The organism is Dehalococcoidia bacterium (assembly GCA_035310145.1).
Classification (GTDB): Bacteria; Chloroflexota; Dehalococcoidia; order CAUJGQ01; family CAUJGQ01; genus CALFMN01.
Map to the genome: position 1 here is coordinate 1 of DATGEL010000113.1, position 44,757 is coordinate 44,757.

31 protein-coding genes and 1 riboswitch are annotated in these 44,757 nt (G+C 70.4%); of the genes, 24 read left to right on the forward strand and 7 right to left on the reverse strand.

Going from position 1 to position 44,757, the window contains the following annotated elements:
* The 3 genes from VKV26_21120 to fdhF form a co-directional block, all read left to right on the forward strand.
* Window positions 1–740 (forward strand): transglutaminase domain-containing protein (locus VKV26_21120; protein ID HLZ72414.1); only part of this gene is annotated, 740 nt, incomplete at its 5' end.
* A gap of 136 nt (window positions 741–876) precedes the next feature.
* Window positions 877–2,835 (forward strand): NADH-ubiquinone oxidoreductase-F iron-sulfur binding region domain-containing protein, encoded by a 1,959-nt coding sequence (locus tag VKV26_21125; GenBank protein HLZ72415.1) that lies wholly within the window; start codon window positions 877–879, stop codon window positions 2,833–2,835.
* A 59-nt stretch (window positions 2,836–2,894) separates the two neighbouring features.
* Window positions 2,895–5,684, forward strand: a complete 2,790-nt coding sequence (gene fdhF / locus VKV26_21130; protein ID HLZ72416.1) for a formate dehydrogenase subunit alpha — start codon at window positions 2,895–2,897, stop codon at window positions 5,682–5,684.
* 92 nt (window positions 5,685–5,776) lie between these two features.
* Here the strand turns inward: fdhF and VKV26_21135 are convergent, their stop codons facing one another.
* Together VKV26_21135 and VKV26_21140 are read right to left on the reverse strand one after the other, a co-directional pair.
* The gene (locus VKV26_21135) at window positions 5,777–6,712 is read right to left on the reverse strand and encodes a fumarylacetoacetate hydrolase family protein (protein HLZ72417.1); all 936 of its coding nucleotides are present in this window, start codon (window positions 6,710–6,712) and stop codon (window positions 5,777–5,779) included.
* Between the two features lie 60 nt (window positions 6,713–6,772).
* On the reverse strand, window positions 6,773–7,960 hold the full coding sequence (locus VKV26_21140; GenBank protein HLZ72418.1) for a hypothetical protein: 1,188 nt from the start codon (window positions 7,958–7,960) through the stop codon (window positions 6,773–6,775).
* Between the two features lie 147 nt (window positions 7,961–8,107).
* A riboswitch (cobalamin riboswitch) is annotated at window positions 8,108–8,225 on the forward strand.
* A 113-nt stretch (window positions 8,226–8,338) separates the two neighbouring features.
* On the opposite strand from VKV26_21140, the gene cobN reads away from it, so the two are divergent.
* The 12 genes from cobN to VKV26_21200 all read left to right on the forward strand — a co-directional run bounded on the left by cobN (window position 8,339) and on the right by VKV26_21200 (window position 25,093).
* The gene (cobN, locus tag VKV26_21145) at window positions 8,339–12,643 is read left to right on the forward strand and encodes a cobaltochelatase subunit CobN (protein HLZ72419.1); all 4,305 of its coding nucleotides are present in this window, start codon (window positions 8,339–8,341) and stop codon (window positions 12,641–12,643) included.
* Window positions 12,640–14,676 (forward strand): VWA domain-containing protein, encoded by a 2,037-nt coding sequence (locus tag VKV26_21150; GenBank protein HLZ72420.1) that lies wholly within the window; start codon window positions 12,640–12,642, stop codon window positions 14,674–14,676. The genes cobN and VKV26_21150 overlap by 4 nt, the downstream gene beginning before the upstream one ends.
* Complete coding sequence (locus tag VKV26_21155; protein ID HLZ72421.1) at window positions 14,673–15,383, forward strand: precorrin-8X methylmutase; 711 nt, start codon at window positions 14,673–14,675, stop codon at window positions 15,381–15,383. The genes VKV26_21150 and VKV26_21155 overlap by 4 nt, the downstream gene beginning before the upstream one ends.
* Entirely contained in the window at window positions 15,380–16,501 is a 1,122-nt protein-coding gene (locus tag VKV26_21160; protein ID HLZ72422.1) for a cobalt-precorrin-5B (C(1))-methyltransferase, read from the forward strand. The genes VKV26_21155 and VKV26_21160 overlap by 4 nt, the downstream gene beginning before the upstream one ends.
* Window positions 16,498–17,745 carry a precorrin-6y C5,15-methyltransferase (decarboxylating) subunit CbiE gene (gene cbiE / locus VKV26_21165; GenBank protein HLZ72423.1) on the forward strand — a complete coding sequence of 416 codons (1,248 nt, stop codon included), beginning with the start codon at window positions 16,498–16,500 and terminating at the stop codon, window positions 17,743–17,745. Before VKV26_21160 ends, cbiE begins: the two co-directional genes overlap by 4 nt.
* Window positions 17,742–18,449, forward strand: coding sequence for a precorrin-2 C(20)-methyltransferase (gene cobI / locus VKV26_21170; protein ID HLZ72424.1), 708 nt, complete (start codon window positions 17,742–17,744; stop codon window positions 18,447–18,449). The genes cbiE and cobI overlap by 4 nt, the downstream gene beginning before the upstream one ends.
* Window positions 18,446–19,258 (forward strand): precorrin-4 C(11)-methyltransferase, encoded by an 813-nt coding sequence (cobM, locus tag VKV26_21175; GenBank protein HLZ72425.1) that lies wholly within the window; start codon window positions 18,446–18,448, stop codon window positions 19,256–19,258. The genes cobI and cobM overlap by 4 nt, the downstream gene beginning before the upstream one ends.
* The gene (locus VKV26_21180; protein ID HLZ72426.1) at window positions 19,255–20,358 is read left to right on the forward strand and encodes a cobalamin biosynthesis protein; all 1,104 of its coding nucleotides are present in this window, start codon (window positions 19,255–19,257) and stop codon (window positions 20,356–20,358) included. Before cobM ends, VKV26_21180 begins: the two co-directional genes overlap by 4 nt.
* Window positions 20,355–22,112 (forward strand): precorrin-3B C(17)-methyltransferase, encoded by a 1,758-nt coding sequence (gene cobJ, locus VKV26_21185; GenBank protein ID HLZ72427.1) that lies wholly within the window; start codon window positions 20,355–20,357, stop codon window positions 22,110–22,112. Before VKV26_21180 ends, cobJ begins: the two co-directional genes overlap by 4 nt.
* An 81-nt stretch (window positions 22,113–22,193) precedes the next feature.
* The gene (locus tag VKV26_21190) at window positions 22,194–23,072 is read left to right on the forward strand and encodes a VOC family protein (protein HLZ72428.1); all 879 of its coding nucleotides are present in this window, start codon (window positions 22,194–22,196) and stop codon (window positions 23,070–23,072) included.
* 83 nt (window positions 23,073–23,155) lie between these two features.
* Window positions 23,156–23,914: a metallophosphoesterase family protein gene (locus VKV26_21195; protein HLZ72429.1), complete on the forward strand. Its 759-nt coding sequence runs from the start codon at window positions 23,156–23,158 to the stop codon at window positions 23,912–23,914.
* A 63-nt stretch (window positions 23,915–23,977) separates the two neighbouring features.
* Entirely contained in the window at window positions 23,978–25,093 is a 1,116-nt protein-coding gene (locus VKV26_21200; protein HLZ72430.1) for an NAD/NADP octopine/nopaline dehydrogenase family protein, read from the forward strand.
* A 26-nt stretch (window positions 25,094–25,119) separates the two neighbouring features.
* Here VKV26_21200 and VKV26_21205 read toward each other — a convergent pair whose 3' ends face one another.
* Complete coding sequence (locus VKV26_21205) at window positions 25,120–26,028, reverse strand: DUF1932 domain-containing protein (GenBank protein ID HLZ72431.1); 909 nt, start codon at window positions 26,026–26,028, stop codon at window positions 25,120–25,122.
* Window positions 26,029–26,124: 96 nt separating this feature from the next.
* Between VKV26_21205 and VKV26_21210 the strand changes: the two genes are divergently transcribed.
* Entirely contained in the window at window positions 26,125–26,970 is an 846-nt protein-coding gene (locus VKV26_21210) for a phytanoyl-CoA dioxygenase family protein (protein ID HLZ72432.1), read from the forward strand.
* Window positions 26,971–27,022: 52 nt separating this feature from the next.
* Window positions 27,023–27,808, forward strand: a complete 786-nt coding sequence (locus tag VKV26_21215; GenBank protein HLZ72433.1) for an SDR family NAD(P)-dependent oxidoreductase — start codon at window positions 27,023–27,025, stop codon at window positions 27,806–27,808.
* Window positions 27,809–27,872: 64 nt separating this feature from the next.
* On the opposite strand, the gene VKV26_21220 is transcribed toward VKV26_21215, so the two are convergent.
* Window positions 27,873–28,661, reverse strand: a complete 789-nt coding sequence (locus VKV26_21220; protein HLZ72434.1) for an NAD(P)-dependent oxidoreductase — start codon at window positions 28,659–28,661, stop codon at window positions 27,873–27,875.
* Window positions 28,662–28,723: 62 nt separating this feature from the next.
* Here VKV26_21220 and VKV26_21225 point away from each other — a divergent pair, with 62 nt between their 5' ends.
* Genes VKV26_21225 through VKV26_21235 form a run of 3 tightly spaced genes read left to right on the forward strand, consistent with a single transcriptional unit; the run spans window position 28,724 to window position 31,947 of the window.
* Window positions 28,724–29,800: a D-2-hydroxyacid dehydrogenase gene (locus VKV26_21225; GenBank protein ID HLZ72435.1), complete on the forward strand. Its 1,077-nt coding sequence runs from the start codon at window positions 28,724–28,726 to the stop codon at window positions 29,798–29,800.
* Window positions 29,801–29,854: 54 nt separating this feature from the next.
* Window positions 29,855–30,466 (forward strand): nitroreductase family protein, encoded by a 612-nt coding sequence (locus tag VKV26_21230; GenBank protein ID HLZ72436.1) that lies wholly within the window; start codon window positions 29,855–29,857, stop codon window positions 30,464–30,466.
* 26 nt (window positions 30,467–30,492) lie between these two features.
* A complete protein-coding gene (locus VKV26_21235; protein ID HLZ72437.1) occupies window positions 30,493–31,947 on the forward strand; it encodes an amidohydrolase family protein in 1,455 nt (484 codons plus the stop codon).
* An 80-nt stretch (window positions 31,948–32,027) separates the two neighbouring features.
* On the opposite strand, the gene rpoC is transcribed toward VKV26_21235, so the two are convergent.
* Window positions 32,028–36,563: a DNA-directed RNA polymerase subunit beta' gene (gene rpoC, locus VKV26_21240; protein HLZ72438.1), complete on the reverse strand. Its 4,536-nt coding sequence runs from the start codon at window positions 36,561–36,563 to the stop codon at window positions 32,028–32,030.
* 218 nt (window positions 36,564–36,781) lie between these two features.
* Window positions 36,782–40,606 carry a DNA-directed RNA polymerase subunit beta gene (locus VKV26_21245; GenBank protein HLZ72439.1) on the reverse strand — a complete coding sequence of 1,275 codons (3,825 nt, stop codon included), beginning with the start codon at window positions 40,604–40,606 and terminating at the stop codon, window positions 36,782–36,784.
* Window positions 40,607–40,966: 360 nt separating this feature from the next.
* Between VKV26_21245 and VKV26_21250 the strand changes: the two genes are divergently transcribed.
* Entirely contained in the window at window positions 40,967–41,389 is a 423-nt protein-coding gene (locus VKV26_21250) for a response regulator (GenBank protein ID HLZ72440.1), read from the forward strand.
* Window positions 41,390–41,424: 35 nt separating this feature from the next.
* Here the strand turns inward: VKV26_21250 and VKV26_21255 are convergent, their stop codons facing one another.
* Window positions 41,425–41,724, reverse strand: a complete 300-nt coding sequence (locus tag VKV26_21255; protein ID HLZ72441.1) for a hypothetical protein — start codon at window positions 41,722–41,724, stop codon at window positions 41,425–41,427.
* Between the two features lie 162 nt (window positions 41,725–41,886).
* On the opposite strand from VKV26_21255, the gene VKV26_21260 reads away from it, so the two are divergent.
* The 3 genes from VKV26_21260 to VKV26_21270 all read left to right on the forward strand — a co-directional run.
* Window positions 41,887–43,260: a biotin carboxylase N-terminal domain-containing protein gene (locus VKV26_21260; protein HLZ72442.1), complete on the forward strand. Its 1,374-nt coding sequence runs from the start codon at window positions 41,887–41,889 to the stop codon at window positions 43,258–43,260.
* 36 nt (window positions 43,261–43,296) lie between these two features.
* The gene (locus VKV26_21265) at window positions 43,297–44,373 is read left to right on the forward strand and encodes an alpha-hydroxy acid oxidase (GenBank protein ID HLZ72443.1); all 1,077 of its coding nucleotides are present in this window, start codon (window positions 43,297–43,299) and stop codon (window positions 44,371–44,373) included.
* Between the two features lie 120 nt (window positions 44,374–44,493).
* Window positions 44,494–44,757: LLM class flavin-dependent oxidoreductase (locus VKV26_21270; protein ID HLZ72444.1), on the forward strand; the 264-nt coding region annotated here is incomplete at its 3' end.

Consider the following 44,757-nt stretch of genomic DNA (forward strand, 5'->3'; position numbering starts at 1 on the left):
TCGAAGCGGGCCGCGGCTACTGCGACTACTTCGCCTCGGCGCTGGCGGTGATGCTGCGCAGCACGGGCGTGCCGGCCCGCGTCGTCGTCGGTTATGTCATGCACGAGCGCAACGCCGACGGCAGCTTCGCCCTGCGCGAGCATGACGCCCACGCCTGGACCGAGGTCTACTTCCAGGGTTACGGCTGGCAACGCTTCGACGCCACGCCCGGCGGCGCGGCGGCCTTCGCGCCGGGCGAGGGCCAAGAACCGGCATCAGGCGCATTCGGTTCCCTGCCGGCGCCCGCCAGTCCGCAACTCGCTTCGCCGCCGGTCGAGCCGCCCAGCGCCGAGGCTTCCCCCGTCGCGACAAAGCCGGCGGCGCCCGGAGATTCACTCTCGCTCCCGCTTCTCGCCTTCGCGCTCCTGCTCGCCGTGGCGCTGGCGGCCACGTACGCGCTGGCATTGCGCCTGCGTGAACCCCGCAGGGCAGCGTTCGCCGCCTGGCTCGGCGGCGGCGGCGCGGCGCGACTGTTCGTGCGCGCGCCTGCCTCGGGAGAAACCGCGCATGAGTTCGCGGCCGCCACGGCTCGCCGCTCGCCGCGCGCCGCCGGACTGCAGGCGCTTGCCGCGGCGTACACCGCGGCGCGCTACGGTCCCCGCCCTACGCGGCTGCCCGCACCGTCACACCTGTGGCGAATCCTCGCCGGCACGCTGGCCGGCCTGACGGTGGATCGACTGCGGCGTCGTTCGAAACCGTAGTCTGCCGGAGCGCCTCGGCGTTGCCGAACTTCACGGCTGGCGCGGTCGATCTCGCTCGGGTGTAAACTGGGCCTCGGCGGGCAGGCGCTGAACCTTTGCTGGGGCCCGCGCCCGCAGAACGCACGAGGCGGCGACAATGTCTTCCCCGGTCCGCGAGTTCGAGGGATTGCTGCGCTCCCTGCCGCGCGAGCGATCGTTCTTGCTGCCGGGACTGCATCGCTTGCAACACGAGCAGGGATACGTCTCCCCTGAGGGCATGCGGGCGCTCGCCGACAGGATCCGCGTGCCCGCGGTGGAAGTGCACGCGGCCGCCGGCACCTACAACGAGTTACGCTTTGCGCCCCCGCCGCCGGGCCTGCGGCGCGTTTGCACCGGCCTCGCCTGCCGGCTGAACGGCGCGGATGCGTTGCTGCGGCAGGAGCGCGAGAGCGGCGCGCCCGTCGAGGAGGTGGCCTGCTTCTTCAACTGCGGGGTCGCGCCCGTGGTCGAGGCCGGCGCGCCGCCGGCCATGGCGGGGCACGCCGGCGTCGGCAGCTCGGCGCCGTCTTCAGACGCACTGCATCCGCAAGCCATAAGCGCGAACGGCACGACGCGACGCGCGGCCCTGCTGGTGGGCGGCGGCAGTTGCGGACGCGCCCTGGGCGCCGGGGCGGTGCTGGCCGCGCTGCGCGACCAGGCGCGTGACACGGCGCTGGATGTGATCGAGACAGGCTGCGACGGCGCCTGCTGGGCGCAACCCAGCGTGCGCCTGCGCCTGGCGAACGGCACGACGACGCTGCTCGCCCTGAATGCGACCGCCGCCGACGCCTCCCCCCTGGTCGCGACGGGCGGCGCGCTGGCCGGCGGTATGGTTGCCGCGACCGCCGCCCACGCGCAATGGCTCCGCGGCCAGGAGCGGCGCGTGCTGGCGCGCTGCGGCGCGATCGATCCGGAGTCGCTGGCGGAGTATCGCGCTGCCGGCGGCTACACCGCCTGGGAGCGCGTGCGGCGCGTCCTCAGCCCTCAGGCGGTGGTTCAACTCGTCGCCGAGTCCGGCCTGCTCGGGCGCGGCGGCGCCTACTTTCCCGCGGCGCGCAAGTGGGAAACGGCGATCCGCGCGCCCGGTGAGGTCTACCTGCTGGTCAACCTCGAAGAGGGCGAGCCAGGCGTCTACAAAGACCGCCACCTGTGCGAGGGCGACCCGCACGCCGTGCTGGAAGGCACGCTGATCGCCGCGCACGCGTTGCGGGCTGCGCGCATCTATCTCTATGTCAACGGTCAGGCAGAGCTGGCCACGCGCCGCTTGGAGCTGGCGATAGCCAGGGCACATGAGGCCGGGTTGTTACCCGAAGGCGTGCCGATCGAGATCCGGCGCGGCGCGGGCGGCTACGTCTGCGGCGAAGAGAGCGTGCTGCTCAACAGCATCGAGGGACAGCGGGCGGTGCCGCGCCTGCGCCCGCCCTTCCCCGCCGAGGCAGGCCTCTGGGGCAGGCCCACCGTAATCAACAACGCGGAGACGCTCGCGAGTCTGCCGTTGATCGTGCGGCATGGCTCGGCCTGGTTTCGCGGCGTCGGCAGCGAGCAGGCGCCCGGCACCAAGCTGCTCTGCCTGAGCGGCGCCGTGCCGCGGCCGGGGCTGGTGGAAGTGCCGTTCGGCACACCGCTGCGGCAGATCGTAGAGGATGTTGCCGGCGCCGAGCGCGGCCGCACCGTCGCGCTGGTGACCGGCGGGCCGTCGGGCGGTCTGATTCCCGAGGGGCTGCTCGACCTGCCGCTGCGGCCCGGCACGCTCGATGAAGGCGGCGCGATCCTCGGCGCCGGCGGCATGACCGTCGTGGATGAGACCCTGACGCCGCTGGAGGTCGTCAGGCAGCTCACGGCCTACAACGCGGCCGAGTCGTGCGGCAAGTGCACTCCCTGCCGCGAGGGCACGCAGCGCACGGAGGCGCTGCTGGCGCAAGCTGCGGGCAGGGAGCTGGACGCGACAGAGCTAGCGCAGCTTGACGCGCTCAACGAAACGATCCGGCTCGCCTCGCTCTGTGGCCTGGGGCAGGCGGCGCCGAACCCGGTGACCAGCCTGATCCGCCACTGGCCGCTCGCGCGCGGCGGGACGTAGACAACGAAGTTCGGGGAAAACCGACCGGCGCAAGCCGCCGAGTTCTGAGGCTGGCAGTCATGGTTGTGGCAACCGAGATGCAGGTGAGCGTCGATGGCCGGCCGGTCACCGTCGCCGAGAGTGCGAGCGTGCTCGACGCGGTGCTGGCCGCGGGCGTCGATCTGCCGCACCTCTGCAAAGACCCGGACATGCCCGCGATCGGCGCCTGCCGCACCTGCCTGGTCGAGGTCGAGGGGCAACGCGGGCTGGTCGCGGCCTGCGCCCTGCCGGCACGCGACGGACTCAGCGTCAGCATCGCCGGCGAGCTGGCGCGGCGCACGCGGCGCACCGTGCTGGACCTGACGCTGGCGATGGGCGACGGCGATCGTGCAGTGGTCGGCGCCTTCGGCCTGAACGAGCTGGCGCACCACGCGCAGGCCCACGGCCTCGCCGCGCCAACTTTCGCGCCGCGCCGGCAGCCGCACGCGGACACGCCAGACGGAAGCAATCCCTTCTTCACGCTGCACATGAACGACTGCATTCTCTGCGGCCGCTGCGCCGTTGCCTGCGACGACGTGCAACACATCGGCGCCATCGCCATGCTGGGCAGCGAGCGGCAGACGCACGTCGGCGCCTTCGCCGATGGGCCGATCGGCGAGTCAAACTGCACGTCTTGTGGCCAGTGCGTCTCCGTCTGCCCCACGGGCGCCCTGCTGCCGAAGGCCGGCGTGCCGGCGCGGCCGCAGACCACGCACAGCACCTGCCCCTACTGCGGCGTGGGCTGCGGCGTGCAGGTGCAGGTGCAGGGCCGGCAGATCGTGCGCGTGCTGGACGAGCCGCAGAACCAGAGCAGCGACGGCATGCTCTGCGTCAAGGGCCGCTTCGGCACGACCTTCGTCAACCACCCCGATCGCCTGACCACGCCGCTGGTGCGCAGGGCCGGCGTGCTGCAGCCGGCGAGCTGGGACGAGGCGCTGGACCTGGTCGCCGAACGGCTAGTAGAGAACCGCGGCCGCTTCGCCTGCTTCGCCTCCGCCAAGGCGACGAACGAAGACGGCTACGTGTTGCAGAAGTTCACGCGCCTGCTGATGGGCACCAACAATATCGACCACTGCACGCGGCTTTGCCACTCGCCCTCGGTCGAGGCGATGCTCGAACAGGTCGGCTCCGGCGCCACCAGCAACTCGTACCAGGATTACGAAGACGCGGGCTGCGTGATCGTGGCGGGCTGCGATCCCAGCAGCAACCATCCGGTTGTCGCCTCGCGCATGCGCCGCGCGATCGACCACGAGGGCGTGCGCCTGATCGTGATCAATCCGCGCCGCATCGACCTCTGCGCCAAGGCGGAGGTCTGGCTGCGGCCGCTACCGGGCACGGACGTGGCCCTGCTGAACGCGATGGCGCGCGTGATCCTGGACGAGGGGCTGGCCGACACGGCCTTCATCGCAGAGCGCACCGAGGAGTTCACGGCCTGGCGCGCGGCGGTCGAGTCTACGCCGCTGACTGAGCTGGCAGGCATCTGCGGCGTGCCCCTGGCCGAGATCCAGACCGCGGCGCGGCTCTACGCCAGCCCGCACGAGTACGGCGGACCGGCCGGGCGCACCGGTTCCTGCCTCGTCTGGGGCATGGGCATGACGCAGCACACCAACGGCACGCACAACGCCTACGCGCTGATTAACCTCGCCCTGCTGGCGGGACAGATGGGCCGCGTGGGCAACGGTATCAGCCCGCTGCGCGGCCAGAACAACGTGCAGGGCTGCGGCGACGCCGGCTGCATTCCCGACGCGCTGCCTGGCTACCAGAAGTACGCCGAGCCGGTGCTGGCGAAGTTCCAGGCGTCGTGGGGAGCGCCGCTCCCGGCCGAGGAAGGGCTGCGGGCGACGGAGATCGTGGAAGGCGCCCTGACCGGCGAGATCCGCGCGATGTACATCGTCGGCGAGAACCCGCTGCTCACCGAGCCGAACCTCCACCACGCGCAGGAAGCGATTGAGAAGCTGGACTTCCTCGTGGTGCAGGACATCTTCCTGCACGAGACGGCGGCCGTGGCCGACGTAGTGCTGCCGGCCACGACGTTCGCGGAAAAGGACGGCACCTTCACCAACAGCGAGCGCCGCGTGCAGCGCGTGCGGCAGGCGCTGCCGCCGCTGGCTGACTCCCGCCCCGACTGGGCGATCTCTGCCGAACTGGGCCGGCGCGTGGCGCGGCGGCTGGGCGGCGACCCGGCGCAGTTCGCCTGGGCGCACCCGGCGCAGATCTGGGACGAGATGGCGGCACTGACCCCCTCGCTGGCCGGCATCTCCTACGCCCGGCTGGAGGCCGAGGGCGGCATCCAGTGGCCGTGCCCGTCGCCGGATCACCCCGGCACGCCGCGCCTCTACGGCGAGTCGTTCCCACGCGGCAAGGGCCGCTTCATGCCCGTGCGCCAGGATCCGCCCGCGGCCGAGCTGCCCAACCGCCGCTTCCCGTTGATCCTGAACACCGGCCGCATCCTCTACCACTGGCACGGCGGCACGCTCACGCGCCGGGTGCCGGGGCTGCTGGAACGCGCCCCCGTGGTGCAGGTGGCGCTTAGCCCGCAGGACGCGGCGACGCTCGAAGTCGCCGACGGCGAGCGGGTCACGCTCAGCTCACGGCGTGGCGAAATCGAGGCCGTGGCCTTCATCACGGAGGCGCAGCGGCCGGGCGAGGTCTTCGTGCCGTTCGTGCAGCTCGAAGGCGCCGCGGCCAACTTCCTGACGAACAACGTCTACGATCCGACGGCGAAGATCCCGGAGTACAAGGTCTGCGCCGTGCGCATCGACAAGGCCGGCGCACCCGCCGAGTGGCGCCATGGCCGCCGCGAAGTCGTCGCCACTCCGGGCGACGGCTAAGCCGCGCCGGGAGCAGCGATCAAATTTAGCGAATCACGGCCAGCGGCCCAATCCGCGCGCGTGCGGGCCGCGCATGAGTTCGGGCGAGTGCCCTACACCCGCGCGGCCGCGTATTTGCCGCTGACTTGCGGCGTCGTGCCTTCCTTGCCGCGTTCCGTCATCTCCAGCCGTGTCTCGCGGCCCCAGGCGCGCTTCAGGTCGTCGCGCACGCGGATGTGCAGCCGGCCGAGCCCTTCCGTCTCCAGCTCGATCGCGTCGCCGTCCTGGAAGGCGCTCAGGCCACGGTGATTGGTGCCCGTCGCCACGACGTCGCCCGGCTCCAGCGCGTGGATCGAGCTGATCCACTCGATGCAGCGAGCGATGTTGTGCGCCATGTCGCTGGTGTTGAAGTTCTGCTTGAGCGTGCCGTTCACCCAGAGGCGCACCTGCAACTGCTGCGGGTTCGGCACCTCGTCGGCGGTGACGAGCACCGGGCCGAGCGGCGCAAAGGTGTCGCGCGACTTCATCTGGTAGAAGGTGTTGCCCCCCGGCGGCAGGCCGCGGGCGGAACCGTCGATGAAGTTCAGGTAGCCGAAGACGTGGCTCATCGCCTCGCCCGCGCTGACGTGGGAGGCGCGACGGCCGATCACCACCGCAAGCTCGGCCTCGCCCTCGAAGATCGTCGCCGGCACGTCGGGCAGCACCATCGTGTCGCCGTCGCCGATCACGGCGCTCGGCGACTTGTGGAAGGCGTTGATCGGCGCCGGCTCGCTGCGGGTGCCGTCCTCCATGTAGTTGACGGCCATGCAGACGATGTTCGTCGGCCGCGGCAGGGGCGCCCGCAGGCGCAGCCCGCTCAGCGGCACGGCCCGGCCGCGCGCCGCCGCCTCTTCCAGCCGGGGCCGGTACTCGGCGAAGCGCTCGATTAGCCCGTTGATCAGGTCGCCAGGCCCCGTGTGCGGGATCGCCTGCACCACGGCAGACGCGTCCACGACGGCTTCGCCTTTGAGCACACCCAGCTTGAAGTCATCGAAGTAGACGAGGCGCATCGCTTCTCTCCTTGCCCAGCACGCTCTTCCCTCCGCGTGCCCGGCGCTGCAACCGCTGGTTCAATGCCTCAGCAGCTCGAAGATGTACAGCCCGCCGGCATAGCGGTCCGTCGCGTAGATCAGGCCGTCGGCAGCGACGGTGATGTCGTTCATCTGGATCGACGGCCGGCCCGACGGCGCTTCCGGCACGAAGTGGGCGATCTCGCGCGGGTTCGCCGGTTCGCTGATCTCCACGACGCGCACGCCGGCGTTGAAGTAGGTCAGGTAGATCGTGTTCGGGTCGATCAGCGAGCCGGGGCGCATCTCGTGCAGGTTGTGCGGCCCGAACCAGCCGCCGCGCGTGGCGAAGTCGCCTTCCGGGATCGGGAAGAAGGCGATGACCTTCGGCTTGCGCTCGTCCGCGATGTCCACCACGCGCACGATCTTGGTCACTTCGGGGCAGTAGGCGCCGACGCCTTCGTCGGTGACGATCAGCACGTCTTTGCCAGGCACGGGGAAAGCGGTGTGCGTGCAGGCGCTCTGGTCGAGGCCGAAGGGCAGATGGCTGACGAGCCGCGGCTTCGCCTTGTCCCCGATGTCGAGGATCACCAACCCAGCGTCCCACCAGCCCATGTAGGCGCGGTCGCCGCGGGTGAGCGCATGGTGCAGCGCGTAGCGGCGGCCGGGCGGCGCCGTGGACTGCTCGCCGCCCGCGGTCCACATGCCGGGCAGCCACCAGCGGCCGACCTCGCGCGGCGCCGCGGGGTTCGAGAGATCGATGATCATGAAGAACTGGTCGGTCCAGCCGGCCTCGCTGCCGGTGACGTAGGCGTAGGGCGGCTCCCAGTAGGTCATGCGGTGCACGCCCTTGCCCGTCATCGGCAGGAAGCCGATCTCGCGCGGCTGCTCGGGCTTCGAGACGTCGAACACCTTCAGGCCGGTGACGCCCTGGCCGGCGCGGCCGAACTGCTCGTAGTTGACGAGCAGCACATCGCCGACCACCTGCACCTTGTGCGAATGCGTGTGCGCCGGTACGGGAATCTGCGCCGCCAGCCGCGGCGCCGTCGGGTCGCGCACATCGAGCACGGAGGTGCCGATGCCGTTCTCGCCCATGTGCCCGACGAAGGCGTAGCCGCCCACGACGTTGACGTGCATGCAGTCGCCGCGGCCGTCCATGTCGTTGTGGCCGACCAGGCGCAGGTTGTGCGCGTCCGGGGCGCCGCTCGCGGTGAGTGCGGCGCCCGCGCCTGTCTCTCGCAGCTGGGTCATCACCACCCTCCTCACACCTTCCGCCGGCGAGCGGACGAGCCACCGTGGGCAGCGTACTGCGCGAAACCGGATTCGGGAAGCGGACGGCGCGGCAACAGCCGCCGAAGCCTTGCCCGCCGCGACGCGCTCGGCTAGCATCAGGGCACCAGACAGCAGATCGCCGCGGGCGCGGGCAAGCCGGTGTGAGGCCGGCGCAGTCGCGCTACTGTAACCGGAGCCGCCTGCTCCGGGAGCCAGAAAACCGGCCCGCGGCGCCAACTCGTCGAGCTTCGCGAGCGAGCGAGAGTTGGAGCGGCCGCGTCATTCCTCCGCCTGCGACGCGTGTCTCCAGCCCGATCGGCGCTCGCGCCGCTACGACGATCGCAACGATGGGCGGCGATGGCGCGCAACCTGGTGCAGCGCGAAGACGGCAAGCTGGTCAACGTCGCCCGCAAGCAGGGCCAGCTCTTCGTCTGCGCCACGGGCTGCTGCTGCGGCCACACCGAGCGCGGCTTCGCCCCGGTGCCCGAAGACCGCTACCACGCGGAGTGGGAGCGGCGGAAGCTGCGCAACAGGGTTCACCTGACGCAGGCGGGCTGCCTTGGCCCCTGTCCGCTGGCCAACGTGGCGCTGCTGCTGTTCGACGGCCGCCACGTCTGGTTTCACTCGATCAACACGCCCGAGCGCATCGCGGCGATCTACGACTACGCGGAGGCGATGCTGGCCGCCAACGCCTACCTGCCGCCGCCGCCGGCGCTGGCGCCCTATCACTTCACCTCCTTCACCTGGGACGCGCCGGAGAGCCACGACACCGTAGTGCCGGCGATCCCCGCACGGAGGCCCGATGTCGTCCGCGACGGCTTTCTTGTGCTCAGCCAGGCCGACACCGACCTGCTGGCGATCGAGGCCGCCCGTGCCTTTCTGCCGACCGACTTTCCGCCGGTGCGCGCCGTCAATCCCTCCTATCTGAGCACGGAGGCAGACATCGCCGCCTTCCTCGACGCGGAACTGCCCGCGGCCGAGCTCGTCGTCGTGCGACTGCTGGGCGGGCGCGGCAGCTTCGCCGCCGGCCTGGATCGCATCGTGGCGCAGGCGCAGCGCGACGGCTTCTGGCTGATCTGCTTGCCGGGCACCGAGAGCCTCGATCCGGAGCTGATGGCGCTCTCCAATGCCGGCGTGCCGATCGCGCACGAACTGAGCGCCTACCTGCTGCACGGCGGGCCGCGCAACTACGCCCAGGCGCTCTGCTTCCTCGCCGATCACCTGCTTACCACCGGCTTCGGCTACGATGCACCGGCGCCGCAACCCCGACACGGCGTCTACCATCCCGAGGTGCCGGAAGGCACGCTCGCCGCGTGGCGGGCGCACCAAGATCCGACGCGGCCCACGATCGGCCTGCTCTTCTACCGCGCGCACCTGCTCTCCGGCAACACCGCGTTCGTGGACGCGATCGTGCAGCGCGGCGCGGCTGCCGGCCTCAACCTCCTGCCGGTTTTTGCCTACTCGCTCAAGGAGACCGGCGCGGATGGCGTGCCGGAGGCACTGAGTTACCTCATCGACGAACGCGGCGAGCCGCTGGTGGACGCGGTGCTGTGCTCGCTGTCGTTCGCGATGGGCGGCGTCGACCCAGAGACCGCAGCGCTCTCCGACTGGGCGGTGACGGCGCTGGAACGGCTCGACGTGCCGGTGGTGCAGATCGTGACCGCCTCAAGCCCGCGCGAGCAGTGGCTGGCTTCGCTGCGCGGCTTGAACCCGGTCGACGCGGCGATGAACGTCGCCATCCCGGAGTTCGACGGCCGCATCATCTCCGTGCCCGTCTCATTCAAAGAAGCGGACAACGAGGCGGACGCGGGTAAGGGCGCGGGCGCGGTGCGCTATGTGCCCGACGAGGAGCGCATCGACGCCTGCCTGGAGCTGGTGCGCCGGCTCGCAGTGCTGCGGCGCAAGCCGAACGCCAAGAAGCGCATCGCCTTCGTGCTCACCAACCAGGCCGCGCGAGCCAGCCGCATCGGCAACGCCGTGGGCCTCGACGCGCCCGCCTCGCTGATCCGGCTGCTGGAGCAGATGAAAGCTGCCGGATATACGGTGGAAGATGTGCCGGAGAGCGGCGACCAACTCATTCACGACCTGATCGCCCGCTGCTCTTACGACACGGAACTGCTGACCGACGATCAGCTCGCCGGCGCGGCCGCGCGCGTGCTGGCCCCCGCGTATGCCGACTGGTTCGCCGACCTCTCGGCGAAGAGCCGGGCGGAGATGCTGGGCCAGTGGGGCGAGCCGCCCGGTGCAGCCTACGTGCACGAGAGCGCGATCGCCCTGGCCGGTCTGCGCTTTGGCAACGTCTTCGTGGCGCTGCAGCCGCCGCGCGGCTACGGCATGGATCCGAACGCGATCTACCACCTGCCCGACCTGCCGCCCACGCACAACTACCACGCGCTCTACCGCTGGCTGCGCGACGAAGACGGCTTCGCAGCCGACGCGATCGTGCACCTGGGTAAGCACGGCACGCTCGAGTGGCTGCCCGGCAAGGCGGCGGGGCCGGGCCCCGACTGCTATCCCGACCAGTTCCTGGCCGGTCTGCCGCTCGTCTATCCGTTCATCATCAACGACCCCGGCGAGGGCACGCAGGCGAAGCGCCGGGCACATGCCGTCGTCGTCGATCACATGACGCCGCCGCTGACGAGCGCCGGCCTCTATGGCGAGCTGGCGGAGCTGGGACAACTGATCGACGAGTATTACCAGGTCGAGCTGCTCGACCCGGCCAAGACACCGCTGCTGCAGCGCCAGATCTGGGATGTGCTGCAACGCGCCCACCTCGGCGCGGAAATGGAGCTGCTGCTGAACCGCAACAGCGGCGGCCACACGCATGAGTGGGACCCGGCGCTGACCGAGGATGGCACGCCGGTCTCGCTGACGGAGATGCGCGGCAAGGATTTTGCCCATCTGCTGCAGGAGATCGACGGGTATCTCTGCGAGCTGGCCGGCGCCCAGATCCGCGACGGCCTGCACGTGCTCGGCCAGGTGCCGGAGGGCGCGCAACTGACCGAGCTGCTCTTCCACCTCACGCGCCTGCCGAACCTCGACATGCCCGCGTTGCCCGACGCCGTGGCAATCGCCGCCGGCGCCGTGCGCCACGATGTCACCGCCCCCGCGAACGCCTGGCTGGCTCAGCTGACCGGTCTCGCGCTGAACGTGGCCGGGGACGTGTACGCGGCGATCGACGCGCTCTGCCGCGAGCTGCTCAGCGCGCTGGCCGAAGGCGGCCTCCAGGCGGCGCAGGTGGAAGCGGCCTGCCGGCGCGTTCTGGTCGGGGCGCCGGGCGACTCAGCTGCCGCCGAGCGCGTGCTGCGCTATGTCTGCGCCGAGCTGTTGCCGAAGCTGCAGCGCATTCCCGACGAGCTGGGCCGCGTGCTGGAGGCGCTGGACGGCCGCTATACGCCGGCCGGGCCGAGCGGTGCGCCGACGCGCGGCATGGCGCATGTGCTGCCCACCGGCCGCAACTTCTACGGCGTCGATCCGCGCGCCATTCCCAGCGTCGCCGCCTGGCAGACGGGTCGCGCCCTGGCCGATGAGCTGCTGGCGAAGCACCTGCGCGACGAGGGGCGCTACCCCGAGTCGGTCGGCATCTCCATCTGGGGCACCAGCGCCATGCGCACGCACGGCGACGACATCGCCGAGGTCTTCGCCCTGCTCGGCGTGCAGCCACGCTGGCAGCCGGAGAACCGGCGGCTGCTCGGCATCGACGTCATCCCGCTCGAGGCGCTCGGCCGGCCGCGCATCGACGTGGTCTGCCGCATCTCCGGCTTCTTCCGCGACGCCTTCCCGCACCTGATCGCGGCGATCGACGAGGCGGTGCGCGCCGTGGCCGCGCTCGACGAGCCGCCCGATCAAAACTTCGTGCGCCGCCACGCCCTGGCCGAGCGCGGACGGCTGGCCGCGACCGGGCTGGACGAGGCAGAGGCGGAGCGCCGCTCGCTGTACAGAATCTTCGGCTGTAAGCCGGGCAGCTATGGCGCCGGCATCCTGCCGCTGATCGACGAGCGCAACTGGCGGGGCGTGGCCGACTTCGCCGAGGCCTATCTGAACTGGGGCGGCTACGCCTACACCGGCGCGGAGTTCGGCACAGACGCGCGTTCCGACTTCAAAGCCGCGCTCGAACGCGTGGTCGTGGCCGTAAAGAACCAGGACAACCGCGAGCACGATATCTTCGACTCGGACGATTACCTGCAGTTCCATGGCGGCATGATCGCCACGATCCGCGCCCTCACGGGCCGGGCGCCGCGCAAGTACTTCGGCGACAGCGCCGACCCGCGCCGCGCCCGCGTGCGCGACCTGAAGGAGGAGGCGCTGCGCGTCTTCCGCTCGCGTGTGATCAACCCGAAGTGGCTGGAGTCGATTCGCCGCCACGGCTACAAGGGCGGATTGGAGCTGGCGGCGACGGTGGACTACCTGTTCGGCTACGATGCAACCGCGGACGTGGTGGACGACTGGATGTACGCAGACCTGACGGACAGCTACGTGCTCGCCGCCGAGCAGCGCGACTTTCTGCGCCAGAGCAACCCCTGGGCGCTGCGCGACATCGCCGGCCGCCTGCTGGAAGCCGTCGATCGCGGCCTCTGGCAGACCCCCGACGCCGATCAACTCGACGCGCTGCGCGCCGCCTATCTCGAGTCCGACGGCGAGCTGGAAGGGGCGCTGCCGTGAGCGGTCCTCGCGCCCGCCCGCTCTTCCCCTTCACCGCCATCGTCGGGCAGGAACAGATGCGCCTGGCGCTGCTGCTGCACGCGGTCAATCCCGCCTTGGGCGGCGTGCTGGTGCGCGGGCAGAAGGGCACCGCCAAGTCGACGGCAGTGCGGGCGCTGGCCGCCTTGCTGCCCGAGATCGAGCGCGTCGCCGGCTGCCCGTATGGCTGCGACCCGCGCGAGATCGCCGCCGCCTGCGAGTCGTGCTCGCAGCGGATCACCGCGAGCGAAGCGCCGGCCGTCGAACGGGCGCGCGTGCCCGTCGTGGAGCTGCCGATCGGAGCGACAGAAGATCGCGTGGTCGGCAGCCTGGACCTGGAGAGCGCAATTCAGAGCGGCGAGCGACGCTTCGAGCCGGGCCTGCTGGCGCGGGCGAACCGCGGCATTTTATACATGGACGAAGTCAACCTGCTCGGCGATCACCTGGTCGATCTCCTGCTCGATGCGGCGGCGATGGGCCGCAACTACGTCGAGCGCGAGGGCGTCTCCATAAGCCACCCGGCGCAGGTGATGCTGATCGGCACGATGAACCCGGAAGAGGGCGAGCTGCGGCCACAACTGCTGGACCGCTTCGCCCTGGCCGTCGAGGTCGGCGGGCTGAACGATGCCGACGCCCGCGCCGCCGCTGTGCGCAACCGCCTGGCATTCGAGCGCGACCCGGCGGGCTTCATCGCCGCGCAGGCGCCCGTCGAGGCGGCAGAACGGGATCGGCTCGAACGGGCGCGGGCAAGGCTACCGCGGGTTGAGTTGCCCTCGGCCATGCTCGACCTTGCTGTGCAGCTTTGCGCCGGCTTCGGTGTCGACGGCCTGCGCGCCGACCTTGCCCTCTGCCGCGCGGCCATTGCGCTGGCCGCTTACCGCGGCCGCGGCTGCGTGACGCTGGCAGACGTGCGTGCGGTGGCGCCGCTGGTGCTGGCGCACCGGCGGCGGCGCCAACCGTTCGAGCAGCCCGGCATCGACGAAGCCCAGCTCGACGAGGCGCTGGCAGAATTCGAGAACCGGCAGGATGGGGCGGGACGGGGCGACAGTTCCGGCTCCGAGCCATCGATTCCGGCGCCGGCAGCCACCCCCTCAATCAACGGGGCTTCTGCGAGTGCACCCGCTGGAACCGAACCGCGCGAGCGGCGTGGCGAGGCGGCGCCGGTCGTGACCCCAGCGCCGGAGCGCTGGACCGCGCCGAGCGAGCTGGCTCGGCCGCTGACGCTGCCGCAGGTGCTGGCGCGGGCGCAGCGCGAGGCGCGCGGCCGCCGGCCTGCGCCCACTGGCACACGCGGAGAGGTCGTCCGCTCCGGCCGGCCGCGGGGCCGGCCGCGCGAGCTGGCGCTGGCGGCGACGCTGCGCGCGGCCGCGCCGTACCAACGGTCGCGGCGATCAGCGGCGGCGGCAGGGCGGGGCATCGTTTTGCGCGACGGCGATCTGCGGGAGCGGGTGCGGCGCGGGCGCAGCGGCAACCTGGTGCTCTTCGCCCTCGACGCCAGCGGCTCAATGGGCGCTCGCGCGCGCATGGCGGCCGCGAAACGACAGGTGCTCGACTTGCTGCTGGACGTGTACCGGCGCCGCGACCGCGTGGCGATAGTCGTCTTCCGTGGCTCTGGCGCCGTGCTGGCGCTGCCGCCCACAAACAGCGTCGACCTCGCACAGCAGCGACTGATCGCCCTGCCCACCGGCGGCCGCACGCCGCTGGCGGCGGGGCTGCGGCTGGCCGCGGAAACCGCGCGGCGCGCGGCAAGCGACGATCGCGGCCTGCGACCACTGCTCGTGCTGGTTTCGGACGGCCGTGCCAACGCCGAGGCCGGCGGCGCCGACCCGTGGCGTTCGGCACAGAGTGAGGCCGAACGCTGGCGCGCCGCGGGCTGGCCCAGCGTCGTGCTCGACCCCGAGCCCGGCCGAGCCGGCGCCGGCCTCGCACGCTCCGTCGCCGGCTCACTGGGTGCGACGTATCTGCACGGCGGCACGGGCGCTGAGTCGTCGTTGCGTGCAGCGAGGCGGCCATGAGCGGAGCACGTGCGGCCGCTGCGTCGTTGGTAGAGCGTTACGCCCTGCCGCCGGATGAGATCGAGCGGCGCAGCCTGGGCATCGTCGCGCCTGCCGTCGGCGAACGCTTCGCGGACCCCGGCGAGCAGTCCGTCGCCACGCGGGTGGTCTATGCCGCCGGCGATCTCGAGCTGGCGCGCTCGCTGCGCTTCTCCTGTGCGCCGCTGCCGGCGGCGATCGCAGCCTTGCGCGGGAGGTGCCACGTGGTAACCGACGTGCGCATGGTCGCCGCGGCGCTCGACCGCGCGCGCCTGCAGCGGCTGGGCTGCGAGCTGCTTTGCGCGATCGATACGCCCGGAGTTGCCGAAGCGGCCCGCGGCGCCGGCGTGACGCGCTCGCTCGCCGGCATACGGCTGCTGGCCGCGCGGCTCGACGCCGCCGTGGTGGTAATCGGCAACGCGCCGACAGCGCTGCTCGGTCTGCTGGATCTGGTCGACGCCGGCACGGTGCGGCCCGCCTGCGTGATTGGCATGCCGGTGGGTTTCGTGGCCGCCGCCGAGGCGAAGGCCGAGCTCCTGCGGCGGCACCTGCCGGCGATCGCGATCGAGGGCACGCGCGGCGGCTCGGCCGTGGCGGCGGCGGCGCTCAACGTCCTCCTGCGCCTCGCTCTCGATGAGCCGGCGGTACCCTTGCCGGCGCCGAGCGAAATAGGCGGTCCGCCGCGATGAACGACGGAGAGATGGAGATCGTCCGCCGCCGCGGCATGCGCACCGGCTACACCACCGGCGCGTGCGCGGCCGCCGCGGCCGCCGCCGCCACGCAGGCGCTGCTCAGCGGCGTGGCGCCGGCCGAGGTCACCATCCACCTGCCGGTGGGACGCGATGCCAGTTTTGCCCTCGTGAACTGGCGGGTTGAACCCATCCGCGCCGGATGCGGGGTGATCAAGGACGCCGGCGACGACCCCGACGTCACCCACGGCGCCGAGATCCGCGCCACGGTCTGGCGCGGATGCGCGCCCGGCATCGAGCTGCGCGGTGGCGAGGGCGTGGGCACCGTGACGTTGCCGGGGCTCGGCCTGGCGATCGGCGGCCCGGCGATCAACCCCGTGCCGCGACGCATGATCTGTGACGAGGTCACGCGGGCCGCGGGCGACGGGCTCAAGACGCACGGTCTGGTCGTCGAGATCAGCGTGCCGCGCGGCGCGGAGATCGCGAAGAAGACGCTGAACGCGCGCCTGGGCATCGTCGGCGGCATCTCGATCCTGGGCACGACGGGTATCGTGCGGCCCTACTCCACCGCCTCGTACCGGGCGAGCGTGGGCCAGGGCATCGACGTGGCCGCTGCCAATGGGCAGCACGAGGTCGTGCTGAGCACCGGCGGCCGCAGTGAGCAGTTCGTGCAGGCGCTGCTGGACCTGCCCGAAGTCTGCTTCGTGGAGATGGGAGAGTTCACGGGCTACGCGCTGAAGCGGGCCGTGCAACGGCGGCTGCGCCGTGCCACGCTCGCCGGCATGATCGGCAAGTTCTCCAAGATCGCCCAGGGCCACTTCATGACTCACGTCGCCGGCAACCGCGTCGACCCGGCATTCCTTGCCGCACTGGCCGCGCGGGCGGGCGCGGATTCCGCGTTGCAGGCAGAGATCGCCGCTGCCAACACCGCCCGTCATGCGCAGGAGCTGGCCCAGCGGCACGGCCTGTCCGCGTTCTTCGAGCTCATCGCCGCGGAGGCCGCCGGCAGAAGCCGCGATCACGTGCACGGGGAGCTGGCCGTGGAGGCGATCCTCTTCGATTTCGATGGCGCCGTGCTCGGCCGCGCCGGCCTTCCCGCCTGCGAGGCCCGACAGTGAGCCGTGGCGAAGGCGGTGGCTGGCCGGTCGTGCACATCGTCGGCATCGGCGACGGCGGCGCCGAGACGCTGGCGCCGCCGCAGCGCGCCCTGGTCGAGGCCGCCGATCTGCTGTGCGGCGGCGTCCGCCACCTCGCCTTCTTCCCGGAGCATGCGGCAGAGCGGTTCGCGATCCGCAGCAACATTGCGGCGCTCGGCGACCTGCTCGAAGCGAGTGTCGGCAGGCGCCGTGCGGTCGTGCTCGCCTCGGGCGATCCGTGCTTTTACGGCGTCGGGCCGCTGTTGGCGCAACGACTCGGGCGCGAGCGCGTGTGCATTCATCCCGTCGCCGGCTCGGTCGCGCTCGCCTTCGCGCGGCTCGGCCTGCCGTGGCAGGACGCGGCGGTGCTCTCGGCGCATGGCCGGCCGCTGGCAAGCATCCTCCCGCGGGCGCTCTGCGGCCGTCTGCTGGCGATCCTCACCGACGCGGAGAACACCCCCGCCCGTGTGGCCGAAGCGCTGCGGCGTGCGGGCATGGAGAACGCCCGCGCCGCGGTTTGCGAGCGCCTCGGAGGGTCCGCCGAGCGCCTCGTTCATGGCCGGTTGGACGACATCGCGCGGCAGGAATTCGATCCGCTCAACCTGCTCGTGATCGATCGCGAGTCGTGCCCGTCTGCCGACCGACCCGGCTTCGGGCTCGATGAGTCGAGCTACGAAAGCGAGCGCGGCCAGATCACGAAGGCCGAGGTGCGCGCGATCACGTTGAGCAAGCTGGAGCCCTGGCGCCACGCGCTGGTCTGGGACATCGGCAGCGGCTCCGGCTCGCTGGCGATTGAGCTGGCCGGCCAGATGCCGCACGGTCGCTTGATCGCGATCGAGCCGGATCCCGCGCAGCTCACGGTGATGCGCCGCAACCTCGCCCGCTATCCACGATCGAATCTCACGCTCATAGCCGGCGCCGCTCCCGAAGCACTGGCCGGGCTGCCCGCCCCGGACGGCGTGTTCATCGGCGGCAGCGGCGGAGCGCTCCTGGAGGTGCTCCGCACATCTGCCGGGGCATTGCGGCCCGGCGGCCGCCTGGTTGCGAACTTCACCCTGCTGGAAAGCGTGGCAGAGTGGCAAGCGTTCGCCGGTGAGCGTGGCTGGCCGGCCCAGATGGTGCAGGTGTCGATCGCGCGCGGCGCGCCGCTTGGCGGCGGCACGCATCTGTCACCGCTCGGCCCGGTGTTTGTTGCCAGCCTGAGCCGTCCGGAGGCAGCGCGGTGAGCACCGGCACGCTGTACGGCATCGGCGCCGGCCCCGGCGACCCCGAGCTGATCACGCTCAAGGGGCTGAGGATATTGCGAAGCGTGCGCGTGGTCTACGTGCCGGCCACGGCGCCGGGCCGCAGCATGGCCGCGACGATCGTGCGGCCGCATCTTTCGCCCGACCGCCAGCGCATCATCGAGCTGGTCTGCCCACCGCTGCGCGATCGGGCCGCGCTGCTGCGGCGCTGGGCCGAGCTTGCCGCAGAGGTGGCGGCTGTGCTGGCATCGGGCGAGGATGCGGCATTTGTCACGGAAGGCGATCCGTCGCTCTACAGCACGTTTCAGTACCTTGCCGGGGCGCTGCACGATCAACATCCGGCGCTGCGCATCGAGACGGTGCCCGGTATCGCCTCGCCCTTCGCCGCGGCGGCGCTTGCCGGCACACCCCTGGCGATGTGGGACGAAGCCCTCGGCATCGTGCCTGCAACCGCGCCGCCGCCGGTGCTGGAGGCGATCTCGGGCGCTTGTGCCACGACGGCAGTCCTGAAACCGAGCGCAGCACCCGGAAGCCTGGCGAGGCTCATGCACAGCAACGGCGCGGAGCTCACCACCATCCGGCGGGTCGGCTGGCCGGAACAGCAACTCACCCGCGGGCCGGAAGCGCTGGCGCTGGCAGCGGAGGACTATTTCACGATCGCCCTGCTGCGGCGGAGGAACGGATGACGGGCGGACACGTCTTTTTCATCGGCGCCGGACCCGGAGCGCCCGACCTGCTGACGCTGCGCGGCCGCGAGATCATCGGCAAGGCGGATCTCGTGATCTACGCCGACTCGCTGGTGCACCCCGGCGTCGCCGCCTTCGCACCGCCCGGCGCCGAAGTGATCGGCAGCGCGGCGCTGACGCTGGAGCAGACGACGGCGAAGCTGATCGAAGCGGCAAGAGCAGGCAAGACCGTCGCCCGGCTGCAGAGCGGCGATCCGTCGATCTACGGCGCAATGCACGAGCAGTTGCAACTCCTCGAAGCCGCGGGCGTGCCCTGCACGATCGTGCCCGGCGTGAGCTCGGCATTCGCCGCCGCCGCCGTGCTCGGCCGCGAGCTCACCGTGCCGGATGTTTCTCAGACCGTGATCTTCACGCGCATGGCCGGGCGCACCTCCCTCCCAGCGGGCGAGCGGCTGAGCGACCTCGCGGTCCACGGCGCCACGCTCGTGATCTTCCTCAGCATTCCCCTGATCGAGCGCGTGGTAGAGGAACTGCGGGCCGGCGGCTATCCGCCGGAAACGCCGGCGGCCGTCGTCTACCGCGCCACCTGGGAGGACGAGCTGGTGCTGCGCGGCACGCTGGACGACATCGCCCAGCAAAGCAAAGCGGCGAAGCTACAACTGCAGGCCCTGATCCTCGTCGGCAGGGCGCTCGATCCGGCGCTGCGCAAGGCAGAAGTGCGGCACCGCTCGAACCTGTACGATCCGGCCTACACCCAGCGCCACCGGCAGGGCGGCGGGCCGCCGTCGCCGGAGGTTGCCGAGCCGTGACGCCGCCTTCGAAGGTCTCGATCATCGCCGTTTCGAGGCGCGGCAGCGCCCTCGCCGTGACCGTCGGTGCGGCGCTGCCCGGTGCGCGGCTGCTGTTGCCGCGCCGCTTCGTGGCCGCCCATGCCGAGGCATATGACGGTGGGGTACTCGTCGCGGTCGCCGCGGCGTTCGCGCAGGCAGAGGCGCTGGTGCTGATCATGGCCACGGGCATCGCCGTGCGCGCGGTGGCGCCGCTGCTGCGCGACAAGCCGACCGATCCGGCGATCGTCGTGATCGACGATGCCGGCCGCTTCGCGATCAGCCTCGCCGGCGGACACCTGGGCGGCGCCAACGCCCTGGCCGCCCATCTCGCCGGCGCGATCGGCGCCGTGCCGGTGATCACCACCGCCAGCGAGGGGGCGGGGGTGCCGGCGCTGGACCTGATCGCGGCGCAGCTTGGTTGGCGTATCGATAGCGGCAGCGATCTCACGCGCGTGATGGCGGCGCTGGTGAACGGCGAACCCGTCGCGCTCTTGCAAGAGTGCGGCTCACGCGACTGGCTGGCCGATCGGGGCTGCGCGAACCTGCGATCGATTGCCGGCACCGACGAGCTCGGAGCGAACGACGCGGGCGTGATCGTCGTCTCCTGCATTGGCGAGCCGGAGCCTACTTCCACGCTGCCGCGCGTGCTGCTGCGGCCACCGGTGCTGGCCCTGGGAGCCGGCTGCAGCACCGGCGCGGCGGCGGACGAATTGATCGACCTCGCGCACCACGCGCTCGCCCGCGCCGGCCTCTCACCGGCGTGCGTCGCCGCCGTCGCCACCATCGACCGCCGCCACGCTGATCCCGCGATCGTGGCACTGGGCCGTCTTTTCAATGCGCCGATCCAGAGCTTCACCAGCAGTGAACTGGACGCGGCTCCGGGCGCATGGCGGCGTTCGCAGGTGGTGTTCGGCGCGGTTGGAACGGGCGGCGTCTGCGAGCCTGCGGCGATCCTGGCGGCTGGCGGCGGCTCGCTGATCGTATCCAAGCGGAAGTCGGCGCACTGCACCGTCGCGGTTGCGCATCGTGGCGAGGCGTCGCGGCATTCGCCCCGCTTGCCCATGCCGGAGGAAGCATGATCGACGACGGCAAGGCGCGTACTCTCGCGCACGGCGGCGCGCTGTTCATCGTGGGCACCGGCCCCGGCCATCCCGATCTGCTCACCCGCCAGGCCGAACGCTGCCTGCGCGCCGCCGATGCGATCGTCGGCTACCGCCTCTATCTCGAACTGCTGCGGCCGTTGCTGCCCGCGGCGACGTTTCACCCGGGCGAGCTGAGCGAAGAGCGGGCACGAGCCGCGCTGGCGATCGACCTGGCGCTGGCCGGGCGCCGCGTCGCGCTCGTCGGCAGCGGCGACGCCGGCGTCTATGGCCTCGCCGGCCTGGCGCTGGAGTTGCTGGAGGAGCGGGGCGCGCACGAGCTGCCGGTCGAGGTCGTGCCGGGGGTGACGGCCGCGCTTTCGGCCGCGGCCCTGCTGGGCGCGCCGCTGGGCCACGACTTCTGCGCGATCAGCCTCAGCGACCTGCTCACGCCCTGGGAGGCGATCCAGGCCCGCCTCGAGGCCGCGGCGCAGGCCGACTTCGTGACGGTGCTGTACAACCCGGCCAGCGCCCGCCGCCGCCGCCAACTTGAGGCAGCGCTTGCGGTGTTCCTGCGCCACCGGCCGGCCGGAACGCCGGTTGGCATGGTACGCAACGCTTACCGTGAGCAGCAGTCGGTCATCCTGACTTCGCTTACCGAATTGCCGATCGCGCGGGTGGATATGTTGACCACGGTGGTGATCGGCAACTCGGCCACCCGCGCCTGGAACGGTCGCCTAATCACGCCGCGCGGCTATCGCCTCGCCGGCGAGGCGCAGGGCGCACCGGCAACGGCTGCCGAGCCCGCGCCAACGGACGGCGGCATCGTGCTGGTCGGCCACGGCAGCCGCGACGCCGCGGGCCAGGGCGCCTTCCGCGAGTTCGCCGCGGCATTGGAGCAGCGGCTGGGGGAGCCGGTCGCCCCCGCCTTCCTCGAATTCAACGAGCCGCCGATCGTCGAGGCCGTGCGCCGGCTGGTGGCGGGAGGCGCACGTCGGTTAACGGTGATGCCGCTGTTTCTCGGCGCCGCGACGCATCAGAAAAACGACGTTCCGGCCGCCCTGCACTGGCTGCGCGCGCAGCACGGCGCGCTCCAGTTCGACTGCGCCGCGCCGCTCGGCGCCCACGCGGCCGTCGCCGACACGCTGGCTCAGCGCGCCTTGGAAGCCTGCATGGCCGCGGGGCCGGACGGCTCCGCCTGGCAGCCGCGGGAGACGGCGCTGCTGCTTGTCGGGCGCGGCAGTCATGATCCAGACAGCAACGGCGAACTGTTCAAGACGGCGCGCCTGGTGACCGAAGGCCGGCGCTTCGCCCTCGTCGAGTCCTGCTTCATCGCCCTCACGGAACCGGATGTGGCCGCGGGCGTGGATCGCTGCGCACGGCTCGGCGCCCGCCGGGTCGTGCTGGCGCCGCAGCTGCTCTTCCCCGGCGTGCTGGTGGAACGCACGCGGCGGCTCGCGCTCGCCCTGGCGGCGCGCTATCCGGAGCTGAGCCTGAGAGCGGCGGCGCCGCTCGGCGCCGCGCCGCCAATGCTCGACCTCGTCCTGGAGCGCATCCGCGAAGCGCGCGCCGGCCTGGCCCGCGCCAACTGCGACACCTGCAAGTACCGCGTGCGCATGGCCGGCTTTGAGGACGAGCTTGGCCTGCCGCAGGGCTCGGACCACAACCACGGCCTGCGGGGCACGCCACTTCACACGCACGGAGCTGACCACGCGGCACTTCCGGCGGCACAGGCGCGCGAGCCCGCCGTATGATGGCGCTGCAGTTTTGACCCGCGCGTCTGTTGCGGCGCGTGAGTCGCCGTCCGTCCGAATCAGGAGGGAGGGGTTCGCACGATGCTGGTTGACGCGATCGACCATGTGATCCTGCCCGTAACCGACGCCCACGCCGCGGCGGAGCCCTTCGCCCGCCTTGGCCTCAATCTCTTTCCCGGTACGCGCCATCAAGACGCGGGCACGGAGAACCGAGGCTTCTTCGTCGGTGACGCGGCTAACGGCTTCTACGTCGAAGCGCTGGGCATCACCGATCGCGCGGCTGCCCTGCGCGCCCATGGCGAGCCGTTGCTCGCGGCGGCGGACGCGGGGCGTGGTCTGAGCGGCGTGGTGCTGCGCACGGGCGACCTTGCCGCAGCCGCGACCCGGCTCAAAGCGCACGGTCTCGATTGCCAGGTGCGCGAGGTGCGCGGCGCAGACGGCACGAAAATCTGCGATCTGGCAACGGTGCGCGGCGCACATGCGAACGCCGTCGGCCTGCGCCTGATCCAGTATTTCCCTTCGCACGAAGAGCGCTGGGCGCGGCGCGAGTCCGCCGGGCTGACGGCGCACGCCTTCCCGCTCAAGCGGCTGGACCACCTGGCGGTGATCGCGCCGGATCTGGAGGGTGATACCCGCTTCTGGCGCGAGGTGATGGAGGCGCCGCTTGCCGGCGAGGTCAGCTCGCCCGCGATGCGCATTCGGCAAATCGGCATCGGCGACGCAATGCTGGAACTGCTCGGACCAGCCTCGCCGGACAGCCCACTGGCATCGCGCCCGCCGGGACTGGTGAGCGTGATCGCCTTCGAGGTTGCCGATCTCGATGCCGCGCTGACGGAGGCGCGCCGCCGTGGCTTCAACCCCTCGCCCGCCGAGCCGGGTGTGCTACCGGGCACCCGTCGCGCCGTGATTCAGCCGGCCGAGTTCAGCGGCATCACGCTGCAGCTACTGCAGTACGTCTGAGCCAGCCGGAGGTTCGTCCGGCGGCGGTCGCGGCGGGACGATCAATCACGTCCGGTCAGGGAAGCGGAGGCTCGCGCGCTCGCATGCGTATCGCCGTCGTCAGCGACGTTCACGCCAATCTCGCCGCCGTTGAGGCGGTGCTCCGGCATGCGGAGGGCGAGCGGGCGCTCGACGCCGTCTGGTCGCTGGGCGACCTGGTCGGCTACGGGCCGCAGCCCTCGGACTGCCTGGCGCTGCTGCGCGGGCAACGGTTTCATTCGGTTGCGGGCAACCACGACCTGGCCGCCAGCGCCGTGATCGACACCGAGGATTTCAATCCAGCGGCGGCCGCTGCCAACGCCTGGAACGCGAGCCAGCTCGACGAGGATGAGCGAAGCTTTCTGCGCGGCCTGCCGCGCACGCTCGAACTCGAGGCGATGCAACTGGCGCACGGCAGCCTGCGCGACCCCGTCTGGGAGTACTTGATCACGATCCCCGGCGCGCTGGCGCAGTTCGAGCGGATGACGGCGCGCTTCAGCTTCGTCGGCCACACGCACGTGCCGCTCGTCTTCATCGAAGGCGGCGAAGGCGGCGAAGGCGGCGAGTCGGCCTTCGAGCTGGACTACGAGCAGCCGGAGGCGGGCAGCGTTCGCCTGCTCGGCGAGCAGCGGTTGATTCTCAATCCCGGCAGCGTGGGCCAGCCGCGCGATGGCGATCCGCGCGCCGCCTACGCAATCTACGACACGGCGGCACAGACCGTTGTCTTCCACCGTGTGGAGTACGAGATCGCCCGTACGCAGGCGGCGATGGTGGCGGCCGAGCTGCCGCGCAGCCTGATCGAACGGCTCAGCCACGGGCGCTGAGCCGCCGCCCGCGAGGACGGGTCCCGAAACGCGCCTGTGTCAGCGCCGCAAGGGAGAAGCACGATGAACAGCGGAGGCCCGATCGAGACAGTCACCGTCGTCGGCGCCGGGTCGGGCGGCTTCGGCCTGATCGCGAACCTTGGCGCTGCGGGCTACCGCCTGCGCCTGCACGACCGCGACGATGCGCGGCTGGCGCCGTTCCGCGAGCGCGGCGGCATCGAGATCGAGGGCGGAGCGCGCGACTTCGCCCCGATCGAGATCGTCAGCACCGATGCCGCGGCCTGCATCGCCGGCACGGACTTGATCGTCGTCTGCACCGGCGGCAAGGGCCAGCCGGGCTTCGTGCGCGCCGCGGCGCCCCTGCTTGAGGACGGGCAGATCCTGCTGCTGATCCAGGGCAACACCGGCGGCTCGCTGGTGGCGCGGCGCGAGCTTGCGGCCGGCGGCTGCCGCGCCAACGTCGACGTGGCCGAGTTCGACACCTACCCATACGGCACCGGCCGTCCGCAGCCCGCCCGCGCCCAACTGCGCTTCAGCAAGCGCTGGAATCAGATAGCAGCCTTCCCCGGCCGCCGCAGCGAGGCGGTCTTCGCACGGCTGGGATCGCTCTTCACGCAGGCGGTGATGGCCGAGACGGTGGCTTGGACCAGCTTCACCAACATGAACGCGGCCTTTCACGTGGCGAACTGCGTTGGGAACGCCGGCCGTATCGAGGCTGGACAGCCGTTCAAGTTCTACGCCGAGGGTGTGACGCCGGCCGTGGCGAACCTCTACCACGCGCTCGACGCCGAGCGGCTGGCCGTTGCCGCGGCCCTGGGCGCCGAGATTCCAGACATTCCGGAATGGATCGACCGCGCCTTCGGCTTCCGCGAGCCGACGCTGGTCGAGACCTTCCAGCGGCTGACCTACGACCCGAAAGGCCCGTATCAGTTCACGCCCTCGCCGCCGGCGCTGACGCACAACTACGTTGCGGAGGACGTGCCGACCGGCCTGATGCCGATGTCCGCACTCGGTGCCGCCGCGGGCGTGCCTACGCCCGTGATCGACGGCATCATCCGCCTTGCCTGCGTGATGGCCGGGCACGACTTCGCCGCCGAGGCCCGTACGATCGAGCGGCTCGGCCTCGCCGGCCAGGATGCCGCGCAGATGCGCAAGACGCTGATCGACGGCTTCGCCTGAACCGATTCGCGGGCGACCAGGCGGCGTTATGTCGCGCTGTGCTGCTGTTGCTCCGAGGGGTGGCCACCGAGCTGCGCGGCCAGGCTCGCGAGCACGGTTTCCAGCGTCGGGTCAGGCTCGCGCGAGGTTTGGTCCGCGAGCGCCGTCTCCCCTACCAGCCGGTAGATGTCCGCCGCGCCGTCGAGCATGCGCGGCGTGAGGCCGACCTCGGCGAAGGTGCGCGCGATCTCCTCCATCTCGCCGACCCAGCGGCGGGCGCGGCGCGGCATCGAGGGGATGCCGGCGCTGACGCGGCCGGCGATCCCAGCGCGGCTCTGGGCGAACTCGGCCGCGAGGGCCTCGTCCAGGCCCAGCGCCTTCGCGGCGACCAGCAGCTCGGTCCACAGCGCGGTCGTGCCCTTGGTCGAGGCGGCGTAGACCATCTTCAGCCCCGACGCCTGGCCGATCGCCTCGCCCACCACACGCACGTCGAGGCCGAGATCGTTGAGCTCGGTGAGCGACGAGACGAGCGGTCCGGAGCAGTAAATGCGTGTGCCGCGCCCGGCGCCCGGCGGCGGGCCGATGATGCCGGCGTCGATCACCGCGGCGCCGGCTGCTTCCACGCGGGCGGCGATGCGGCGCATCGTGCCCGGCGAGATCGCGTTGCAGTCCGCAAACGGCGGCCGCGATCCGGTGCGTCGCATGCTCTCCGCGATCTGGATTGCCAGCGACTCGGCCTCGGCAGGCACGAGCACCGATAGGATCAGCTCCGCTTCGCGCACGAGCGCGTCGACGTCGGAGCACGCACGGAAGCCGGCCTCGCGCGCCCGCAGCCGCGTCAGCTCACTGCGGCCGGCGAGGCAGGTGAGCACCGTGGCGCCATGCTCGCGCAGGACGGCGCCGATCGCCGCACCCATGTCGCCGGGGCTGAGAATGCCGATCACCGCCGCGGCCATAGCCTTCCCCCTCGCTGCGATCTGTGCGGGCTGCGCTCCGTGCGCAGCCCCGCCGTAGTATCGTAGCGGCAGCAGCGCTCTTCCGGAGGCACGCGTATGAGCGTGATTACCGCCGAGCACCGCCGCGCATATGCGGCGGACGGGTTCACGGTCGTGCGCGGCCTGTTCGAACCGGCCGAGATCGCGCGGTATCGCGATCACTTCATGGCGCTGCGGGGAGAGGGCGCGTTTCCCGGCGACCTGGTCGGCGTCGATCCGCGCAGCAACGATCCGCTCAAGCAGTACCCGCGCATGATCCACATGCACCGCTGGGACGAGCTGAGCCTGCGCTGGCTGCTGGACGCGCGGCTGAACACCTGCCTGACCGCGCTGCTCGGCATCGAGCCGTTCGCCGTGCAAACGATGCTCTACTTCAAGCCGCCGGGGGCGCGCGGGCAGGCGCCGCACCAGGACCAATACTACCTGCGCGTCTCGCCGGGCACCTGCATCGCCGCCTGGCTGCCGCTCGACGACTGCGACGAGGCGAACGGCTGCCTGCAGGTCGTGCCCGGCAGCCACGCCTGGCCCCTGCTCTGCACGGAGCAGGCGGACACCTCGCTCAGCTTCACCGATGTAACGGTGCCGATTCCGCCGTGGACGGAAGTCCGCGCCGTGACGATGCGGGCCGGCGACGTGCTCTTCTTCCACGGCCAGCTCGTGCACGGAAGTCAGCCAAATCGGACAAGCGACCGCTTTCGCCGCTCGCTGATCGGCCACTACATCCAGGGCGATGCCAGGCAGGTCGCGACGTTCTATCATCCGGCACTGCGCATGGACGGCACGCCGCTTGAGCTGGCGCCCAGCCCGGACGGCGGCGCCTGCGGCGTCTGGGTGGAGCGCGAGGGCCGGCCGGTGATCGAGCTGAGCGGCACGCGGGCCGCCGGCGGCCGCGTCAGCGAATAGCGCCGGCGGCGAACACCGCGTCGCCAGGCAGACCGGGCAAGGAGGGCGCGGGATGCGGCTTGAGGGCAAAGTTGCGCTGGTCACGGGTGCCGGCTCGGGCATCGGCCGCGCCACGGCGAAGCGGCTGGCGTCCGAGGGCGCGAAGCTCGTCGTTGCCGAACTGAACGAAGAGGCCGGCACGGCAACCGCTGCGCAGATCGAGGACACGGGCGGCGAGGCGGTGTTTGTGCGCGCGGATGTCTCGCGCGCCGAAGATGTCGAGGCGACGGTCGCAGCCGCGGTGAAACGCTTCGGGGCGCTGCACATCGTGCACAACAACGCCGGCATCATGCCGCGCGGCGGCCCGGTCGAGCAGATGAGCGAGGAACACTGGACCTCGGTGATCGCGACCAATCTGACCGGCGTCTACCTCGGCTGCAAGTACGCGGTGCCGGCGCTGATCGCGGCGGGCGGCGGCGCGATCGTCAACACGGCTTCGCTGGCGGGCATCCGCGGCCGGCCCTACCAGGCGGCATACGTGGCGGCCAAGGGCGGCGTGATCGCTCTGACCAAGGCCCTCGCGATCGAGCTGGCGCCGCACAATATCCGCGTGAACTGCATCTGTCCGGGCGGCACCGACACGCCCCTGATCCGGCCACCCGGCCGCACGGAGGAAGAGATCGCCCGCAGCCGCCCGGCGATCGTGGCGCACCTGCCCTACCAGCGCTTTGCCCGGCCGGAAGAGATGGCCGACGCGGTGCTCTATCTCGTCTCCGCCGAGTCGAGTTACGTCAACGGCCACGCGCTGGTGATTGACGGCGGCGAGTGGTCCGGCACCACGCAGGGGCTGCGGCGCTGAGCGGCGCGGAACGTCGCCGTTCTGTTCCGAATCAATCACGCATAAAGCGGTCAGGGGCGCGTCATCAAGGGCCGTCCCCTATTCGGTCCTGCGGGCGCCAGCCGAGGTCGGCGAAGGCGTTGTCGAGGCTCCAGAAGCGGTAGGGCACGTCGGAGACGGCGTAGTAGATGCCGAAGCGGATCTGCTCGGCCAGCAGGCAGGCATCGATCAGGCGTGCCAGGTCGGCGTGGCTGCACCAGACGGCCTGCAGGCGGCCGAGGCGCTGCTCCGGCGTCATCTCCGGCAGCCAGGAGGGGCCCGGACCGTTGCGCACCGCGTCCGAGCGCGGGTCGTCGTCGCGGCGCACCGAGCCGATGCGCAGGCAGTAGACGTTCAGGCCATGCTGTTCGCTGATGTAGCGGCCCAGCGCCTCACCGTACGCCTTGCTCACCCCGTAGAGGCTGTCCGGCCGCACGGGCGACCGCGCGTCCACCATCAGGCCCGAGCCTCGGCGGTAGAAGTCGGGCGCTCCTTCAACTTCGTACATGCCGACGGCGTGGTTAGAGCTAGCGAAGACGATCTGGCGCACGCCGCTGCGCCGCGCCGCCTCGAACACGTTGTACGTGCCGATTAGGTTGTTGTGGAGGATGTCGGGCCAGGCTGTCTCCACAGCGGGCGAGGCGGCAAGATGCACCACCGCCTCGACGCCGGCGAACGCGGGCAGGATCGCGTCGAGGTCCGCGATGTCGGCGGCGTGCGAGGGAAAATCCGCCGGCTCGCGCGTCAACGAACGCAGCTCGTGGCGGCCGGCGAGATTCTGCCGGAGTCGCGTGCCGATGTTGCCCTCCGCACCGGTGATCAGAACGCGCTTCATCGCTTCACCGCTCCTCGCGTTTGATTCGAGAGCCTGAGATTTTCTCGCGCCGATCCGGCACAATGCTGAGAGGCGGCCGCGAGCCGCGGCTGTTCATTATCGATGCCGAGGTGACCATGGAGCCAATCTCGCTCGTTATCACCAGCGCCGTGCCGGTGCCGCCCGCGGCGCTGGCACAGATCCAGGCGGTCGATGCTCGCCTGCAGATCGCGGTCATCCCGGAGGCGCAGCGCCCCTTTTTGCGTACAGGCAAGGGCGGCGATCCGGCGTCCGAGGCTCGCGCCCTGGCGAATACGCTGAGCAAAGCGGAAATTCTCTTCTCCGCCTACGAGTTGCCGGCCGACCTCTTGCGACGCGCGCCGCGGCTCAAATGGGTGCACATCGTCGCGGCAGGCGTCGAGCGCTGGGTCGGCGCCGGTTTCCTGGAACAGGACGGGCTGATCTTCACCAGCGGCCAGGGACCAACCGCGCAGCCGATCGCCGAGTACATCCTGATGACGATGCTGATGCTCGCCAAGAACGCGCCGAGCTACGTGCGCCAGCAGGAAGGGCGGCAGTGGCAGGGCCATGGCGGCGCCGAGGTGAACGGCAAGACGCTCGGCATCGTCGGCCTGGGCACGATCGGCAGCGCCGCCGCACGGTTGGCGAAGGCGGTCGGCTGCCGCGTGGTCGCCGTGCGCCGCAGCGTGCAGGAAGCGCGAGAGAACGTCGAAGGCGTCGATCGGCTGCTGCCGGCGAGGGAGTTGCCCCGGCTGCTGGCCGAAAGCGATTTCGTGGCCCTCTGCGCCCCGTCAACGCCCGAAACGAAGCATTTGATCGATGCGGCGGCGCTGCGGCGGATGAAGCCCTCGGCGTTCCTGATCAACATCGCCCGCGGCTCGCTGATCGACGAGGCGGCGCTCGTAGCGGCGCTGAAGGACGGCGAGATCGCGGGCGCGGCGCTGGACGTGTTCGAGCCGGAGCCGCTCTCGCCCGAGAGCGAGCTCTGGGGTCTGCCAAACGTGCTGATTACGCCACACGTCTCCAACGCCAGCGAGCGCTTCGCCCGCCGCGCCTCCGAGTTGTTCATCGACAACCTCGGCCGCTACCTGCGCGGCGAGCCGCTGCGCAACGTCGTCTCGCGGGAGAAGGGCTACTGACGAGGGCGTAGGGCGCAGGTTGTAGGGCGTAGGGGACGGAAAGGGAGCACGCTGGTGGATGAAGCGCCGCTGTACGAGACGATGCGGACCGCGGGGTCGCGGCGACGGTTTACGCCGGAGCCGGTGAGCGACGAACAGGTGCGAGCACTGATCGAGGCGGCGATCTGTGCACCGAACGCCCGCAACGGCCAGATCTGGTCGTTCATTGCCGTGCGCGAGGCAGAGACGCGGGCGCAGATCGCCGCGATCTACCGGCAAGCCTGGTACGACTCGATGACGGCGGCGCTGCAGACGCCCGCCGGCAGCGAGGAGGAAGCGCGCGACCGCCGCTCCTGGCGCTACCTTGCCGATCACATGGCCGAGGCGCCGCTGCTGATCTTCGCCTGCCTGCGCGGCCCGGCGCCGTCGGAGCCGCCACGCGCGGCCTACTACTACGGCTCGATCTTCCCGGCCGTGCAGAACCTGATCCTCGCCGCGCGGGGCATGGGGCTCGGCACGACGTTGACGACGGTGCACAAGAACCGCGAGCCGCAGGTACGCGAGGTGCTCGGCGTGCCAGAGAGCATCGACCTGGTGGCGCTGATCCCCGTCGGCCGCCCGGTCAACCCGTTCACGCCCGTGCGGCGCCGGCCCGCCGCCGAGTTCCTGCACCTGGAACACTGGTAAGGACGCTTGAAGAAGGGAGCCGCCCGATGGCGCAGCGCACGATCGACCTGGTGGTTCACGGCGGCCGCGTGGCGCTGCCCGGCGGCGTGGTCCAGACGGCGATCGCGATCGACGGCGAGCGCATCGTCGCCGTGGGCGAGGCCGAGGCGCTGCCGCCCGCCCGCGACTATCTCGACGTGACAGGCAAGGACGTGCTCCCCGGCGTGATCGACGCCCACAGCCACCTGGGCTTCGACGACTGGTCATCCCTGCCGCGCACCTCGGCTTTCGGCGGCGTGACCACGAGCATTCCCTTCGTCGGCGGCGCCACGACGCCCGGCAGCGTGCCGGAGATCATCCGGGCGAACCAGGAGGAGGCGGCGCGCCGCTCCGTGCTCGACGTTGCTTTTCACGCCTATCTCTTCCCGCGTCCGCGGGCCGCGAACCCGTTCGAGATGCTGGACGGCATGGCCGAGGGCGTGAAGCTGGGCGTGCGCTCGTACAAGATGTTCACCGCGTACCGCAAGCGCGGCATGATGGCGGGCGATGACTTCATCTTCCGCGCCTGCCGGCTGCTGGCCGCGCACGGCGGCCTGCCGATGATCCACGCCGAGAACGGCGACCTGATCGACGCGCTGGAAGAGCAGCGACTTGCGGAGGGCAAGGTCGGACCCGAGCACTACCATGACTCGCGGCCGCCGGAGGCCGAGGCGGAGGCGATCGCCGGCGTCGCCGCGCTGGCGAGCTACGCGCAAACGCCGCTCTACATCGTGCACCTGAGCACGGAGCTGGGGCTCAACGTGATCCGGGAGCGGCAGCGCGCCGGCCAAGCGCTCTGGTGCGAGACCTGCCCGCAGTACCTGGCGCTGGGCGACGAGGCCGTGCAGCGCCGCGGCGCCTTCGCCAAGATCGCGCCGCCGCTGCGCCGCGCGCCAGACGTGCAGGCGATGTGGCGCGGCCTGAGCGAAGGCACGATTTCGGTCGTGGCGAGCGACCATTCGCCGCACGATCCGGCGCTCAAGGCGAGGGCCAACGACGGCCGCAATATCTTCTATCTCGACGACGGCGGCACGGTGCCGTTCGGCATGCCCGGCGCCGAGACGCTGGCGCCGGTGCTGTATAGCGAGGCGGTGAGCAAGCGCCGCCTGCCGCTCGACTGGCTGGCGCGCGTGCTTTCGGAGAACCCGGCGCGCATCTTCGGCCTCCACCCGCGCAAAGGCGTGATCGCGCCCGGCTCGGACGCCGACCTGACGATCTTCGACCCATCGCGGCGGCTCACGATCCGCGAAGCGGACCTGCACAGCCGCACGGGCTACAGCGTCTATGAGGGCATCGAAGTGCAGGGCTGGCCGCTGCTCTCGCTGCTGCGAGGCAAGATCCTGCTGCGCGACGGCGAGCTCTGCCAGCCGGAGGGCTACGGCCGCTTCATACCCGCGGGGCCGCCGTCACCCCCGATCCAAGGCGTTGCCGCGACCGAGCATTTCGTTCCGACGCACGTGTAGCAAAGAGAGGGGCCGGCGTGGAAGTCACGCCGGCCCCGCTAAACCCTATAGCCTAAACCCTAAACCCTAGCCCCTAGACCCTACTCCTCGTCCTCGTCGGACTCGGCAGCGGCGAGCTCCTCCGGCCCCGGCTCGGCGATCGCGTCCAGGTCGCGGACATCTTCTTCCTCGTCGTCCGAGTCGGCCCCGGCGAGATCCTCGGCCTCCGCGGTCTCAACCTCGTCGGTCTCGGCCTCGTCGCTGAAGGGCATCTCCTCCATCGCGTCCTCGGCGTTCTCGTCGAAGGCCACGCCGTCGTCGGTGCCGTCGCCCAGTTCGAAGAAGCGCGGCCGCGCGTCGAGCTGGCGTTCTTCAGGCGGCAGGTCGAGCGCGGCCCGCGCCGGAATCAGCTTGCCGATGATCACGTTCTCCTTCAGGCCCATCAGGTGGTCCGTGCGGCCCGTGATCGCGGCCTCGGTGAGCACGCGCGTCGTCTCCTGGAACGACGCCGCGGCCAGGAAGCTGTCGGTGCTCAGCGAGGCCTTGGTCACGCCCAGCAGCACCGGCTTGGCCGTGGCGGGCTCGCCGCCCTCGGCCAGCACGCCGGCGTTGCGATCCTCGTAGACGAAGCGATCGACCAGCTCGCCCGGCAGCATGCCGGTGTCGCCGGCCTGATCGATCACGACCTTGCGCAGCATCTGCCGCGAGATCGTCTCGATATGCTTGTCGTTGATGTTCACGCCCTGCAGGCGGTAGACCTTCTGCACCTCGTCCACGAGGTACATCTGCACCGCCTCGCGGCCTTGAATTGCCAGCACGTCCTGCGGGTTCTTGTTGCCTTCCGTCAACTTGTCGCCCGCGTGCACGCGGCTGCCGTCTTCCACCAGCAGCCGCGCCTGCGCCGCCACCGGATACTCGCGCTCGTCCTTCTCCTCGTAGACGATCGAGAGCTGCGTGCCGCTCTCGCGCAGCACGCGGCCGGCGATGCGCGCCGTCAGCTCCGCGATCTGGGCAAGGTCGGTGCTGCCGCTCTCGCCGCCGGGCCGTGCCAGCAGCGTACCGGGCTCGACCCACTGGTCGTGCTCGACCAGGATCTCGGCGCCGTCGGGGATCTGGTAGTGGTCGTAGTAGGGCTCGCTGCTGGTGACGCGCACCTTCTTCTGCTCGCCCTCGCGCAGCACCGTGATCGAGCCGTCGATCTCGGAGATCTTCGCCTCGCCCTTGGGCACGCGCGCTTCGAACAGCTCCTCGACGCGCGGCAGACCGCTGGTGATGTCGAGGCCGCCGGCCACGCCGCCGAGGTGGAAGGTGCGCATTGTGAGCTGCGTGCCCGGCTCGCCGATCGACTGCGCGGCGATGATGCCCACCGCCTCACCGATCTGCACGAGCTGGCCGCGGGCGAGGCTGCGGCCGTAGCAGTAGCGGCAGACGCCGCGCTTCGCGTCGCAACTCAAGGGCGAGCGCACATGCACCTTGAAGGGCGGCGCGACCGTGCCCTCGTCGCGGGCCTGGGTCTCGACGCGGTCCTTCAAGGCGACGATGCGCGCCGCCTTCTCCTCGTCGATCTCCTCATTGCGGGTGACGATCAGCTCGCCCGTCTCCTCGTCAACGATATCCGAGGCGGCGTAGCGGCCGACGATGCGCTCGTAGAGCGTCACCGGCACGCCCTTGTCGTCCGGCTCGCCCAGCCAGGTGCCGGACTCGGTCTCGCAGTCCTCCAGCAGGACGATCACGTCCTGCGCCACGTCGATCAGGCGCCGGGTCAGGTAGCCCGAGTCCGCCGTGCGCAGCGCCGTGTCGGCCAGGCCCTTGCGGGCGCCGTGGGTGGAGATGAAGTACTCCAGCACGGTGAGCCCTTCGCGGAAGGACGAGCGGATCGGCATCTCGATGATGCGGCCAGAGGGGTCCGTCATCAGGCCGCGCATGCCGGCCATCTGGCGGATCTGGGTGATATTACCCTTCGCCCCGGAGTTCGCCATCATGTAGACCGAGCCGTAGGACTCGAAGTTGTCCTGGATCTCGGCCGTGACCTTGGCGGTCGTGTCGTTCCAGACGGCGATCGCCTGGTTGTAACGCTCCTCTTCGGTCAGGTTGCCCATCTGGAACTGCTGGTCGATCAGGTCGATGTTCTCCTCGGCCTGCGCCACCAGCGCGCCCTTGGCCGCCGGCACCTTCACGTCATGGATCGACATGGTGATGCCGGAGCGCGTGGCGTACTTGAAGCCGAGCGCCTTGATCGCGTCCACGACCTCGACGGTGCGCTCGTTGCCCAGCTTCTTGTAGCATTCCGCAACCACGTCCTTCAGGTTCTTGCCGTTCATCAGGACGTTCTTGAACTCGACCTCGGGCGGCAGGATCTCGTCGAAAACGATTCGGCCCGGCGTGGTGATCACGAACTCGCCGTTCGTGCGCGCGTCCCGCACCTTGATCTCGGCGCGCAGGTCGAGCTGCTCGTCGCCCGCGCCGGCGCTGGTCAGCGCCAGCGCCATGCGCACGTCCTCGAAGCTGCCGTAGATCCCCTTCGCCGGGCGGTAGCCATCCTCGCCGGGCTTGCCGACGACTGGCTTGTAACGACCGGGCGCGTGTGGGTCCACGCTGGTGAGGTAGAAGCAGCCGAGCACCATGTCGAGCCGCGGCGCCACCACCGGCTCGCCCGAGCTGGGCGAGAGCAGGTTGTGCGTCGAGAGCATCACCTGGCGCGCCTCGGCCACCGCCTCGCGCGAGAGCGGCACGTGCACGGCCATCTGGTCGCCGTCGAAGTCGGCGTTGAAGGCCAGGCAGACGAGCGGGTGCAGCTGGATGGCGCTGCCGTCGATCAGCACCGGCTCGAAGGCCTGGATGCCGAGGCGGTGCAGGGTGGGCGCGCGGTTGAGCAACACTGGCCGCTGCTTGATCACGTCGTCCAGCACGTCCCAGACCTCGGGCGAGGCGCGCTCGGCCTTGCGTTTGGCGCTCTTGATGTTGTGCGCCAGGCCGCGGGCCACAAGCGCGTGCATCACGAACGGCTTGAACAGCTCCAGCGCCATGCGCTTGGGCAGACCACACTGGTCCAGCCTCAGCTCGGGGCCGACTACGATCACCGAGCGGCCGGAGTAATCGACGCGCTTGCCGAGCAGGTTCTGGCGGAAGCGGCCCTGCTTGCCCTTGAGCATGTCGGAAAGCGACTTCAGCTTGTGATTACCCGATCCGGAGACGGCGCGGCCGCGGCGGCCGTTGTCGATCAGCGAATCGACCGCCTCCTGCAACATGCGCTTCTCGTTGCGGATGATGATCTCCGGCGCGCCCAGCTCCAGCAGCCGCTTGAGGCGGTTATTGCGGTTGATCACGCGGCGGTAAAGGTCGTTCAGGTCGCTGGTAGCGAAGCGGCCGCCGTCGAGCTGCACCATCGGCCGCAGATCGGGCGGCAGCACGGGCAGCACGGTGAAGACCATCCACGACGGGTCGTTGCCGGACTGCTTCAGCGCCTCGACCACGCGCAGCCGCTTGGTCGCCTTCTTGCGCCGCTGCCCGCTGGTAGAGTTCACCTCGACGTGCAGGCGAGTGCGCAGATCCTCCATGTCCACGCCTTCGAGAATGCGCAGGATCGCCTCCGCGCCCATGCCGGCGGCGAACACGTTGGGATAGCGGTCCAGCCAGTCGCGGAACTTCGCTTCGGGGATCAGGCGCAGCGGCTGGATATCGCGGTTCAGCTCGTCGATCTGCTCCTGGTACTTGTCGCGGATCGCCTGGTCTTCGCCCTTCTTGCGCTCGATCAGCGGCTCGACTTCCTGCGTGGCCTGGGCTCGGCGCGCGTCGATCTGCGCGTCGATGCTGAAGGCTACGTCCTGACGGCGCTGGGCGTAGCGCTTCTCGATCTGATCGAGCTGTTCGGTGTAGGCCTTGCGCAGGTCATCGCCAATCGTCGGCTTGACCATCTCGTCCGGGCGCACGAGCGTGACATCGCCCAGCACAACGCCGTCGCCGCTGGCCTCGCCGACACGGGCGGGCAGCTCCGCCAGCAGCCGCTGATAGGCCTGCTCCAGCCGCGCCACTTCTGGTCCGCGCTCGTTCTCGATCGCGTCGAGCTGACTGAGCCGGTCGGCCTCCATAGCCTTCACCGCCGCATCGACAGCCTCGCGCGCGGCGTCGATCTCGGCCTGCAGGTTGCCCGTGGCCGCGGTGATATCGGCGTCCATCTGCGCCGCGATCTGGTCGAGGACACGCTTGCGCTCCTCTTCGTTGACCGAGACGATGATGTACTGCGCGAAGTAGAGCACGCGCTCCAACGAGCGCGGGGAGATGTCCAGCAGCAGGCCGAGCCGGCTGGGCGTACCCTTCACGAACCAGATGTGGCTCACGGGCGAGGCCAGCTCGATGTGGCCCATGCGCTCGCGGCGGACCTTGCTGCGCGCCACTTCAACGCCGCACTTGTCGCACTTGATGCCCTTGTAGCGGACGCGCTTGTACTTGCCGCAGTAGCACTCGAAGTCCTTGGTCGGGCCGAAGATCTTCTCGCAGAAGAGGCCGTCCTTCTCGGGCTTGAGTGTGCGGTAGTTGATCGTCTCCGGCTTCGTCACCTCGCCGTACGACCAGGAGCGGATCTGGGTGGGCGAAGCGAGCGAGATGCGGACGGCGTTAAAATCGTTTACTTCCAGCATGATGGTTGGGCGGCGGGCGGTGTGCAGCGTGCGGTAGGGAATGCGCTTCCCTCCGGCCGCTGCGCCGCGTCCCGGCGCCCTTCTTCTCCTTGAACTACGGACTGCGAACCACGGACTGCGTGTGAACTCGCTTGCCGGCTCGGCGCCGCCCGCGGGCGGCGCCGACAGATCGTGTGTGCAGGCCAGCGGGAGCCAGCGGGTTGCCGGCTCCCCGCCGCCTACACGTTGTCGAACGACGAGAAGTCGTCGCGCTCGAAACCGGAGAGGTTGATGCCGATCGACGGGATCTCCGCCTGGTCCTCGGGCCGGAAGGAGAGCGCCTCCTCGTCCTCGTTCAGCACTTCGACCGCGAGGCCGAGGCTCTGCAGCTCCTTGACCAGTACTTTGAACGACTCCGGCACGCCCGGCTCCAGCACGTTCTCGCCCTTGACGATCGCCTCGTAGGTCTTGACGCGGCCGACCACGTCGTCGGACTTGACCGTGAGCAGCTCCTGCAGGATGTGCGCCGCGCCGTAGGCTTCGAGCGCCCACACCTCCATCTCGCCGAAGCGCTGGCCGCCGAACTGCGCCTTGCCGCCCAGCGGCTGCTGGGTGATCAGCGAGTACGGCCCGGTGCTGCGGGCGTGGATCTTGTCCTCCACCAGATGGATCAGCTTCAGCATGTAGATGTAGCCGACGGTGACCGGCTGTTCAAACGCTTCGCCCGTGCGGCCGTCGTAGACGAATTGCTTGCCGAAGATCGGCGGAGCCAGGCGGCGCTCGGTGCTCAGCCGGTCGGCCAGGTCCTGCAGCTCGCCCACCGAACGCCCGCGCACGTCGCGCTCGCCCTGCTGCTCCAGCCACAGCTCGAGGCAGGCGCGGGTGGCCGCCTCGGGGAACTGGTCGCTGAACACCTGGTCCGGGTTGTAGCCCTGCTCGGCCACCCAGCCGCGCAGGCGGGCGATGTCGAGATACTCACCGCCCTCCTCCACCCCATCTACCTCGCCGGCGTGGTAGCCGTTGCCGTCGCGCATCGCGTAGTCGAGATACTCGTCGGCGATGGCGCCGGCCTGCAGGGCGAGCCAGGCGCGGCCGAGCGCGTCCTCGATCTTGGTGTCCGTAGCGCCGTCGAACACCGGCGTCACGGCACGAAAACCGAGCTGCTTCGCCGCCCAACCGAGATGCGTCTCCAGCACCTGGCCCAGGTTCATGCGGCTGGGCACGCCGATCGGGTTGAGCACGATGTCCACCGGCCGCCCGTCCGCCAGATAGGGCATATCCTCCACCGGCAGGATGCGGGCCACGACGCCCTTGTTGCCGTGGCGGCCGGCCATCTTGTCGCCTTCGGAGAGTTTGCGCTTCTGCGCAATCGAGACGCGCACCAGCTTGTTCACGCCGGCCGAAAGCTCAAGATGCGACTCGCGGTCGAAGACCTTGACGTCGATCACCTTGCCGCGCTCGCCGTGGGGCACACGCAGCGACGTGTCCTTCACCTCGCGCGCCTTCTCACCGAAGATCGCGCGCAACAGCTTCTCCTCCGCCGTCAGCTCGGTCTCGCCCTTCGGCGTGATCTTGCCGACGAGGATGTCGCCCTCGCGCACCTCGGCGCCGATGCGGATCACGCCGTCCTCATCCAGGTCGCGCAGGCTGTCCTCGCCCACGTTGGGGATGTCGCGCGTGATCTCCTCCGGGCCAAGTTTGGTGTCGCGCGCCTCGATCTCGTGTTTTTCGATGTGGATCGAGGTGAACTTGTCGTCGCGGCACATCGCCTCGGAGATGATGATCGCGTCCTCGAAGTTGTAGCCCTCCCAGCTCATGAAAGCGCAGAGCGCGCTCTGGCCAAGCGCCAGCTCGCCCTTGTCGGTCGAAGAGCTGTCGGCCAGCGCCTGGCCGGCGATCACCTGCTGGCCGCGTTCCACGATCGGCCGCTGGTTGATGCAGGTGCCCTGGTTGGAGCGCACGAACTTCTGCAGCGGGAACTCTTCGCGCTCGCCGTCGTCGTACTCGACCGTAATTTTCTTCGCCGTGGAGCTGAGCACGCGGCCGTCCTTGCGGGCGAAGACCACCTGGCCCGAGTCGTAGGCCGTCTGCCGCTCCATCCCCGTGCCCACCAGGGGCACTTCCGGCCGCAGCAGCGGCACGGCCTGGCGCTGCATGTTCGAGCCCATCAGCGCGCGGTTGGCGTCGTCGTGCTCCAAAAATGGAATCAGCGACGTCGCCACCGAGACGATCTGCTTGGGCGAGACGTCCATGTAGTCCACGTGCGCCGACTGATCGACGCGGAAGTCCTGGCGATGCCGCACCTCGACGTGGTCCTCGAGGAAGTGGCCCTTGGCGTCGAGCGCCACGTTCGCCTGCGCGACGACGTAGTTGTCCTCTTCGTCCGCCGAAAGATATTCGACGATGTCCGAGACGAACGGCCGCACTTTAATGCGATCGACGCCGGAGTGCGCCAGCGTGTTCGCCAGCTCGGCGCTGATCTCGGTGCCGGAGGCGATCGTTTTCCCGTCGGCGCCCACGTCCTCGCGCAGGGTATGGCCGATCAGCTCCGAGCTGTCGGCGGGCAGCTCGCGCAGCACCTTGCGGTACGGCGTCTCGATGAAGCCGTAGGGGTTGACTTTGCCGAAGGTCGCGAGCGAGCCGATCAGGCCGATGTTCGGGCCTTCCGGGGTCTCGATCGGGCAGATGCGGCCGTAGTGGCTGTGGTGCACGTCGCGCACGTCGAAGCCGGCGCGGTCGCGCGAGAGGCCGCCGGGACCGAGGGCCGAAAGGCGGCGCTTGTGCGTCAACTCGGCCAGCGGGTTGGTCTGGTCCATGAACTGCGACAGCTGCGAGCCGCCGAAGAACTCCTTCATCGCGGCGACGACCGGGCGGATGTTGATCAGCGCGCTCGGCGTGGCCTGGTCCGGGTCGGTGATCGTCATGCGCTCGCGCACGACGCGCTCCATGCGCAACAGGCCGATGCGGAACTGGTTCTGGATCAGTTCGCCCACGGCACGCACGCGACGGTTGCCGAGGTGGTCGATGTCGTCCGGCATGCCCTGGCCGAGGTTGATGCGCACGAGCTGCTTGACGATGGCGACGATGTCCTCGTTCGTCAGCGTGCGCGTCTTCTCCGGCACGCTCATCACCAGCCGCTTGTTCAGCTTGTGCCGGCCCACGCGGCCGAGGTCGTAGCGGCGCGCCTCGAAGAAGAGCGAGCGCAGCAGCTGCCGCGCGTTCTCCAGCGTGGGCGGGTCGCCCGGGCGCAGGCGCTTGTAGAACTCCTCGAGCGCCTGCCGCTTGTTGCGCGCCGGATCCTTCTCCAGCGTGGTGCGGATGTAGTGCCGTGTCTCGGAGAGCGACTCGACGTCTTCGAACAGCGCGAGGATGCGCTCGTCGGTGCCCAGCTTCGTTTCGTCGTCGATCGCCGGGTCCGAGTCAATGGCGCGCAGCAGCGTCGTCACGGGAATCTTGCGCTTGCGATCCACCTTGACGGAGACGATGTCCTTGTTGCTCGTTTCGAACTCGAGCCAGGCGCCGCGGTTCGGGATCAGCTTGGCGCTGCAGAGGCCGCGGCCGCTCGAGGGATCCTGCTCCAGGCTGAAGTAGACGCCGGGCGAGCGTACGAGCTGCGAGACGACCACGCGCTCGGCGCCGTTGATGATGAAGGTGCCGTTGTCGGTCATCAGCGGGAAGTCGCCCATGAACAACTGCTGCTCTTTGATCTCGCCGGTCTCCTTGATATGGAGCACGACGTCGACCTTGAGCGGCGCGGAGTAGGTCATATCCTTCTCGCGGCACTCCAGCTCGCTGTACTTCGGATCGCCGAACTCGTAGTCCTCGAAGCTCAGCTCCATGCGCGTGCCGGTGAAGTCGACGATCGGCGAGATCTCGTCGAACAGCTCGCGCAGGCCGCTGTCGGCGCGGCTGGCGGTGTCCGGGCCACCGATGAACCAGCGGAACGAATCGAGCTGCACCTGGATCAGGTTGGGGATGGAGATAATCTCCGGGACCTGGCTGTACTCCTTCCGCAACGTTGGCACGGCGGATCGAACCGGCGCGAGGCTCCTGGCAGTGGTCATGAAGCGGTACTCCTCGAGTGCGCTCTCGATCGCGACGGACGCGATCGCATACCCCGATGATCAGCAGAGGGGCAGAACGTACCGTCTACTTGGGACGAATCTGTGTCGCAAGGCTTGGCCGGGGAATTTGTGTGGAAACGATAATGCGCCCAGCTTCCTTAGTGTAGCAGGGCGCACAAACTCCGTCAACGCCGCGGCGGGGCCGGGCGCTGGCGACACAATATTGCAAGGGGCAGTGGAGACAACACCCCGACTGTCCACTCCTGACGCGATCTATCATATCGGTCTTGTCAAGCTGTCACAAGGCCGAGCGCGAATGCTATCCTCAGACGGGCCACGCGCCCGCGAAAGGATCAGCGTATGCCCGAAGTCGGGCCGCGCCGCGAGGCGGCCCGCCGCCGTATCCTCGTCGTCGACGACGACCCGCAGCTCTGCGAGTTCGTCGCGATGGCGCTCGCCGAGCAGGGCTACGAGACCGCGACCGCGGAGGACGGCATGACGGCGCTGGCGATCGCGGGGTACGATCCGCCAGCGCTGCTGCTCGTGGACATCGGCATGCCCGGCCTCTCCGGCGAGGAGCTGGCGGCGAAGGTGAGCGAACTTTGCGCGGCCGTCGTGCCCTGCATCATCATGTCCGGCAGCGTGCAGTGCCGGACCGAGGCCGACGCCGGCAGCGTGGTGGCCTACCTGCCGAAACCGTTTGAGCTGGACGACCTGTTCCGCGTGGTGCGCGAGCACGCCGGCCCGCCGGCACCGTCCCAGTCGCCCGCGGCCATCGAGTAGGCTCCGCCGTCGGCCGCGCCCGCTTGCCCGAGCCATCAGCGCTTCGGCTTCTGCGCCTCGCCCCGCCGGCCGCGCCAGCGGTCGAGCAGCATCGACCAGGCGATCGTGCCGATCACGACCACGATCGCTGCCGCGGCCGACCAGCCCCAGCTGATCCGGGCGACAAAGTGCTCGATCAAGAAGACGATCGCGCCGCCGAGCACGCCGAGAAACAGGTAGTCCGAGAATCCCTGCTTGCGCCGGCGCCGCTCCTTGCGCAGCGGCCGCTTGCGCACACGCCCGCCGCCCGGCCCGCGCAGCGGTCCCTCGTCTTCCACCTTCCGCCGTCCGAACACCGTCGCCTCGTCCGATCCGCTTACCTGCCACCGCCGCAGCCTCAGCGTACTCAATCGCCGCCGCTGTGCCCATACGGCCCGGGCAAGTGTGCGCCGCCCGTGCAGCGGCAAGGCGATCTGGTCACAATGGGGCTGAGCCGGCTGCGCCGGGACGGAGGCCGCATGTTCCGTCGCGTCTTGATCGCCAACCGCGGCGAGATCGCCTGCCGCATCGCCAGAACCTGCAGGCGGCTGGGCGTCGAGGCCGTGGCCGTCTACTCCGACGCCGACGCGGATGCGCTGCACGTCCGCGCCGCCGATCGCGCCGAGCGGATCGGTCCGGCCGCGCTGGACGGGAGCTATCTCTCGATTCCGGCGCTGCTCGCGGCGGCCAGGCGCAGCGGCGCCGAGGCGATCCACCCCGGCTACGGCCTGCTTTCCGAGCGCGCCGGCTTCGCGCGTGCGGTGCAGCAAGCCGGCCTCGTCTTCATCGGCCCGACGCCCGAGGCGATCGAGGCGATGGCGAACAAGACCGCGGCGCGGGCGCGGGTGGCCGCTGCCGGCGTGCCGCTGGCGCCGGGCAGCGACGGGCCGTTGGCGGCGGGTGCGGACGCCCAGGCGCTGGCCGAGCGCATCGGCTACCCGCTGATGGTCAAGGCAAGCGAAGGCGGCGGCGGCATCGGCATGACGGTCGTGCATGAGCCGGCGAAGCTGCGCGGCGCGGTAGAGCGCGGCCGCCGCTCGGCCGCCCGCGCCTTCGGCAGCGATGAAGTCTACCTTGAGCGCTTCGTGGAGCGGGCACGCCACGTCGAGGTGCAGGTGTTCGGCGACGCGGCGGGAAACCTGATCGCGCTCGGCGACCGCGACTGCTCCGTGCAGCGCCGCCACCAGAAGGTGACCGAGGAAGCCCCCGCACCGGGCCTGGGCGCGAGCCGACGTGGTGCGCTGCACGACGCGGCGCTGCGCGCCGCCGCCGCGGTGAACTACACCAACGCCGGCACGGTCGAGTTTCTGCTTGCGCCGGACGGCGCCTTCTACTTCCTCGAAATGAATACCCGTCTGCAGGTCGAGCATCCCGTCACCGAGCTGATCACCGGCCACGACCTGGTGGAGTGGCAACTACGCATCGCCGCGGGCGAGCCGCTGCTTCCGGGCCAGGATGCGCTGCGCTTCGACGGCCACGCGATCGAGTGCCGCGTCTATGCCGAAGACCCGCACACGCACCTGCCCTCGCCCGGCACGATCACGAGCTGGCAACCGCCGGCGGGCGAGCACATCCGCGTCGACAGCGGCGTCGAGCAGGGCAGCGTCGTCAGCCCCTTTTACGACCCGCTGCTGGCCAAGCTGGCCGTCTGGGGCGCCGACCGCCACGCGGCGCTGAAGCGGATGCAGGACGCCCTCGCCGGGTTTGCGGTCGAAGGACTGAAGACGAACCTGCCGCTGCTGCGCCGCATCCTTGGCCACGCGCTGTTCGTCGAAGGCCGCTACAGCACGGAACTGATCGCGACGCTGACCGCCGAAAGCGCCGGGGCAAATTCGTCCGCCGCATCGGGCTGAGCGGGCAGCGAGACAGCAAGACAAGGGAGCATGGGGATGGCGCATGAGTTCCTGAGCAACGAACAGATCGTGCAGGCGGCGCGGCACAACCTGCCCCAGGGCGCCTGGGATTACCTGGTCGGCGCCTCCGAGTCGGAGACGACGATGCGCCGCAACCGGCTCGGCTTCGACCGGATCGCCTTCCGCCCGCGCATCCTGGTCGACGTGTCGCAGATCGATCCCGCGACCACGCTGCTCGGCCAGCCCCTGCGCATCCCCGTCATCCTTGCGCCGATCGGCTCACTGCAGGTGTTCGCGCCGGAAGGCGGCATCGCCGCGGCGCGGGCAGCAGCCAAGTTCGGCACCGTCCACGTCGTCAGCTCCGCCACCGAGCCGTCGCTTGAAGAGACCGCTGCCAGCACGCCGGCGCCGAAGATCTTCCAGCTCTACGTGCACGGTGATGAGGCTTGGACGCGCCAGATCCTGGAGAGGGTGAAGCGGGCCGGCTACGCGGGACTCTGCCTCACCGTGGATGTCGCGGTCTACAGCCGGCGCGAACGCCCCATGCTCAGCGGTTGGACGACGCCCTCGCGGCGCACGCCCGCCGACCCGCGCTTCCGTGCCTCGCTCACCTGGGAAACGATGGACATGATCAAGGAAATCGCCGGCCTGCCCTTCCTGCTCAAGGGCGTGGCCACGGCGGAGGACGCGGCGCTCGCCGTGGAACACGGCGTCGACGCGGTCTGGGTCTCCAACCACGGCGGCCGCCAGCTCGATGGCGCCCAGGGAGCGATCGAGACGCTGCCGGAGATCGTGGCCGCGGTGAACGGCCGGGCGCAGATCGTGCTCGACGGCGGTGTGCAGCGCGGCGGCGACGTGCTCAAGGCGATCGCGCTGGGCGCCAACGCCGTGGCGATCGGCAAGCTGCAGGGCTGGGGCCTCGGCGCGGACGGCACGGCCGGCCTCGTGCGGGTGTTGGAGCTGCTGGAGCACGAGATCACCGTCGCGATGGGCCTGCTCGGCGTCACGCGCATTGACCAGCTGACCCCGAAATATGTCTGCGCCGCCGAGGCGGTGATGCCGCCGCACGAGATGAGCATGTGGACGAATATGCCCGGCAGCCGCCTTCTCTGAACCCCGGCACACCGCGGCAGGTGCAATTGCCGCCGCCGCCGGGTATCTTCGGCATGGACGTAGCACTTCGACGGAACGAACCAGACCGGCAGCCGCGACGAGCGCACGGGAGCTGACGCCATGTTCATCGGCTACTTCACGGAGCGGCCCTATCAAGACCCCAACTCCGGCTACTTCGGCGCCACGGGCAGGCCGATCACGGACCTGGGCATCAGCAACGGAGAATACGATCCCATCCTTGGGGCGGAGCTGTACAACCGCTACCTGGACGAGAAGCTGTACGCCGAAGCCGTGGGCTTCGACGGGCTGATGCTCAACGAGCACCACTCCACCCCCTTCTGCATGGGCGGCGTGATGAACGTCGAGGCGGCGATCCTCGCCCGC

What these genes read in the sequence shown, in the direction of transcription:
- VKV26_21200 (HLZ72430.1), top strand. Translation starts at nt 23,978, where the DNA reads ATGAACAGCGGAGGCCCGATCGAGACAGTCACCGTCGTCGGCGCCGGG.
- cobJ (HLZ72427.1), top strand. Translation starts at nt 20,355, where the DNA reads ATGATCGACGACGGCAAGGCGCGTACTCTCGCGCACGGCGGCGCGCTG.
- VKV26_21125 (HLZ72415.1), top strand. Translation starts at nt 877, where the DNA reads ATGTCTTCCCCGGTCCGCGAGTTCGAGGGATTGCTGCGCTCCCTGCCG.
- VKV26_21205 (HLZ72431.1), bottom strand. Translation starts at nt 26,028, where the DNA reads ATGGCCGCGGCGGTGATCGGCATTCTCAGCCCCGGCGACATGGGTGCG.
- VKV26_21195 (HLZ72429.1), top strand. Translation starts at nt 23,156, where the DNA reads ATGCGTATCGCCGTCGTCAGCGACGTTCACGCCAATCTCGCCGCCGTT.
- VKV26_21265 (HLZ72443.1), top strand. Translation starts at nt 43,297, where the DNA reads ATGGCGCATGAGTTCCTGAGCAACGAACAGATCGTGCAGGCGGCGCGG.
- VKV26_21220 (HLZ72434.1), bottom strand. Translation starts at nt 28,661, where the DNA reads ATGAAGCGCGTTCTGATCACCGGTGCGGAGGGCAACATCGGCACGCGA.
- VKV26_21250 (HLZ72440.1), top strand. Translation starts at nt 40,967, where the DNA reads ATGCCCGAAGTCGGGCCGCGCCGCGAGGCGGCCCGCCGCCGTATCCTC.
- fdhF (HLZ72416.1), top strand. Translation starts at nt 2,895, where the DNA reads ATGGTTGTGGCAACCGAGATGCAGGTGAGCGTCGATGGCCGGCCGGTC.
- VKV26_21210 (HLZ72432.1), top strand. Translation starts at nt 26,125, where the DNA reads ATGAGCGTGATTACCGCCGAGCACCGCCGCGCATATGCGGCGGACGGG.
- VKV26_21215 (HLZ72433.1), top strand. Translation starts at nt 27,023, where the DNA reads ATGCGGCTTGAGGGCAAAGTTGCGCTGGTCACGGGTGCCGGCTCGGGC.
- VKV26_21155 (HLZ72421.1), top strand. Translation starts at nt 14,673, where the DNA reads ATGAGCGGAGCACGTGCGGCCGCTGCGTCGTTGGTAGAGCGTTACGCC.
- rpoC (HLZ72438.1), bottom strand. Translation starts at nt 36,563, where the DNA reads ATGCTGGAAGTAAACGATTTTAACGCCGTCCGCATCTCGCTCGCTTCG.
- VKV26_21245 (HLZ72439.1), bottom strand. Translation starts at nt 40,606, where the DNA reads ATGACCACTGCCAGGAGCCTCGCGCCGGTTCGATCCGCCGTGCCAACG.
- VKV26_21190 (HLZ72428.1), top strand. Translation starts at nt 22,194, where the DNA reads ATGCTGGTTGACGCGATCGACCATGTGATCCTGCCCGTAACCGACGCC.
- VKV26_21225 (HLZ72435.1), top strand. Translation starts at nt 28,724, where the DNA reads ATGCTGAGAGGCGGCCGCGAGCCGCGGCTGTTCATTATCGATGCCGAG.
- cobM (HLZ72425.1), top strand. Translation starts at nt 18,446, where the DNA reads ATGACGGGCGGACACGTCTTTTTCATCGGCGCCGGACCCGGAGCGCCC.
- cobN (HLZ72419.1), top strand. Translation starts at nt 8,339, where the DNA reads ATGGCGCGCAACCTGGTGCAGCGCGAAGACGGCAAGCTGGTCAACGTC.
- VKV26_21140 (HLZ72418.1), bottom strand. Translation starts at nt 7,960, where the DNA reads ATGACCCAGCTGCGAGAGACAGGCGCGGGCGCCGCACTCACCGCGAGC.
- VKV26_21235 (HLZ72437.1), top strand. Translation starts at nt 30,493, where the DNA reads ATGGCGCAGCGCACGATCGACCTGGTGGTTCACGGCGGCCGCGTGGCG.
- VKV26_21260 (HLZ72442.1), top strand. Translation starts at nt 41,887, where the DNA reads ATGTTCCGTCGCGTCTTGATCGCCAACCGCGGCGAGATCGCCTGCCGC.
- VKV26_21160 (HLZ72422.1), top strand. Translation starts at nt 15,380, where the DNA reads ATGAACGACGGAGAGATGGAGATCGTCCGCCGCCGCGGCATGCGCACC.
- VKV26_21135 (HLZ72417.1), bottom strand. Translation starts at nt 6,712, where the DNA reads ATGCGCCTCGTCTACTTCGATGACTTCAAGCTGGGTGTGCTCAAAGGC.